The sequence below is a fragment of the Ideonella aquatica genome (assembly GCF_018069755.1).
GTDB lineage: Bacteria > Pseudomonadota > Gammaproteobacteria > Burkholderiales > Burkholderiaceae_C > Ideonella > Ideonella aquatica.
The window spans coordinates 1-56,245 of the sequence record NZ_JAGQDE010000021.1 but is presented as its reverse complement, the minus strand read 5'-3'; the positions used below and the strand labels follow the sequence as shown (position 1 = coordinate 56,245).

General features: G+C 69.3%; 49 protein-coding genes, 1 tRNA gene and 1 riboswitch (1 of these 51 cut by a window edge). Of the genes, 23 read left to right on the top strand and 27 right to left on the bottom strand.

What is annotated here, in order from left to right:
* From KAK06_RS19035 to KAK06_RS19020, 4 genes are all read right to left on the bottom strand, one after another.
* Nucleotides 1-284, bottom strand: the beginning of a protein-coding gene (locus KAK06_RS19035) for a restriction endonuclease subunit S (protein WP_210803733.1). It extends 931 nt beyond the left edge of the window; 284 of the gene's 1,215 nt are visible here — the first part of the coding sequence; it begins with the start codon at nt 282-284; the stop codon falls past the left edge of the window.
* Entirely contained in the window at nt 281-2,695 is a 2,415-nt protein-coding gene (locus KAK06_RS19030; RefSeq protein ID WP_210803732.1) for a DEAD/DEAH box helicase family protein, read from the bottom strand. The genes KAK06_RS19035 and KAK06_RS19030 overlap by 4 nt, the downstream gene beginning before the upstream one ends.
* A gap of 69 nt (nt 2,696-2,764) precedes the next feature.
* Nucleotides 2,765-4,051 carry a glycosyltransferase gene (locus KAK06_RS19025; protein ID WP_210803731.1) on the bottom strand — a complete coding sequence of 429 codons (1,287 nt, stop codon included), beginning with the start codon at nt 4,049-4,051 and terminating at the stop codon, nt 2,765-2,767.
* 16 nt (nt 4,052-4,067) lie between these two features.
* Nucleotides 4,068-5,249: a class I SAM-dependent rRNA methyltransferase gene (locus tag KAK06_RS19020; RefSeq protein ID WP_210803730.1), complete on the bottom strand. Its 1,182-nt coding sequence runs from the start codon at nt 5,247-5,249 to the stop codon at nt 4,068-4,070.
* Nucleotides 5,250-5,325: 76 nt separating this feature from the next.
* Here KAK06_RS19020 and KAK06_RS19015 point away from each other — a divergent pair, with 76 nt between their 5' ends.
* The gene (locus tag KAK06_RS19015) at nt 5,326-6,630 is read left to right on the top strand and encodes an ABC transporter substrate-binding protein (RefSeq protein ID WP_210803729.1); all 1,305 of its coding nucleotides are present in this window, start codon (nt 5,326-5,328) and stop codon (nt 6,628-6,630) included.
* A 28-nt stretch (nt 6,631-6,658) separates the two neighbouring features.
* Here the strand turns inward: KAK06_RS19015 and KAK06_RS19010 are convergent, their stop codons facing one another.
* The 6 genes from KAK06_RS19010 to KAK06_RS18985 form a co-directional block, all read right to left on the bottom strand.
* Nucleotides 6,659-7,960, bottom strand: coding sequence for a M48 family metallopeptidase (locus KAK06_RS19010; protein WP_210803728.1), 1,302 nt, complete (start codon nt 7,958-7,960; stop codon nt 6,659-6,661).
* Between the two features lie 23 nt (nt 7,961-7,983).
* The gene (locus KAK06_RS19005) at nt 7,984-8,919 is read right to left on the bottom strand and encodes a tyrosine recombinase XerC (protein WP_210803727.1); all 936 of its coding nucleotides are present in this window, start codon (nt 8,917-8,919) and stop codon (nt 7,984-7,986) included.
* A gap of 14 nt (nt 8,920-8,933) precedes the next feature.
* Nucleotides 8,934-9,617 (bottom strand): DUF484 family protein, encoded by a 684-nt coding sequence (locus tag KAK06_RS19000; protein ID WP_210803726.1) that lies wholly within the window; start codon nt 9,615-9,617, stop codon nt 8,934-8,936.
* Nucleotides 9,614-10,471: a diaminopimelate epimerase gene (gene dapF, locus KAK06_RS18995; protein ID WP_210803725.1), complete on the bottom strand. Its 858-nt coding sequence runs from the start codon at nt 10,469-10,471 to the stop codon at nt 9,614-9,616. The genes KAK06_RS19000 and dapF overlap by 4 nt, the downstream gene beginning before the upstream one ends.
* A gap of 63 nt (nt 10,472-10,534) precedes the next feature.
* Nucleotides 10,535-11,449 (bottom strand): LpxL/LpxP family acyltransferase, encoded by a 915-nt coding sequence (locus KAK06_RS18990; RefSeq protein WP_210803724.1) that lies wholly within the window; start codon nt 11,447-11,449, stop codon nt 10,535-10,537.
* Nucleotides 11,446-12,339, bottom strand: coding sequence for a lysophospholipid acyltransferase family protein (locus tag KAK06_RS18985; RefSeq protein ID WP_210803723.1), 894 nt, complete (start codon nt 12,337-12,339; stop codon nt 11,446-11,448). Before KAK06_RS18985 ends, KAK06_RS18990 begins: the two co-directional genes overlap by 4 nt.
* A 176-nt stretch (nt 12,340-12,515) precedes the next feature.
* Between KAK06_RS18985 and metK the strand changes: the two genes are divergently transcribed.
* On the top strand, nt 12,516-13,700 hold the full coding sequence (metK, locus tag KAK06_RS18980; RefSeq protein ID WP_210803722.1) for a methionine adenosyltransferase: 1,185 nt from the start codon (nt 12,516-12,518) through the stop codon (nt 13,698-13,700).
* 203 nt (nt 13,701-13,903) lie between these two features.
* Here metK and KAK06_RS18975 read toward each other — a convergent pair whose 3' ends face one another.
* Nucleotides 13,904-15,052 (bottom strand): hypothetical protein, encoded by a 1,149-nt coding sequence (locus KAK06_RS18975; protein ID WP_210803721.1) that lies wholly within the window; start codon nt 15,050-15,052, stop codon nt 13,904-13,906.
* Between the two features lie 304 nt (nt 15,053-15,356).
* Here KAK06_RS18975 and KAK06_RS18970 point away from each other — a divergent pair, with 304 nt between their 5' ends.
* From KAK06_RS18970 to KAK06_RS18950, 5 genes are all read left to right on the top strand, one after another.
* Entirely contained in the window at nt 15,357-15,995 is a 639-nt protein-coding gene (locus KAK06_RS18970) for a c-type cytochrome (protein WP_210803720.1), read from the top strand.
* Nucleotides 15,996-16,114: 119 nt separating this feature from the next.
* Nucleotides 16,115-19,306, top strand: a complete 3,192-nt coding sequence (locus tag KAK06_RS18965; RefSeq protein ID WP_210803719.1) for a hybrid sensor histidine kinase/response regulator — start codon at nt 16,115-16,117, stop codon at nt 19,304-19,306.
* Entirely contained in the window at nt 19,306-20,403 is a 1,098-nt protein-coding gene (locus tag KAK06_RS18960) for an HD-GYP domain-containing protein (protein ID WP_210803718.1), read from the top strand. The genes KAK06_RS18965 and KAK06_RS18960 overlap by 1 nt, the downstream gene beginning before the upstream one ends.
* A 4-nt stretch (nt 20,404-20,407) precedes the next feature.
* Nucleotides 20,408-21,745 carry a hypothetical protein gene (locus KAK06_RS18955; protein ID WP_210803717.1) on the top strand — a complete coding sequence of 446 codons (1,338 nt, stop codon included), beginning with the start codon at nt 20,408-20,410 and terminating at the stop codon, nt 21,743-21,745.
* A gap of 10 nt (nt 21,746-21,755) precedes the next feature.
* Nucleotides 21,756-22,187 carry a hypothetical protein gene (locus tag KAK06_RS18950; RefSeq protein ID WP_210803716.1) on the top strand — a complete coding sequence of 144 codons (432 nt, stop codon included), beginning with the start codon at nt 21,756-21,758 and terminating at the stop codon, nt 22,185-22,187.
* A 9-nt stretch (nt 22,188-22,196) separates the two neighbouring features.
* On the opposite strand, the gene KAK06_RS18945 is transcribed toward KAK06_RS18950, so the two are convergent.
* The 4 genes from KAK06_RS18945 to KAK06_RS18930 all read right to left on the bottom strand — a co-directional run bounded on the left by KAK06_RS18945 (nt 22,197) and on the right by KAK06_RS18930 (nt 26,004).
* The gene (locus tag KAK06_RS18945; protein WP_210803715.1) at nt 22,197-23,000 is read right to left on the bottom strand and encodes a ProQ/FINO family protein; all 804 of its coding nucleotides are present in this window, start codon (nt 22,998-23,000) and stop codon (nt 22,197-22,199) included.
* A gap of 47 nt (nt 23,001-23,047) precedes the next feature.
* Nucleotides 23,048-24,013: a hypothetical protein gene (locus KAK06_RS18940; RefSeq protein ID WP_210803714.1), complete on the bottom strand. Its 966-nt coding sequence runs from the start codon at nt 24,011-24,013 to the stop codon at nt 23,048-23,050.
* Between the two features lie 41 nt (nt 24,014-24,054).
* Nucleotides 24,055-25,272, bottom strand: coding sequence for a formate-dependent phosphoribosylglycinamide formyltransferase (gene purT, locus KAK06_RS18935; protein WP_210803713.1), 1,218 nt, complete (start codon nt 25,270-25,272; stop codon nt 24,055-24,057).
* Between the two features lie 69 nt (nt 25,273-25,341).
* Complete coding sequence (locus KAK06_RS18930) at nt 25,342-26,004, bottom strand: NUDIX hydrolase (protein WP_210803712.1); 663 nt, start codon at nt 26,002-26,004, stop codon at nt 25,342-25,344.
* A 38-nt stretch (nt 26,005-26,042) separates the two neighbouring features.
* Between KAK06_RS18930 and KAK06_RS18925 the strand changes: the two genes are divergently transcribed.
* Nucleotides 26,043-27,128 carry a DNA glycosylase AlkZ-like family protein gene (locus KAK06_RS18925; RefSeq protein WP_210803711.1) on the top strand — a complete coding sequence of 362 codons (1,086 nt, stop codon included), beginning with the start codon at nt 26,043-26,045 and terminating at the stop codon, nt 27,126-27,128.
* Here the strand turns inward: KAK06_RS18925 and KAK06_RS18920 are convergent.
* On the bottom strand, nt 27,107-27,901 hold the full coding sequence (locus KAK06_RS18920; protein ID WP_210803710.1) for an HAD-IIB family hydrolase: 795 nt from the start codon (nt 27,899-27,901) through the stop codon (nt 27,107-27,109). The two genes, KAK06_RS18925 and KAK06_RS18920, sit on opposite strands and share 22 nt — an antisense overlap.
* Before the next feature lie 99 nt (nt 27,902-28,000).
* Here KAK06_RS18920 and ppk2 point away from each other — a divergent pair, with 99 nt between their 5' ends.
* The 4 genes from ppk2 (at nt 28,001) to metF (ending at nt 32,447) form a co-directional block, all read left to right on the top strand.
* Nucleotides 28,001-29,137 (top strand): polyphosphate kinase 2, encoded by a 1,137-nt coding sequence (gene ppk2 / locus KAK06_RS18915; protein ID WP_210803709.1) that lies wholly within the window; start codon nt 28,001-28,003, stop codon nt 29,135-29,137.
* Nucleotides 29,138-29,206: 69 nt separating this feature from the next.
* Nucleotides 29,207-29,293, top strand: a riboswitch (S-adenosyl-L-homocysteine riboswitch).
* Between the two features lie 104 nt (nt 29,294-29,397).
* Nucleotides 29,398-30,831, top strand: a complete 1,434-nt coding sequence (gene ahcY, locus KAK06_RS18910) for an adenosylhomocysteinase (protein ID WP_210803708.1) — start codon at nt 29,398-29,400, stop codon at nt 30,829-30,831.
* Nucleotides 30,832-30,835: 4 nt separating this feature from the next.
* The gene (locus tag KAK06_RS18905; RefSeq protein ID WP_210803707.1) at nt 30,836-31,591 is read left to right on the top strand and encodes a TlyA family RNA methyltransferase; all 756 of its coding nucleotides are present in this window, start codon (nt 30,836-30,838) and stop codon (nt 31,589-31,591) included.
* Between the two features lie 19 nt (nt 31,592-31,610).
* A complete protein-coding gene (gene metF / locus KAK06_RS18900; RefSeq protein WP_210803706.1) occupies nt 31,611-32,447 on the top strand; it encodes a methylenetetrahydrofolate reductase [NAD(P)H] in 837 nt (278 codons plus the stop codon).
* 7 nt (nt 32,448-32,454) lie between these two features.
* Here metF and KAK06_RS18895 read toward each other — a convergent pair whose 3' ends face one another.
* Together KAK06_RS18895 and KAK06_RS18890 are read right to left on the bottom strand one after the other, a co-directional pair.
* The gene (locus tag KAK06_RS18895; protein ID WP_210803705.1) at nt 32,455-32,973 is read right to left on the bottom strand and encodes a hypothetical protein; all 519 of its coding nucleotides are present in this window, start codon (nt 32,971-32,973) and stop codon (nt 32,455-32,457) included.
* 182 nt (nt 32,974-33,155) lie between these two features.
* Nucleotides 33,156-33,758, bottom strand: a complete 603-nt coding sequence (locus KAK06_RS18890) for a hypothetical protein (RefSeq protein WP_210803704.1) — start codon at nt 33,756-33,758, stop codon at nt 33,156-33,158.
* Between the two features lie 320 nt (nt 33,759-34,078).
* Here KAK06_RS18890 and KAK06_RS18885 point away from each other — a divergent pair, with 320 nt between their 5' ends.
* Nucleotides 34,079-34,726, top strand: a complete 648-nt coding sequence (locus KAK06_RS18885; protein ID WP_210803703.1) for an OmpW/AlkL family protein — start codon at nt 34,079-34,081, stop codon at nt 34,724-34,726.
* A gap of 348 nt (nt 34,727-35,074) precedes the next feature.
* Here the strand turns inward: KAK06_RS18885 and KAK06_RS18880 are convergent, their stop codons facing one another.
* Both KAK06_RS18880 and folE read right to left on the bottom strand, forming a co-directional pair.
* On the bottom strand, nt 35,075-35,500 hold the full coding sequence (locus KAK06_RS18880; protein ID WP_210803702.1) for a BLUF domain-containing protein: 426 nt from the start codon (nt 35,498-35,500) through the stop codon (nt 35,075-35,077).
* A gap of 2 nt (nt 35,501-35,502) precedes the next feature.
* Nucleotides 35,503-36,249 carry a GTP cyclohydrolase I gene (folE, locus tag KAK06_RS18875; RefSeq protein ID WP_210803701.1) on the bottom strand — a complete coding sequence of 249 codons (747 nt, stop codon included), beginning with the start codon at nt 36,247-36,249 and terminating at the stop codon, nt 35,503-35,505.
* Between the two features lie 80 nt (nt 36,250-36,329).
* On the opposite strand from folE, the gene rsmB reads away from it, so the two are divergent.
* From rsmB to KAK06_RS18850, 5 genes are all read left to right on the top strand, one after another.
* Nucleotides 36,330-37,655, top strand: coding sequence for a 16S rRNA (cytosine(967)-C(5))-methyltransferase RsmB (gene rsmB / locus KAK06_RS18870; RefSeq protein ID WP_210803700.1), 1,326 nt, complete (start codon nt 36,330-36,332; stop codon nt 37,653-37,655).
* 36 nt (nt 37,656-37,691) lie between these two features.
* Nucleotides 37,692-38,288, top strand: coding sequence for a DUF4390 domain-containing protein (locus KAK06_RS18865; RefSeq protein ID WP_310741121.1), 597 nt, complete (start codon nt 37,692-37,694; stop codon nt 38,286-38,288).
* Nucleotides 38,289-38,312: 24 nt separating this feature from the next.
* Nucleotides 38,313-40,586 (top strand): sensor histidine kinase, encoded by a 2,274-nt coding sequence (locus KAK06_RS18860; protein ID WP_210803699.1) that lies wholly within the window; start codon nt 38,313-38,315, stop codon nt 40,584-40,586.
* Between the two features lie 34 nt (nt 40,587-40,620).
* On the top strand, nt 40,621-41,343 hold the full coding sequence (locus KAK06_RS18855; protein WP_210803698.1) for a response regulator: 723 nt from the start codon (nt 40,621-40,623) through the stop codon (nt 41,341-41,343).
* 59 nt (nt 41,344-41,402) lie between these two features.
* Nucleotides 41,403-41,478 (top strand) — tRNA-Phe (locus KAK06_RS18850).
* A 199-nt stretch (nt 41,479-41,677) separates the two neighbouring features.
* On the opposite strand, the gene KAK06_RS18845 is transcribed toward KAK06_RS18850, so the two are convergent.
* The 5 genes from KAK06_RS18845 to KAK06_RS18825 all read right to left on the bottom strand — a co-directional run bounded on the left by KAK06_RS18845 (nt 41,678) and on the right by KAK06_RS18825 (nt 49,660).
* Nucleotides 41,678-42,007 (bottom strand): hypothetical protein, encoded by a 330-nt coding sequence (locus KAK06_RS18845; RefSeq protein ID WP_210803697.1) that lies wholly within the window; start codon nt 42,005-42,007, stop codon nt 41,678-41,680.
* 68 nt (nt 42,008-42,075) lie between these two features.
* Nucleotides 42,076-45,231 (bottom strand): type I restriction endonuclease subunit R, encoded by a 3,156-nt coding sequence (locus KAK06_RS18840; protein ID WP_210803696.1) that lies wholly within the window; start codon nt 45,229-45,231, stop codon nt 42,076-42,078.
* Nucleotides 45,221-46,519 carry an FRG domain-containing protein gene (locus KAK06_RS18835; RefSeq protein ID WP_210803695.1) on the bottom strand — a complete coding sequence of 433 codons (1,299 nt, stop codon included), beginning with the start codon at nt 46,517-46,519 and terminating at the stop codon, nt 45,221-45,223. The genes KAK06_RS18840 and KAK06_RS18835 overlap by 11 nt, the downstream gene beginning before the upstream one ends.
* Nucleotides 46,516-47,745 (bottom strand): restriction endonuclease subunit S domain-containing protein, encoded by a 1,230-nt coding sequence (locus tag KAK06_RS18830; protein WP_210803694.1) that lies wholly within the window; start codon nt 47,743-47,745, stop codon nt 46,516-46,518. The genes KAK06_RS18835 and KAK06_RS18830 overlap by 4 nt, the downstream gene beginning before the upstream one ends.
* Before the next feature lie 196 nt (nt 47,746-47,941).
* Complete coding sequence (locus tag KAK06_RS18825; RefSeq protein ID WP_210803693.1) at nt 47,942-49,660, bottom strand: class I SAM-dependent DNA methyltransferase; 1,719 nt, start codon at nt 49,658-49,660, stop codon at nt 47,942-47,944.
* Between the two features lie 431 nt (nt 49,661-50,091).
* Here KAK06_RS18825 and KAK06_RS18820 point away from each other — a divergent pair, with 431 nt between their 5' ends.
* From KAK06_RS18820 to KAK06_RS18800, 5 genes are all read left to right on the top strand, one after another.
* The gene (locus KAK06_RS18820) at nt 50,092-50,787 is read left to right on the top strand and encodes a hypothetical protein (protein WP_210803692.1); all 696 of its coding nucleotides are present in this window, start codon (nt 50,092-50,094) and stop codon (nt 50,785-50,787) included.
* Nucleotides 50,788-50,789: 2 nt separating this feature from the next.
* Nucleotides 50,790-51,359, top strand: coding sequence for a hypothetical protein (locus tag KAK06_RS18815; RefSeq protein WP_210803691.1), 570 nt, complete (start codon nt 50,790-50,792; stop codon nt 51,357-51,359).
* A 119-nt stretch (nt 51,360-51,478) separates the two neighbouring features.
* Nucleotides 51,479-51,823, top strand: a complete 345-nt coding sequence (locus KAK06_RS18810; protein ID WP_247652978.1) for a hypothetical protein — start codon at nt 51,479-51,481, stop codon at nt 51,821-51,823.
* Nucleotides 51,824-51,825: 2 nt separating this feature from the next.
* Entirely contained in the window at nt 51,826-52,029 is a 204-nt protein-coding gene (locus tag KAK06_RS18805; protein ID WP_210803690.1) for a hypothetical protein, read from the top strand.
* Between the two features lie 584 nt (nt 52,030-52,613).
* The gene (locus KAK06_RS18800) at nt 52,614-53,927 is read left to right on the top strand and encodes a tyrosine-type recombinase/integrase (protein ID WP_210803689.1); all 1,314 of its coding nucleotides are present in this window, start codon (nt 52,614-52,616) and stop codon (nt 53,925-53,927) included.
* Between the two features lie 354 nt (nt 53,928-54,281).
* Here KAK06_RS18800 and KAK06_RS18795 read toward each other — a convergent pair whose 3' ends face one another.
* Both KAK06_RS18795 and KAK06_RS18790 read right to left on the bottom strand, forming a co-directional pair.
* Entirely contained in the window at nt 54,282-54,560 is a 279-nt protein-coding gene (locus tag KAK06_RS18795) for a hypothetical protein (protein ID WP_210803688.1), read from the bottom strand.
* A gap of 389 nt (nt 54,561-54,949) precedes the next feature.
* Nucleotides 54,950-56,107: a hypothetical protein gene (locus KAK06_RS18790; RefSeq protein WP_210803687.1), complete on the bottom strand. Its 1,158-nt coding sequence runs from the start codon at nt 56,105-56,107 to the stop codon at nt 54,950-54,952.
* Nucleotides 56,108-56,245 lie beyond the last annotated feature (138 nt).

Here is a 56,245-nt window from a genome sequence, read left to right as displayed (position 1 = left end):
CACAGGGGCAGCTCATTGCGCCAACAGGTGCCACGACCCAACTTGTCGAGATCGCCGCCTTCGGTGAGCAGCAGGTCACCGTCGCGCAGTTGCCACTTGGCAATTTCGGCGGGGGTGGCATCGATTGTCTTCACTTCACGCAAGTCCAGGCGCCCATCCTGCACGTTGGCCACACGCAGGTAGGGCACCTTGACCAGTTGGTCGCCCTTGGGCTTGCGTCCCAGGGTGATGCCCGAGGCAATCTCCGCCACGTCACGCAAGGTGACCACGTCCCAATCTTTCATTCCCCAAACAGCCTCAACTTCGCATCATTCAACACGTCCGCCGGCCGCCCCAACGCGCGCAGCGCGTCCAGCCCCCCGGCGCGGCGGATTTCGGGCACCTCCCACAGCGCGGCCCGGTCCAGCGCCTCGGTGCCGTCCACCGCGAACTGGTGGCCCAGGCCGCGCAGCACGATGGCGGTGGCGGGCGGCTGGGCGTCGAACCAGGGGCGGTGGCGCTGCAGGTAGGCCTGGGTGCGCTCGGGCCGGGTGAGGGCGGCGGCGCGGTAGCCCAGGTGGGCGAACAGGTCGAAGTCGTCGCAGGCGTCGAGGGCCAGGGCCTCGCGCAGGCGGGCCGGATCATAGTGCTCGCCCTGCAGGTGGCGGATCAGGCGCTGGCGGGTCTGGGCACGCACCCACAGCGCCCGGAAGTCGTTCAGCGTGGTGGCCTCGCGCAGCACCCGCTCGATCATGCCCTGGCGGTATTCCTCCATGGGCACTACCACGTCGCGGCCCTCACGGCGCTGGACGATGGCGCGGCTGCCGCCTTCGATGCCCACTGGGCGGCCGGTGCGGGCCTCGGGCAGCGGTGTGGGGTCGTCGTCATCATCGCCGCCGTCATCGTCGCCGCCGGTGTCGCCACCCCCGCCGTCGTCATCGTCGTCCTCGCCCGTCTTGCGCGGGCGCGGCGGCGCGGTGATGAAGTCAGTGCCAAACAGCTGGGTGACGCCGGTGTAGTCGTAGAGCCAGAACTTGTACTTGCGGGTGGGCTCGTGGATGCGGGTGCCGCGGCCCACCATCTGGTAGAACAGGATGGATGAGGACAGGTAGCGGAAGAACACCACGGCATTGAGCCGCTCGATGTCCACGCCGGTGGCCAGCAGGTCGACGGTGCACGCCACGAAACAGCGCTCGCGCGAGCCGCGCAGGCTGGTGAGCAACTCACGCCCGCCGGCATCGGTGCACTTGAAGGCGTAGTGGTCCTTGGGGGCCCGGTCATTGGCCCGGCACCACAGCACATAGTTGTGCTGCAGGCGCTGTGCCACGCGGTCGGCATGGTCGTCGCGGGTGCAGAAGATGATGAGCTTCTGCTCTGGCCCGCCGTGGCGGCACAGGCGCTGGAACAGGTCATCGCACATGGCGTTGATGCGCTCGGGCAGCATCAGGTGGTGGTCAAAGTCCTCGGCGGCATAGCGGGCCTTGAGTTCATCGGGCAAGAGGTAGCGGCCGGTGCGCGCGTCCCGCGGGCGCATGGCGGCCACTTCATCGCGGGTGAACTCGCGCCAATCGATGCTGGGCTTCAGGCGCACGATCTCGCAGGCGGCCAGGTAGCCGTCCTCCTGGGCCTCGACCAGTGTGTACTCGTAGACCGGCTCGCCGAAGTAGGTGAGGTTGTTGGCGCTGATTTCATCGTCGGCCTTGCTGCTGCCGGCGCGCAGCTGTCGCGGCGTGGCGGTCAGGCCGATGTGCAGTGCGCCCGGGTTGCGCCGCAGGACCTCGGACCAGCGGCCCCAGGCCGAGCGGTGGCACTCGTCGATGATGATGACGGAGAACGCGTCCTCGGGGTAATGCCGGCTCAGAAAGCTGTCGCGGCCCTGGTCCTCGTCGTCCAGACCCAGCACCTGGTAGGTGGCGATGTGGACCTTGGCGTTGTGCGCCGCGTTGCGCCCTTGCACGGTCTTGACCTCGCGCACCGCGCCGGCCGGAAAGGCCTTGGCGATCTTGTCCATCGCCTGGCTGCGCAGCTCATCTCGGTCACACAGGAACAGCGCAGGCTTGGTCAGGCGACCGGCCTCGTGCAGGCGCCATAGCAGGTTGGCCGCAATGACGGTCTTGCCCGCCCCCGTGGCCAGTGACAGCAGCACGCGGGCAGGCTCGCCGCGCTGCTCGCACTGCAAGACCTTTTCGAAGGCGGCGCGGATGGCGGCGTCCTGGTAGTAGCGGGGCTTGCTCCAGGCGGCTGCATCGGGCTGGAACAGCAGGCTGGCGGATGGCGCCGTGACGTCAAAGCCCTTGTCGCGGGAGTAACGCTCGGTCAAGGCCTCGTGATGCGGAAACTCAGCCATCCGATGGGGCCCCGATGGCAGCTGGGTGCCCATGTCGAACTCGCCGTACAGGTGGCCATTGGTGGCAAACACATACTGCACCGCGTAGCGCGCGCAATCCGCATAGCCCTTGGCCTGCTGCATGCCCTTCATGGGTGGCTCGCTCTCGGCCTTGGCCTCCAGCACGCCCACGGGCAACGGGCGCGGCTGTCCGGTGGGCTGCACATAGATCAGGTAGTCGGTACGGCCGGGAGACTGGCTGCGTTTGCCCTTGAAGCCCGAGGGTTCCACGGGCGGCGGCGTCTCAAGCTTGATCTTCCAGGGCTGGTCGTACCCCTTGGTCCTCAGGACGGGATCGATGAGGTGGTACTTGGTACTCTCTTCGTTCATCGGCATGGCGGGACCCAGTGCGCGCCCTCCCCGGCGCCTGCTGATTGTGCCGTGGGAGGCGGACGAACGTCAGGGCCCTGCCAGGGCCTGCACGGCATCTGCCGCTTGCGCCAGCGCGTCGGGCGCCTGCAGCAGCCGCGCCTTCCACTCTGCACAGGCCTGGGCGGTGCGCGGGTCGGCCTGCAGCTCGTTCAGCGCGCGCGCCAGCACTGTGGCCGACTGGTGATTGCGCACCCAGCGCGCCACGCCCAGGTCCTGCAGCCGCTGGGCGTTGTCGAACTGGTCGTGGTGCAGCGGCAGCGCCAGCTGCGGGATGCCGGCGCGCAGCGCCTGCGCAGCGGCCCCGATGCCGCCCAGGTGGACCAGCGCGGCACTGCGCGGCAGCAGCTCGTCAAACGGCACGAAGTCGCGCTGCAGCACGCCCGGCGGCAGCGGGCCCAGGGCCTGCAGGCCCTCGCGGTCGCGGCTGATCAGCACCGCGCGCGGCACCGGGCTGCCGGCCTCACGCACCAGCGCCAGCGCACGGCCCAGGAAGACGCGCGCATCGCGCCGCGCCGACGCCGGATAGAACACCACCGGCGGCGGGCCGTTCTGCAGGAACTGCAGCAGCTCGGGGTCGTCGGCCAGGCAGCGGGCATCGGCGCGCGGCGGGTCGAACAGCGGAAAACCCAGCTGCTGCACCGCCAGGCCCGGCGGCGGCAGCACCGGCGCAAAGGCCGGTGGGAACAGCGCCACCGCGCCATCGGGTGAATGCAGCCAGCGGCTGAGCACGCGGCGCACCGGCGGCAGACCGTGCTCGGCGCGCAGCGCGTTCACGCCAGGCGCCACCACCGGGTCGAACAGCCAGCGCTCGGTCCAGCGGATCGTGGCGGCGCGCCAGCGTTGCGGCCACCAGGGCGGCATCTGCAGGTCGCCCAGGCGCACGGCCAGCGTGTCGCTGGGCACCACCGCGGGCGACAGGTGTACGGTGAGCAGGCGCAGGCCGTGCAGCTCGCGCAGCAGCGGGCCGGCCAGCGCGAACGTACCGGCCACCAGCACCGGGCGCGGGCCAGGCGCCGGCCAGCGCGCCAGCCAGGCCTGGGCCATCGGCAGGCTGGCGCGCGCGGCCTGCAGCGCACGCCGCCACAGCAGCGGCGCCGGCCACAGGCCCGGGCCGTGCACGGCCTGCGGCGGCAGTGCATCGGTGTCCACGGCCTGCGCGTCCAGGCCCAGGCGCTGCGCCGCACCCAGGTGCAGCCGGCCGCACAGCACAAGCAGCGGGTGGCCGCGATCGGCCAGGCGCCGGGCCAGGCCCAGCAGCGGGTGCACATCGCCTGCCGAGCCGTGGCACAGGACCAGAACCGGCGCTTTGCTCATCCGGGCGGTGGCGCGCTCAGCGGCGCAGCAGCGCCAGGCCCTTGAGGTACTCGCCCTCGGGAAAGCACAGCGTGGTGGGGTGGTCGCTGGAGGCCTCCAGGCGCTGCATCAGGTAGGCGTCCACGTTGGCATCCAGGCCGGCGCCGGCGACGATCTTGTGGAACAGCTCGGCGCCAATGCCGCCCGAGCAGCTGAAGGTCAGCAGCAGGCCGCCCGGCTTGAGCAGCTTCAGGCCCAGGCGGTTGATGTCCTTGTAGGCGCGGCTAGCGCGGTCGGCGTGCGCCGCGCTGGGGGCGAACTTGGGCGGGTCCAGCACGATGGCATCGAACTGTCGGCCGTCCTTCAGCAGCTGGCGCAGCGTGCCGTTGACATCGGCGTCCATCGACGTGTGGTGCGCCGGGTCGAAGCCATTGAGCCGCACATGGGCGTCGGCGCGCGCCAGCGCCGGGCCCGATGAATCCACGCTGATCACCTCGGTGGCGCCACCGGCCAGCGCGGCCACGCTGAAGCCGCCGGTGTAGCTGTAGCAGTTCAGCACGCTGGTGCAGCCGAACTGCCGCACCAGCCGGGCGAAGAGCGCGCGGTTCTCGCGCTGGTCCAGGTAGTAGCCGGTCTTGTGGCCTTCCTCCACGTCCACCGTCAGGCGGATCGCGTGTTCCTGCAGGGTCACGGTGGTGGCCCCCTCGCCGCGCAGCCAGCCCTTGGCGGGCGCCAGGCCCTCCATCTGGCGCACGCCCGAGTCGCTGCGCTCAAAGAGGCGCTGGCAACCGGTGACCTGCAGCAGCGCGTCGGCGATCACGTCCTTCCAGCGCTCGGTGCCGGCCGAGAGGAACTGCACGCTGAGGATGTCGTCGTAGCGGTCGACGATCAGGCCCGGCAGGCCGTCGGCTTCGCCATGCACCAGGCGCACGCCATTGCTCTGGATGGCCAGGCGCTGGCGCATGGCCACCGCGGCCTGCAGGCGGCGCTGGAAGAACGCGGCATCGATGCGCTCGGCCTCGTCAAAGCTCCAGGCGCGCACGCGGATCATCGAGCTGGGGCTGAACGCGGCCCAGGCCAGGAAGCGGCCGTCGTCGGCCTCGACGCGCACGGTCTCGCCAGGGTCGGCCTTGCCCTTGGCCACGCTGCCGGCGAACACCCAGGGGTGCTGGCGCAGCAGCGAACGTTCCTTGCCTTCTCGCAACCGGATCACTTTCATGCCCCGATTGTCGCCCGCAGCGCCGACAATCGCGGCGGTGCGCCACCTGCACCCACCCCTCACCCCGGGAGCCGCCATGTCGCCGAGAACCGCTCTCTTGCTGGCCCTGGCCTGCGTCGGCGCCGTCGCACAGGCCGCCACCGAGCTGGTCATCGCCACGGTGGACAACGCGCACATGATCGAGATGCAAAAGCTCTCGCCCGAGTTCGAGCGCAGCCACCCCGACATCCGCCTGACGTGGGTCACGCTGCCCGAGGGCACGCTGCGTGAGCGTGTGAGCGCCGACATCGCCCGCAAGGGCGGTCGCTTTGACGTGATGACGATCGGCATGTTCGAGACGCCGATCTGGGCGCGCAAAGGCTGGCTGCAGCCCATCCCCACGGACGCCGCTTACGACGTCGACGACCTGCTGCCGGCGGTGCGCGGCGGCCTCAGCGTGGGCGGCAGGCTGTACGCCGCGCCGTTCTACGGCGAGGGCTCGATGCTGATGTACCGCAAGGACCTGGCCGAGCGCGCTGGCGTGACGCTGCCCGACCGTCCCAGCTGGGACCAGGTGAAAGCGCTGGTCGCAAAGGTGCATGACCCCAAGCGCGGCGTCTGGGGCATCTGCCTGCGCGGCAAGCCGGGCTGGGGCGAGAACATGGCGCTGATCAGCACCCTGGTCAACACCCACGGCGGTCAGTGGTTCGACATGGCCTGGCGGCCCCAGATCGACAGCCAACCCTGGCGCGAGGCGATCGGTCTGTATGCCGAGCTGATGAAGCGCTATGGTCCGCCGCAGCCGGGGACCCTGGGCTACAACGAACTGCTGGCCATGTTCAGCGCGGGACGCTGTGGCGTGTGGGTGGATGCCTCGATCGCCGCGTCCTTCGTGACCGATCCCAAGCGCTCGCGCGTGGCCGCTCAGGTGGCGCTGGCGATGGCGCCCACCGCGGTCACCCCCAAGGGCGCGGTCTGGCTGTGGAGCTGGAATCTGGCGGTGCCGGCCGGCTCGGCCAAGGTGGTGCAGGCGATGCGCTTCGTCACCTGGGCCACCAGCAAGGAGTACGTGCAGCTGGTGGCGCGCCGACGCGGCTGGGCCCATGTGCCCACCGGCACCCGGCGCAGCACCTACGCCAGCCCGGCATTCAAGCAGGCGGCGCGCTTTGCCACCGCCGAGCTGGCGGCGATCGAGTTGGCCGATCCGCAGGACGCCACCTTGCCGCGCAGCCCCTATGTGGGTGTGCAGTTCGCGTCGATCGCCGAGTTCCCGGCGATCGGCAACGAGGTCGGCCGCCAGATGGGCCTGCTGCTGGCCGACAAGGTGTCGGTGGCCGAGGCGCTGAAGGCCTCGCAGGCGGCGGCCGAACGCGAGATGGCCAAGGCCGGCTACTACCGCTGAGCGCGCAGCAGGCGCGGCGCCGCCGGGCTCACGGCTCGGCCGTGTCGCCCAGGTTGGCGCGCCACTGCATGGCGTTGAAGATGCGGGTGCGGGTGCTGGGGTGGTCGAAGAAAATGAACTCCTCGATCGGACCCGGATCGGGCTTGCGGTATTCCACCAGCTTGAGCAGCACCTCGGCCTCGGCCAGCGGCTCGCGCGCCAGGTTCAGGCCCCACAGGTCGGCCTCGACCTCGTGTACGCGGATGATGGTGTTGAGCAGCGGCGTGGCCAGGAACATCCAGGTGCCGAACACCGCCGCCAGCAGCGGCAGGCTGCCAACGTCGGCGATGCCCTCGACGCGCCAGCGCGTGCCAAGGCGCACCAGCAGCGCGCGCATCACCGCGTCGCAAAACAGGAAGCCGGCCGCGATCAGCACGCCCAGCTGCAGCAGCATCTTCGGGATGTGGTTCAACGTGTAGTGGCCGATCTCATGGGCCATCACCGCCACCACCTCGTCGGGGCTGGCGCGGTTGAGCAGGTTGTCGTTCAGGCGCACCGCCGCCGTGCCCATCAGGCCCGAGACATTGGCGCTGACCCGGTGGGTCTGGCGCGAAGCGTCAAAGACGAAGACGTTGTCCACCGGCACGCCATTGGCCTGCGCCATGCGCAGCAGCTGGTCCTTCAGCAGGCCGTCGGGCATCGGCTTGTAGGTGTTGAACAGCGGCTCGATGAACACCGGCCCGATGGCAATGGTCACCGCCATCACGCTGCTCATCGCCACCGCGCCCCACAGCCACCAGCGGGCGCCACTGGCACGCAGCACCGCGTACAGCAGGCCGATCGCCAGGCCGCCCAGCACGGTGCCGATGCCGAGCTGCATCAGCTGCTCGCCGGCCCAGGCACCAAAGTCCTGCGTGGCCAGGCCGTAGGCGTGCTCGCGGATGAAACCCTGGTAGATCGCCAGCGGCAGCGTCAGCACGCTGCCGGCCAGCAGGTACAGCGCGGCATAGGCGGCATCGGCCCAGAAGGGTCGGCGCAGTCGCCGGCGCAGCGCATCGCGGCAACGGGCGGACCAGGGCGTGAACAGCAGCAGCGCCGCCACCATCAGGCCCAGCAGGAAGTTCCACAGCTGCAGCCAGTAGCCACCGACGAAGTAGGCATCGGCGCGCGCCTTCACATCGGGCGGGATGCGTGCCATGAAGGCGTCGGTGGCGGCCTGCGGGTCCATCGGCAGCGCCTTGAACCAGGCGTCGTCGACCGGTGTGATCTGGAAGGCCGGCTCGGCGGCGCCGGCCGCGGCGGCGCCGACCAGCAGGGCGGCATGGAGCGCCCGACGACACAGTGCGTGCATGGACTCTTCCTTTCAGCGCCGGCTCAGGGCTTGCGCCGAGCGCGAGGGTGGGCGGCGTCGTAGACCTTGGCCAGGTGCTGGTAGTCCAGCCGGGTGTAGACCTGGGTGGTGCTGATGCTGGCATGGCCCAGCAGCTCCTGCACCGCGCGCAGGTCGCCGCTGGATTGCAGCAGGTGCGAGGCGAAGCTGTGGCGCAGCATGTGCGGATGCACCGGCGTGGGCAGGCCGGCCTGCAGCGCCAGCCGGCGCAGGCGCGAGCGCACCTGGCTGTCGCTCAGCCGCGCGCCGCGCTGGCCCACGAACAGAGCCGCTTCGGTGGCGCCGGCCAGCGTCGGCCGCTGCGCCAGCCAGGCGCGCAACGCAGCCACTGCGGCCTCGCCGATCGGCACGCTGCGCCGCTTGCGGCCCTTGCCCAGCACATGGGCCGTGCCCTCGGCCAGATCGATCCAGCCGGCCGCGTGCGGACCGGCCACACAGTCCAGGCCCACCAGTTCGCCCACGCGCAGGCCGCCGCCGTAGAGCAGCTCGGCGATGGCGTGGTCGCGCGCGGCCAGCGCGGGCTCGTCGGCCTCGTCCTCGTGGGCGGCCAGTGCCACCGCCTGGTCGACCGGCAAGGCCTTGGGCAGCGGCTTGGCGGCCTTGGGCGCACGCACACCATCGACCGGGTTGGCGGCCACCGCGCCCTCGCGACCCCACCAGCGGAAGAAACCGCGCCAGGCCGACAGCTGCAGCGCCAGGCTGCGCGGCGACAGGCCGCCACCGTGCAGCGAAGCCACCAGGCCGCGCACATGGTGCGGCTGGGTGCGGGCCAGCGGCACGTCCTGCGCCGCCAGGCCATCGGCCAGGCGGTGCAGCGCGTCCTCATACAGCGCCAGCGTGCGCTCGGCCACGCGGCGCTCGACGCGCAAGTGCGTCAGGTAGCGCGGCAGCGGCTCGGGCAGCGCTGCACGCGGGTCCATCGTGTCACCGGCGCTCAGCGCGGGAACAGGCGCACCAGCGCGGCGCTGGTGATGTCGCCCAGTTGCTCAAGGAACTCGGTGCCCATGTCGGCCTGGTAGCGCAACGCATCGGGCGAGCCCAGCACCAGCAGACCGAAGCAGGCGCTGCCGGCGCCGGCACGGCGCAGCGGAATCAGGGCCATCGACTGCGCCGGCGCACCGCCCAGCCACTGGGCCGCGGCGAAGCCCGAGTTCAGGCCGCAGTAGGGCAGGTTCAGGCTGGCGGCAAAGGTGTGCACGTCCTCGTCGGTGCCCTCGGTCCAGGGCCGACCGCCGCCGTCGACACCCCACAGGCGCAGCGCGGCGCTGGGGATCAGGAACTGCTCCTTGAGACCGTCGACCACCGCGTCGTGCAGCGCGTCGGGGTCGGTGGCGCGCATCACGTCGCAGGTCCAGCCGTGCATGCGGCGGGCGATGGCGGCGTTGTCGTTGCCGGCGCGCACCATGTCCATGAAGCGGCGCTCCATGCTCTTGATGCGCTCGCGCAGCATGTCGATCTGGCGCTCCTGCAGCGACACCGCGCGCCCGCCATGCGGGCTGGGCAGGTGCACCGCAGCCAGCAACTCGGCGTGGCGCTCGAAGAAGCCCGGCGTGTTGGCCAGGTAGTCGGCGATGTCGTCCTCGGTGATGCCCTGCACCCCGTCCGGCGTATTGCTCACAGCTCGATCTCTCCTTCAAAGACGGTCACGGCGGGGCCGGTCATCAGCACCGGGGCGTCGCCGCCCGCCCATTCAATCGTCAGGCGGCCACCGCGGGTTTCAACGTCCACCGTGGCGTCCAGCCAGCCCAGCCGGATGCCGGCCACCACCGCGGCGCAGGCGCCGGTGCCGCAGGCCAGGGTCTCGCCGGCGTCGCGCTCGAACACGCGCAGCGCGATCTGGTGGCGGTCGATCACCTGCATGAAGCCGGCGTTGACCTTGCGCGGGAAGCGCGCATGCGATTCGATCAGCGGGCCCAGTTCGGCCACCGCGGCGGTGCGCACATCCTCGACGCGCTGCACCGCATGCGGGTTGCCCATCGACACCAGCGCCACCTCCACCGTCGGGCCGCCCGGCAGCGACAGCGGCCACAGCTGGGCCTGACCCTGCGCACGCGGCTGCAGCCCGGTGGTGTCGAAGGGCAGCACCTCGGGCTCGAAGCGCGGGCGGTTCATGTCCACCGTGACCCGGCCATCGGCCTGCAGGCGCAGCTCGAGCCGGTTGTTGATCGTGGCCACGCGCACCACCGGCTTGTCGGTCAGGCCATGGTCGCGCACATAGCGCACGAAGCAGCGCGCGCCGTTGCCGCAGTGTTCGACCTCGGTGCCGCTGGCGCCGTTGAAGATGCGGTAGCGGAAATCGACGCTGTCGTCGGGCGCGGGCTCGACGACGAGGATCTGGTCGGCGCCGACGCCAAAGCGGCGGTCACCCAGCTTCTGCAGCTGGCGGGGCGACAGCTTGAGCGCGGCGCGCGTGGCGTCCAGCACGACGAAGTCGTTGCCGGCGCCCTGCATCTTGGTGAACTTGACGAGCATGGGCCGGATTATCAGGCGTCCGACGCGCTGGGCGGGCGGCGGGGGCGTGCCGCCTTGGTGCGCTCAACGGTACAGCGACGGCTCGCCGGGCGGGCGGGTCTTGAAGCGCCGATGCACCCACAGGTACTGCGCCGGGTTGCGCAGGATCTCCTGCTCGATCCAGGCGTTGATGCGGCGCGTGGCGGCAAGGTCATCGTCGCCGGGGAAATCGGTCCAGGGTGGCAGGAAGCGCACGCGCCAGCCCTGGCCGCCGGGCAGCATCTCGGCCACCACCGGCTGCACCGTCATCTGCAGGTTGCGCGCCATGCGCGCGGGCGCCAGCAGCGTGGCCGCAGGCACGCCGAAGAAGGGCACGAAGGCCCCGTCCTTCAGGCCGAAGTCCATGTCCGGCAGGTTCATGAAGCCGGCGCCACGCTTGACCGCACGCACCAAGGGCAGCGCGCGCTCGCCGTGGCGCGAGAACAGCTCGCCCTGGCCGTAGCGCAGCCGCCCGGCGCGCATCGCGCGGTCGAACACCGGGTTGGACTGCTCGGCGTAGATCGAGACCACCCAGCGCTTCTGGAACAGCTGCGACGCCGCGCCAGCCACCTCCAGCGCCAGGAAGTGCGGCACCACCCACATCACCGCGCCGGGGTGGCGCTCACCAAAATCGACCTCGCCGTCGATGTGGATCAGCCGGCGCAGCCGCTCGGGACTGGCGTACCACAGCATGCCGCGCTCCAGGATGCTGCGGCCCAGCCAGCCGAAGTGCTCGCGGGCGATCGCCTCGCGCTCGGCCGCTGGCCGCTCGGGAAAGCACAGTTCGAGGTTGCGCAAGGCGGTGCGTTTGCGCGAGCCGCCGATCCACCACAACAGCCGACCCAGGCCGCGGCCCAGCGCGTCCTGCACGCCCATCGGCAGCCAGTGGATGGCCCAGACCAGGGCCAGCACGGTGCGCGCGCCCGCGTTGGCCAGGGCGTTGTTGCTGCGCCCGCTCATGGGAGCGTTCCCGGGGCCGCGCGGGGGCGCTTGTAGCGGTGGTAGCCCCACAGGTACTGGTGCGGCCAGCGGGCGATGACCGCTTCCATCGTGCGGTTGACGATGCGGGCGGCCTGCACCTGGGCCGCCTCGTCGTTGCCGGCGGGCAGCGGCTCGACCAGGTCCAGCAGGTGCACCTCGAAGCCCGCTGCGCCGGGCAGGCGCTCGCAGCACAGCACCAGCACCGCGGCGCCGGTCTGCTGCACCAGGCGGGCGGCCAGCGTCATCGTGTAGGCGGGCTGGCCGAAGAACGGCGCCCACACGCCCTGGCCGTCGGGCGGCACCTGGTCGGGCAGCAGGCCGACCATCTCGCCCTTCTTCAGCGCGCGCAGCATCTGGCGCACGCCGCTGAGGTTGGCCGGCGCGGTGGCCAGGCCGGGGCGGTGGCGGGCGGTCTCTTCCAGCTCGCGCAGGAAGGTGTTGCGCGCCGGCCGGTACAGCACGGTCAGCGGCTGCTGCGCGCCCCAGCGCTCGACGATGGCGCGCGCCGACACCTCGAAGCTGCCCAGGTGCGGCGTCAGCAGCACCAGGCCGCGGCCGGCGGCGATCGCCGCATCCACCTTCTCGGCGCCCTGCCAGCGCACCCGCGGCAGCACGCGGCCATCAGGGGGCATCAGCCACAGCCAGGGCACCTCGCCGACCATGCGGCCGGCCTCGGACACCGAGCGCCGACGGTCGGCGGCACTGACGCCGGCCAGGTCGGCGTTGGCGCGCACCCGGCGGCGGTAGCTGGGCGAGGCCAGCCAGGTCAGCCAGCCCAGTGCCGCGCCCAGCGCGTGCAGCCAGGCCAGCGGCCAGTGGGACATCCAGCGCAGCAGCGCCAGGCCGATCGTTGGTAAAATGCCAGACATCGCCGAGTTAACAGGACAACTTGCGGGGCGATGCGGGGCTGTTCCACAGACCACGCCGGTGAGGTTCCACTGAGAATCGCACTGATCAAATGCCGCTAAAGCGTTCGCCGCTCACTCAGGTTGCCGAGCCGGTCGAAGCTTCGATAGACCGCGCAACCGTTTCTCGAGTGAGCACCATGGCGAACGATTATCTCTTCACCTCCGAATCGGTCTCGGAAGGCCATCCCGACAAGGTTGCCGACCAGATCTCCGACGCCATCCTGGACGCCATCTTCGCCCAGGATCCGCGCAGCCGCGTGGCCGCCGAAACCCTGACCAACACCGGTCTGGTCGTGCTGGCCGGCGAGATCACCACCAACGCGCATGTCGACTACATCCAGGTCGCGCGCGACACGATCAAGCGCATCGGCTACGACAACACCGAGTACGGCATCGACTACAAGGGCTGCGCGGTGCTGGTGGCTTACGACAAGCAGAGCAACGACATCGCCCAGGGCGTGGACCACGCCAGCGACGACCACCTGAACACCGGTGCCGGCGACCAGGGCCTGATGTTCGGCTACGCCTGCGACGAGACGCCCGAGCTGATGCCTGCGCCGATTTACTACGCGCACCGCCTGGTCGAGCGCCAGGCGCAGCTGCGCAAGGACGGTCGGCTGCCCTTCCTGCGGCCGGATGCGAAGAGCCAGGTGACGATGCGCTATGTGGACGGCAAGCCGCACTCGATCGACACCATCGTGCTGTCCACCCAGCACAGCCCGGACCAGAGCGAGACGCCCACCAAGCTCAAGGACAGCTTCTACGAGGCCGTGCGCGAGGAGATCATCAAGCCGGTGCTGCCCAAGGAGTGGCTGACCGAGCACACCAAGTACCTGATCAACCCGACCGGCCGCTTCGTCATCGGCGGCCCGCAGGGTGACTGCGGCCTGACCGGCCGCAAGATCATCGTCGACACCTACGGCGGCGCCTGCCCGCACGGTGGCGGCGCCTTCAGCGGCAAGGACCCGTCCAAGGTCGACCGCTCGGCCGCCTACGCCGCCCGCTACGTGGCCAAGAACGTGGTGGCCGCCGGCCTGGCCAAGCAGTGCCAGGTGCAGGTGGCCTATGCCATCGGTGTGGCACGGCCGATGAACATCACCGTCTACACCGAGGGCACCGGCGTCATCTCCGACGACAAGCTCTCGGCCATCGTCGCCGAGGTCTTCGACCTGCGCCCCAAGGGCATCATCCAGATGCTCGACCTGCTGCGCCCGATCTACGCCAAGACCGCGGCCTACGGCCACTTCGGCCGCGAGGAACCCGAGTTCACTTGGGAGAGGACCGATAAAGCAGCAGCCCTGCGGGCTGCTGCCGGGCTGTAAGCCCGCCGCGCGCAGCGCGGTATCGGTTCTCGGGCGACGCTCATGTCGCGCAGCGACGTGAGCGGAGACCACAGGACGGCCCGCCGCGCGCATCGCGGTATCGGTTCTCGGGCGACGCTCATGTCCGCGCAGCGGACGTGAACGCAGACCACAAGGCTGCGGCCCGGCGTGCAGCGGCCGGGCTGTCAGGCCCGGCGTTCTCCTCAGCGCGCCCGCAACCAGCGGCACGCCGCCGGGATCCTGGTCCCCGCCAGCCGCTCCCACGGGCGCAGTTGGTCGCACAGCATCCGTGGCGACAGCTGCGGGCGCAATGCCGCAGCGCGCACCTGCGCGTCTGACACGGGCGTCAGCAGGAAGGCTTTCGGGTTGCCGGCAGCATCGGTGCCATTGGCCACGATCTGGCCCTTGGCGTTGATGTCGACCGCCTCATAGAGCAGCCAGCCGGCCGGCAGGTCGCTGAGCGGGTTCAGGTCGTGGACCTGGTTGCGGCCGGTCCACAGAACCGCGCGGTAGTCGGCGTCGCCGGGCGTTGCCGCCCAGCCCACGATTGCGCCATGGGTGTTCACGCCCAGCGCCCCCGCGCCACTGCCACCCAGCCCGACCAGCGGCACGGTCAGACCATTGCGCAGGTGGTGGTAGAAGGCCACCGAACCGCTGCCGGCATTCATATCGCTGACACCCACCACGCGTTGGCTGTCCATGGCCACGGCTTCATTCGAGAGGCCCCCGTTGATCGGCGCGATCCACTGGATCGCGGTCGACCCCGGTGGGGCACTGAACGCCCACCACTGGCCGTCACCGCTCAGCGGGTCGGTGTGCCACAGCGTGCCAGCGACCTCGCCTTGGCTGTTGATGGCGTTGACGCTGCCCTGGCCCAGCTCCAGCTCGGAGCCGCCGCTGAAGACCTTGGCGTTCGGCGGCGCCTCACTCGCATAGCCCACGGCCACCCCCTGCCGGTTGGCGTCGCGCACGATCGGCGGCAAGGTGTGCGGCGGACCCACCACCGTCACGGCGCCGGTGCGCAGGTCGAACAGGCCCGGTGTCTGGCGGCCGTCGCCGTTGTCCACCAGCACGCCCACCCGGCCATCGCTGGACACTCGGCTGCCGCTGCCCATCGGCACGGGCATCAGCACACCCTTGACCCAGCCGGCCGTGCCGCCACCCACGTCATCCGCAGCCAGACTGACGTCGCCGCGCTCATTGAGTCCGTAGGCCAGGCTGTGGCCACTGGACAGCGCGGTGACGCTGTAGCGCGCTGGCGCAGCATGGGCGCCAGACGTCAGAGCCAGCGCAGACATCGCCATCAGCCAGGCGGCGCGTGCGCGGCCAGCCAGTCCGAGAAGATCAATCATGGCCCCCTCCGAACGATGCACTCTCCCCGGCCTCAAGCGTCGCGCGGTTGCCGGTGCGCCGCCATACCGCGTTCATGGGGCGGCCCGAACTGCGCCAGCCGCGTGACACGGTGTTGCGCGACCGGCGAAGGACGCTGTCCTCACCCGGCGCGCCGGGCCGCCGGCAGGCCCGGCGCGGCGCTCAAGTCATGACATGCATCAAGACATGCCAGCCTCAAGCCGCTCAAGCTCTGCACTGGCCCCGGATTTGCAACCTGGCCGCCGGGCACACCGATGGTGGTGCTGCCCAAGACCTGGAGGAGACATGCCTGTGTTCCCCATCCGCTCCAGCGCACGTCGTGCGCTGGGCGCCGCCCTGCTGGGCCTGGCCGCGGTCGCCGCGTCAGCCCAGGACATGAGTGGCGGTACCGACATCGCGCGCCGCGCGATCCACGTCTGCGCAGCCTGCCACGGCGAAGGCGGCCGCAGCGCCAGCGCGGCCTACCCGTCGCTGGCCGGCCAGCCGGCGCAGTACACGGCCCGGCAGTTGAAGGACTTCCGCGCTCAGCAGCGTGCCGAGGCCGACAACAAGGCCTACATGTGGGGCGTCTCCGCCCTGCTGGACGACGACACCATCCAGGCCCTGGCCGAGTACTACGCGGTGCAGGCCCCGGCGCCCGGTCGCGCCCGCGGCCCCGACCGCCTGCTTAAGGAGGGCCGGCGTCTGTTCGAGGACGGCGTGCCCGGCTCGGGCATCCGCGCCTGTGCTGGCTGCCATGGCGAGCGGGCCGAGGGCGCCGCCGGTTTCCCGCGCCTGGCCGGCCAGCATGCCGACTACCTGGAGCGCCAGCTCAAGGGCTTCAGCACCCGGTTGCGCCCGCACGGCGTGCTGATGCGTGCCGAGACCGCTGGCATGACGGCCCAGCAGATGAGGGCCGTGGCGGCCTACCTGCAGTCGCTCTGAGCCGGCGGACGATCAGGCGGCCGGAGCCAGCGCGGTATCCGGCCGTTTTTTCGGTCTTCATCCCAGCGCGATACCGCCGATAAACGGAAGTCCGCCCTTGTGGGGCGGACTTCCGTGTCGTGACTGCCCCTGCCCTCTCTCCGCCTGCCGCCCCACCTGGTCGCCCGCTGCTCAGCCTGGGCCGGGCCTCGCGCGTGTTCTTCGGGCTGGTCACGGTGGCGCTGCTGGTGCATGGCCTGTTCCTGCTGGTCATCATGCGCGCCTACAGCGCCGCCGGCGAGGCCGCAGCGCGGCGTGACGCAGCGCTGCAGCTGGTGGATGACCTGCACCACGAGACCAACCGGCTGTCGACGCTGGTGCGCAGCTATGTCGACACCGCCCATCCGCGCTACCTGCGCTACTACTACGACATCCTGGCCATCCGCCAGGGCGAGAAGCCAGCCCCGGACGATGCCAACGGCCTGTACTGGGAACACGTGATCGCCGGTCAGCGCGAGCATCGGCTGGCGGACAGCCAGCCGGGGGTGTCGCTGCAGGAGCGGCTGCGCCGGCTGCAGGCTGACGCCGCCGAGCAGCAGGCGCTGCAGGACATCGTGGACGCCACCGAGGCCTTGGGCCGCCTCGAACAGGTGGCCTTCGCCGCCACGCAAGGGCTGTTCGACCCGGCGCGCCAGGAGTTCGTCTCCGACGGCCGGCCCGACACCGGTTATGCGCGTGGCATCGTCTACTCGCGCGACTACGAGCTGGCGCACGCCCGCCTGGTCGAGCAGGTCGCGCGCCTGGAGCAATTGACCGACACCCGCACCAGCGGCGCCGTGAACGCCGCCTCGACACGGCTGCGCCAACTGATCGTCGCGGCGTTGGTGGTCGACCTGCTGGTGATCCTGGCCATGGGGCGCGCCTGGCGCGGCATCCAGCGCGGCCTGCTGGACCCGGTGGCCGGGCTGGCCTACACCGCCGAGCGCCTGGCCGGGGGCGACTACGCGGCGCGCGTGCCGCCCGACACCGAACACCTGCGCGAGGTGGCCGCGCTGTCGGCCACGCTGGACCTGATGGCCGACAGCATCGAGCGCGACCTGGCCGCCCGCAGCGAACACCAGCGCGAGCTGGAGCAGGCGCGCCGCCAGGCCGAGTCCGCCACCCAGGCCAAGAGCATGTTCCTGGCCAACATGAGCCACGAGATCCGCACGCCGATGAACGCCATCATCGGCATGACCCATCTGGCGCTGGGCACCACGCTGGATGCGCAGCAACGCGACTACCTGGAGAAAGCGCACGGCGCGGCAACGATGCTGCTGGGCGTGCTCAACGACATCCTCGACTTCTCGAAGATCGAGGCCGGCAAGCTGACGCTGGAATCCGTGCCCTGCCGCATCGAGGATGTGGCCGCGCAGTCGCTGCTGATGGTGCGCGAGCGCGCCCAGGCCAAGCGCATCGAGCTGCTGTGCGATCTGCGCCACCCGGCCCTGCTGGGCAGTGCCGGCGCGATCTGGGGTGACCCGTTGCGCCTGGGTCAGGTGCTGGTCAACCTGCTGACCAATGCGGTCAAGTTCACCGACCACGGCCATGTCCGTCTGGCGCTGGATCTGGTGGGCGACCAGGCGCCGCAGCCGGGCGAGCGCGCCCTGCTGCGCCTGTCGGTCGAGGACACGGGCGTGGGCATGGACGGCGACCAGTGCGCGCGCCTGTTCCAGGAATTCACGCAGGCCGACGGCTCGACCACGCGCCGCTACGGCGGCACCGGCCTGGGCCTGTCGATCTCGCGCCGCCTGGTCGAGCTGATGGGTGGCCGCATCGACGTCGACAGCACGCCCGGCCAGGGCTCGACCTTTCGCATCGAGCTGCCGGTGCGCCTGGCGGCAGCCCCGACCCCGATCGACGACCAGACCCTGGCGCGCCAGCGCGTGCTGGTGGTGGATGACCAGGCCGCCACGCGGCAAAGCGTGCTGGAGCAACTGAGCGCGCTGGGCGTGGGTCGCGATGGCCTGCTCGAGGCCGTGGCCGACGGCCAGACCGCGCTGCAGCGCTGCCACGAGGCCGCCCGCATCGGCCAGCCCTTCGACCTGATGCTGCTCGACTGGGTGATGCCCGACCTGCGCGGCGGCGAGGTGATCGAGCGGCTGCGCGCACTCGGCCCCGAGGCACCGCGGGTGGTGGTGATGTCGGCCTACGGCAGCGACGCACTGCGGCGCGAGGCCGCTGCCGCTGGCGCGCTGTACTTCATCGACAAGCCGGTGCTGCCCGGCGCACTGCAGCGCCTGCTGCAGGCCGAGTCGCCGGCACCGCCGCCGGCGCCCGGCATGCTGCTGCCGCTGGCGGGGCTGCGCGCCCTGCTGGTTGAGGACAACCCGGTCAACCGCCAGCTCGCCACCGAGCTGCTGCGCCGCGCCGGTGCGCTCATCAGCACGGCCGAGGACGGCCAACAGGCGCTGGAGCGGCTGGAGCACGACGGCGCCGAGGCCTTTGACGTGGTGCTGATGGACCTGCAGATGCCGGTGATGGATGGCTACGAGGCCACCCGACGCATCCTGGCCCATCCGCACTGGCGCCGCCTGCCGGTGGTGGCCATGACCGCCCACGCGCTGGTCGAGGAGCGCGAGCGCTGCCTGGCGATCGGCATGGTCGGTCACATCCCCAAGCCGATCGACCCACCGGCCATGCTGCGCGAGCTGGCCCGCTTCCTGCCGACCCAGCCCCCAGCGGCCAGCACCGCCACGCTTGCCGCGCCGGCCGAGGAGCCGGGGCTGCCCTGGCCGCACTGGCCCGGCATCGACCTGCACACCGCCCTGGCGCGCTGCGGTGGCGAGACCCTGCTGCGCAATGGCCTGGCGCACTTCGTCGAGCACATCGACGGCCGCGCCGCCAGCCTGTCGGCGCAATCGCGCGAAGCGCTCAGCCCGGCACTGGCGCGCGAAGCCCACACGCTCAAGGGTCTGGCCCGCCAGCTGGGCATGGGCGCACTGGCCGACGCCGCGCAGGCGCTGGAACAGGCGCTGCAGTCGGGCAAGGACGTGATGGCCGCCGCCGACCAGGCCGAGGCCGAACTGGCCACGCTGCTGGCGGCCCTGCGCGCCGAGCCGCCCTGGCCTGCGCGTGAAGGCCGCGGCGCCGCTGCGGCCAGCCCCGAGGTCCGCGCCACGCTGCGCCGCCTGCTGGCCGACGCCGACAGCGAGGCCCTGGCGCACTGGCACAGCCACCGCGACGCGCTGCGTGCCGGCCTGCCGGTGGAACAGGCGCTGGCGCTGGACCAGGCCATCCAGGCCTGCGATTTCGACGCCGCGCTGGCCCTGCTCGATCGGGAGGCGCCCTGATGGTGACGACAGAACAGCGCGCCACGCTGCTGGTGGTCGACGACACCCCGGCCAACCTGAACCTGCTGGCCGGGCTGCTCAACAGCGAGCACCGCGTGAAGCTGGCCAACACCGGCGCGCGGGCGCTGGAGATTGCCCTGCGCGAGCCGCCCGACCTGGTCCTGCTCGACGTGATGATGCCGGAGATGGACGGCTTCGAGGTCTGCCGCCGCCTCAAGGCCGACGCCCGCACGCGCGATGTGCCGGTGATCTTCGTCACCGCGATGAGCCAGCCCGAGGACGAGGCGCGCGGCTTCGAGGTCGGCGGCGCCGACTTCATCCACAAGCCGATCAGCCCACCGATCCTGCGCTCGCGGGTGCGCACGCATCTGCAGGTCAAGGCCTCGCGCGATGCACTCAAGCGCCGCAACGCCGGCCTGGCCGAGGCCCTGGCGGCGCAGCTCGACCAGGTCGAGCGGCTGCGCGACGCCACGATGTTCGTGATGGTCTCGCTGGCCGAGTTCCGCGACCAGGACACCGGCAACCACGTCAAGCGCACCCAGGAGTACGTGCGTGCGCTGGCCGAGTACCTGAGCGAGCACCCGGGCGACGACGCCGACGCGGTGCGGCTGGACGCCGGCTCGATCGAGCTGCTGGCCAAGAGCGCGCCGCTGCACGACATCGGCAAGGTGGCCATTCCTGACCACATCCTGCTCAAGCCCGGCAAGCTCGATGACGCCGACTTCGAGGTCATGAAGACCCACACGCTGCAGGGCTGGGAGATCCTGCAGCGCGCCGCGCAGCGCATGGGCGGCGCCTCGGATTTCCTGGATTTCGCGCGCCAGATCGCCCGCCACCACCACGAGCGCTGGGACGGCCGCGGCTACCCGGACGGCCTGGCGGGCCGCGCGATTCCGCTGGCCGCGCGCCTGATGGCGGTGGCCGACGTCTACGACGCGCTGATCAGCCGCCGCCCCTACAAGGACCCGCTGCCCCACGCCCAGGCCATGGCCATGCTGGCTGACGGCGCGGGCCAGCACTTCGACCCCCGCATCGTCGCCGCAGCCCAGGCCTGCGAAGACCGCTTCATCGACATCGCCCGCGCCTGGAAGGACTGAACCCATGCACCCACGCCTCACCCCCTGGATGTCCGCCCTCGCGCTGGGCGCGCTGCTGCTGGGCGGCAACGCGCGCGCCGAGGAGGCCGTCGACAGCGGCCCGCGCCTGAGCTGGTCGGCCTTCGGCACGATCGGCCTGACGCAGAGCGACCAGTCCTTCACCTACCAGCGCTTCATCAAGGACCACGCCACCACCGAGCGCGACAGCGTGCTGGGTGTGCAGCTCGATGCGCAGTTCAGCCCCGAATGGTCGGCCACGGTGCAGCTGCGCCTGGGCCCTTCAGAAGACCATGACGCGCGCTGGAGCCTGCGGCCGAGCTGGGCCTTCGTGGCCTGGCGGCCCAACAACGACTGGCTGCTGCGCCTGGGCCGCATGCGGGTGCCCTTTTTCCTGCGCAGTGAGCAGCTCGACGTGGGCCAGACCTACGACGAAGCGCGCCTGCCCACCGAGTTCTACTCGCTGGCGCCGACCAGCGATTTCAGCGGCCTAAACCTCTCGCGCAGCCTGTGGCTGGCCGACGGCGAGCTGAGCATCGACGGCTATGTCGGCCAGACCACGCTGGCCAAGCGCAGCTGGCAGCGCGAAGCCCTGCCCTCGCCGGTGCCGGGCCAGCCGCCGCTGGTCAGCGCCGGGGCGCAATTCCGCCGCGCCGATGTTGACGGTGTGGGCGGCGTGCTGACCTGGCGCACGGCCGACACCACGCTGCGCGCCGGCCTGCACCGCCTGACCGTGGGCCTGTCGGACGGCAGCAGCCTGCTGGTGCGGCCGGTGTGGGCGCCGCTGGGCCCCGGTCTGGGCTACTGGCAGACCAGCAACCAGCTGCCGGGCCCGGGGGTGCAGGAGGCCAGGCACTTCCGCGAATGGCTGTATGCGGCGGGCGTGGATCACCGCTTCGACGCGCGCTGGCGCGTGGTGGCCGAGCTGATGCGGCTGCGCCAGTCGGGCACCGTGCTGGCGGTGGACGCGTGGGCCGCCGCCGCCACGGTGTCGCGCCAGTGGGGCGCGTTCACGCCCTATGTGTCGGTGGCGGCCGCGCACAGCAGCGCCGACGGCACCGCCGTGGCGCGGGCGCTGGACAGCACCCGGCTGCCCGACGCGCTGCCCGGCGCGCCGCTGCTCAATGGCAGCATGCGCAGTGCGGCCGATCACACGCTGGTCTTCCGACAGACCTCGCTGGCGCTGGGCAGTTCGTGGGCGCTGGACGCGCGCAGCAAGCTCAAGCTGGAGTGGATGCACACCCAGGCGCAGCAGTCACAGCTGATCGATGTGCCCGCGGGCGAGCCCCTGGCGCGGCCGCGGCACGTCAATGTGCTGTCGCTGTCCTACAGCTTCGTCTACTGAAGGGGGCGCCATGCAACGACGCCACTTTCTGCTGGGCGGTCTCGCCGCCGCACTGCCCACGCTGCTGGCCGGACCGGTCCACGCGGCCGACGAGGGCCTGGCCGTGATCGCCCACCCGGGCCTGAAGGGCCTGGACGCCGAAACCATCCGCCGGGCCTTCACCGGCCGCGCCGTGGAGCTGGATGGCCAGGCCCTGCGGCCGGTCAACCTGCCCTCGGCCCATCCGCTGCGCCAGCGCTTCCTGAAGGCGCTGCTGCAGCAGGACGACGAGGCCTACCTGGCCTACTGGACGGTGCGCCGCTACATCGGCAAGGGCGTGCCGCCGGCCGAGCTGCGCTCGACCGCCGAGGTGCTGGACTTTGTGGCCCGCACGCCCGGGGCGATCGGCTACGTGGACCCGGCCGAGCTGCGCGCCGGCGTAGCGGTGGTGCTGCGCCGCTGAGCGGCGGCCTCAGCCGCGTGGCGCGCCGCCACGTGGCCCACGGCCGCGGGGTCCGCCCGGCCCGCGAGATTCACCGCGCGGACCACGACGGTCGTCGCGGCCGTCGCGCCGCTCCGGCCGCGGCGGGGCCGGCGGTCGCTGGGCTTCCCAGGCGGCGATCTCGGCGCGGATCGTGGCCAGCAGGCCATCGAGCTGGTCCTCGGCGATGCCCTTGAGGGCACAGAAGTTCGCCTTGGTCAGCGTGGTGTGCTCATAGTCGCGCACCAGCGAGAAACGCTGCCGACGGGCGTCGTCCTCGGCCGCCCGCCGCTCCTGGACGATGGCCTTGCGGCGCGCCAGTTCGTCGCGCGCGGCCTGGCGGTGTTCCTCGGTGAGCTCACCGGCAGGCTGGCCGTCCAGGTCGTAGCGGTGCGTGGCCTTGGCCAGCGCCAGCAGGTAGCTGGTGTGCGTGGTGTGGCGGTGCAGAAAGATCGACAGCGCCTTCTTCGTGAACACGCCCGGCGCGCGCTGCTGGATGTCGGCCTGGATGCGCAGCTTGATCGGCCGCGCCTGGTCGCCGAACAGCGCCGGGAAGCGCTGGCGCAGCTCGCGCGTGCAGGCGTTCAGGCTCATCTCGGGCGCCTTCGGGGCCTGCGGCGCGGGCGCCTCGGCGGCCTCGGTCAGGACCGCCGAGGCGGCCTCGCTGACGCGCTCATCGACGACCTCATGGACGTCCCCTTGGACGGCCTCATGGACGGCCTCGGCGGGCGTGACGGCGGCGGGCGGCTCGACCGGCGACGCGCTGTCGCCGGGCTGCGGGTGTTCAGTGGACATGGGCGGGGAATACCGGCGCCCGGCGGGCGCGAGGCCGGTATTGTCGCTCAGCGGTCCAGGTCGGCCCAGAGGACGGTGCGCACGGTCTCGTAGGCACCGTCGCCATTGGCGTCGACCGACAGGCGGGCCTGCGTGGCATTGAGCGCGTCGACCTTCAGCGCCGAGCCCGCGTCGCCAACGAACTTCATCGTGCCGGCCGACGGGTAGTCGTCGGCGTAGCGCTGGACCACGTCGACCGGCGTGGTGACGCGCACCTGGTGGTTGTCCAGGCCAGTGCCCCGGAAGGTGCCGCTGACGCGCTGCACGGCGGCATCGCCGCGGTCCACCACGTGGGCCACATAGTCACCCAGCTCGAACTGGTAACTGGCGCCGCTGTACGAGGCCTGCAACGCAATCATCGCCGCGCGCAGATCCAGCGTATTGCCCCCGCTCAGCTGCACCGCGAGGTCGCCACCCAGGCGCACCGAGCCCTCGGTGGTGGTGGTCTGCAGGTTGGCGAAGGCCATCGTGAAGCCGAAGTTGCGGGCATCGGTGAAGCTGTCCAGCGTCATCGTGAAGCTGCCGTTGAGCGTGAAGCCACTCCCGTCGTTGCAGGCGCTGGCCGACACGCTGATCGACTCGCCGGCGGCATCGAACAGGCCGTTGGCGTTGCTGTCGTTGAAGTTCACGCTGACCGACCCGGACACCGCGCAATCAACCACCGCGGCGGCCTGCGGCTGCACGCGTGACGCAGCCTTCAGGCCCAGCGCCTGCGCCCGGCGGCTGACCAGGGCCACCACCTGGCTGGCCGAGCCCGCGGCGCCCAGGCCGGTGCCCAGGTTGGCGGCCAGCGGGCCCACCGCCGTGCTGGCCAGACCGACGCGGGCGACATCGTCGGCATTGGCGTCGGTGATCGCCAGATCAAGGACCAACGGCGCCGTGTCGCGGTCATTGGAGCCACCACCACACGCGGTCAGGCTGGCCAGCGCCAGCAGCGTCAGCGCACGGCGGGGGTTGAGGATCGAGTTGTTCATGTGTGTGCTCCCTGGTTGAAAAAGAGGCCGCGCCCAGCCGCTCAGGCCTGGCGCGGACGGACCTTGCCGGCCGCCAGCCTGGCCTGCTGCCGGGCGGTGTCGACATCCTGGTCGTGCACCAGCGCCACGCCCATGCGGCGCTTGACGAAGCTCTCGGGCTTGCCGAACAGGCGCAGCTCGCTGTTCGGCACCGCCAGCGCGTCGGCCACGCCGTCAAAGACGATGCCGGCCGCATCAACGCCGCCGTAGATCACCGCACTGGCGCCGGGGCTCTTCATCGAGGTATCGACCGGCAGGCCCAGGATGGCGCGGGCATGCAGCTCGAACTCGCTCTGCCACTGCGTGACCAGCGTCACCAGGCCGGTGTCGTGCGGGCGCGGGCTGACCTCGCTGAACCAGACCTGGTCGCCCTGGACGAACAGCTCCACGCCGAACAGACCCAGGCCGCCCAGGTCAGCGGTGACCATCTCGGCGATCAGGCGCGAGCGCTCCAGCGCCGCCTCGCTCATGCGCTGCGGCTGCCAGCTCTCGACATAGTCGCCCGCCACCTGCTTGTGGCCGACCGGCTCGCAGAAATGGGTGTCGACGCCGCCGCTGGCATTCAAGGCGCGCACGGTCAGCAGCGTGATCTCGAAGTCGAAGTCGATGAAGCCCTCGACGATGACGCGGCCCTTGGCCACGCGGCCACCGGCCATCGCGTAGTCCCAGGCGGCGGCCACGTCAGCCGGCGTGTCGATCTTGCTCTGGCCCTTGCCCGAGCTGCTCATCACCGGCTTGACCACGCAGGGGTAGCCGATCGGCGGCTGGCCGTCGCTGCCGTCGATCGCCGCCTGCAGCTCGGCCAGCGAATCACAGAAGCGGTAGGGGCTGGTGGGCAGGCGCAGGGTTTCGGCGGCCAGGCGGCGGATGCCCTCGCGGTCCATCGTCAGGCGCGCGGCGCGGGCGGTGGGGATGACGCGCACCAGGCCTTCGGCCTCGAGCTTCTCCAGCTCCTGGGTGGCGATGGCCTCGATCTCGGGGACCACCAGCATCGGCCGCTCGGCCTCGATCAGCGCGCGCAGCTGGGCCGGGTCGCTCATCGTGATCGTGCGCGCGTGGTGCGCCACCTGCTGGCCGGGGGCGTTGTCGTAGCGGTCGACGGCGATCGTCTCGACGCCCAGGCGCTGCAGCGCGATCAGCACCTCCTTGCCGAGCTCGCCACTGCCCAGCAGCATGACGCGGGTGGCGGACGGGGACAGGGGGGTACCGAGGGTCGTCATGGGGCGGGATTCCAGCTGTGGCGGGTGACAAACCCGGATTGTCGCAGCGCCAACGGACAGGTCGGTTGACTACTGCCAAGCAAAGCGCGGCTGGTCGAAGTGGGCCACCCGCGTGGCCTCGCCGCGCAGGCACCACTGCGCGAACTGGTACAGGAAGGCGCCGGTGGGCGCAGCGATCCAGCTGTGGCCGATCGGCATGCGCAACGCCGGGTGCTCGCCATGCGGGGTCTGGTTGAGCAGCGGCGCGTCGGGGCGCAGCAGCTCGGCCACCGGGATGCGGTGCAGGCTGGCCACCTCGTCGGGGTTCGCGCGGGCATCCAGCGCGGCGCCGGCCCACACCAGCACCGGCGTGATGACGTAGCCGCTGCGGGTGGCGTAGTCGTCCAGGCGGCCCAGCACGGCGTCGGCAGGCAAGGCCAGGCCCACCTCCTCGTGCAGCTCGCGCAGCGCGGCCTGCTCGGGCGTCTCGCCGGCGTCCAGGCGGCCACCCGGCAGGGCCCACTGGCCGGCATGGGCGCGCAGGTGGGCGGCGCGGCGGGTCAGCAGCAGCGCCGGGGCGGTCTGCCACTGCGCGTGGGCGGGCAGGCCGGCGGCATCGGCGCCGTGGCCGGCCTCCACCACCGCCAGGGCCACGGCGGCCCGGCGCCGGCCCTCCTCGGGCAGCGCGCGTGCGCCGGCCGCTTGCAGGCGGGCCTGCCACAGCGCGCGGGTCTCGGGGCCGGTGTTGTCCATGGGGCGAGGATAGCCGCCGCGCCGCTATCCTGCCGGCCATGCCCGCCACGCCCACGCTCGACGACCTGACCCGCTACGCGATCGCCCGCAGCCTGGGTCGCCCGACCACGCTGCCCGCCGCCCTCAAGCGCCTGGGCTTCGTGCAGGCCGACCCGATCCGCGCCCCGGCCCGCGCCCAGGACCTGACGCTGCGCCACCGCGTCAGCGACTACCGCGCGGGCGATCTGGAGCAGCGCTACCCGCGGCTGAAGGTGGAGGAAGACTTCTTCATCAACTACGGCTTTGTGACGCCCGCGCTGCACGCGTTGATGCACCCGCGCGAGGCACGCCAGGCCTGGCCGGCCAGCCGCTGGACGCAGGCCCGCGAGGTGCTGGCCTTCGTGCAGGAGCGCGGCGTGGTGCACCCGCGCGAGGTGGACGCGCAGTTCCAGCACGGCAAGACCCGCAACTGGTTTGGCGGCTCGTCCAACGCCAGCACGCAGCTGCTCGACGGCATGCACTACCGCGGCCTGCTGCGGGTGGCGCGGCGCGAGGGCGGCATCCGGCTGTACGCGGCGCGACCGGCCACGCCGCCTCATGAAGACCCGGCCGCGGCGATGGATGCGCTGGTCGATGTGGTGGTGGGCAAGTACGCGCCGCTGCCGGCCACCACACTGAGCCACCTGGTGGCCCGGCTGGTGTTCGGCGCGCCGCAGTGGCAGGCCGAGCGGGCAGCCGCGCTGCGCCGCGCCAAGGCGCGTCTGGCCTCGGCCGAGGTCGAGGGCACGCGCTGGTTCTGGCCGGCCGGCGAGAACCCGGCGGCGCGCCGCTGGGCGCCGGACGAGTCGCTGCGCCTGCTGGCACCCTTTGACCCCATCGTCTGGGACCGCCCGCGCTTCGAGCGCCTCTGGGGCTGGGCCTACCGCTTCGAGGCCTACACCCCCGCCCCGAAACGCGAGCGCGGCTACTACGCGCTGCCGATGCTGTGGCACAACCAGGTGATCGGCTGGGGCAACCTGGCGGTGCAGGACGGCCGGCTGCAGCCGGACCTGGGCTACGTGGCCAAGCGCCCGCGGGGCGCCGGCTTCACCGCGGCGCTCGACGACGAGCTGCAGCGCATCGCTCAGTTCCTGGGCCTGGCCTGAAGCAGCCGCGTCACCACCTCGGCAAAGCCCTGCCCGCGCTCGCCGCGCGTGACCCAGCGCGGCCGGTGCTGCAGCTGGGGCCAGAAGCGCGCGATGTTGGCCACGCCCACGCTCAGCGGCATCTGCTGGAACATGGTCTGGTCGTTGGTGGAGTCGCCCACGTAAAGCCACTCGGCCGGATCGAACACCCGGCCCAGCGCGGTCTGCACCGCCCAGGCCGCCGCGGTCCACTTGCTGTGCGCGCCGATCCAGCCGTTGACGTGGATCGAGCTGACGGTGGCGGTCAGGCCGTGCGCCTGCATCACCGCCACCACCTGGGCGATCTGCGCCTCGTCCAGGTGGGCGAATTCGCTGTGGTCGACAGCGATGTCGGTCAGCCGGCCGGCGCTGTCGCGCGCCAGCGTGGCGCCGCTCACGCGGGCCAGCACCTCGGCGGCGCAGGCGGCCAGGCGCTGCGCGTTGGCAGCACGGGTGGCCGCGTCCTGCGTGAAGTCATGGTGCAGCTGCGCGCCGTCGCGGCGCAGCATCACCGCGCCGTTCTCCGCAACGATCGCGGCCACCGGCCAGGCCATTGCAAAGGGTTCACTCCAGCCGGCCGGGCGGCCGGTGATGGCGATGCAGGGCAGTCCGGCGTCGGCCAGCGCCTGCAGCGCGGCCAGCGCGGCGGGCTCGATCGCGCCGTCGCGCGTCAGGGTGTCGTCGATGTCGGTCAGCACGCCACGCACCGCGGCCAGCGCAGCGCCCGGGGCCTCGTCCCAGCGGCAGGAATCCATGCCGCAGTGTCCCATGGCCGCCAAAGCTTGATGCGGCTCAAGTCACCCAAACGCCATCGTTCCATCATCGACTGTTCCAGTGACCCTCGACGATCCATCATGGCCACCCGCACCCCGACCAAGAAAGCCCCTGCCGCCCAACGCCCGCGCCGCGCCAGCGACGGCGACGTGACCCCCCGCAAGACCGCCGCCGGCCGCCGCAACTACAGCGCCGCCGAATCCACCCGCGCCAAGCAGATCGTGCAGGCCGAGGTGATCCAGCGGGTCGCCAGCTCCGGCGCGCCCGAGTCCGAGGTGCTGTCCAAAGTCAAGGCGCTGCTCGACGGCGCCTCGCCCGACGACCGCAAGGCGCTGCGCCAGGTGCTGGCCAAGCCAGCGCGCGTCAAGACCCCCGGCGCCGACCCCGACCTGGAGCTGGCCGCCGGCTGGCGCGACGGCGCCTACCCGTACAAGAACCTGCTGTCACGCAAGAGCTACGAGAAGCAAAAGTACAACCTGCAGGTCGAGCTGCTCAAGCTGCAGGCCTGGGTCAAGGAAACCGGCCAGCGGGTGGTGATCGTCTTTGAGGGCCGCGACGCCGCCGGCAAGGGCGGCACGATCAAGCGCTTCATGGAGCACCTCAACCCCCGCGGTGCGCGCGTCGTGGCGCTGGAAAAACCCAGCGAGGTCGAGCGCGGCCAGTGGTACTTCCAGCGCTACATCCAGCACCTGCCCACCGCGGGCGAGATCGTGCTGTTCGACCGCAGCTGGTACAACCGCTCGGGTGTCGAGCGGGTGATGGGTTTCTGCACCCAGCACGAGTACGACGAGTTCCTGCGCCAGGCGCCCGAGTTCGAGCGCCAGCTGGTGCGCTCGGGCGTGCACCTGTTCAAGTTCTGGTTCTCGGTCAGCCGCGCCGAGCAGCGCCGCCGCTTCAAGGAGCGCGAGATGCACCCGCTCAAGCAGTGGAAGCTCAGCCCGATCGACAAGGCCAGCCTGGACAAGTGGGAGGACTACACCCGCGCCAAGGAAGCGATGTTCCTGCACTGCGACACCTCGGATGCGCCCTGGACGGTGATCAAGAGCGACTGCAAGAAACGCGCGCGCCTGAACGCCATGCGCTATGTGCTGCACCGCCTGCCCTACGGCCGCAAGAACCTGCAGGACATGGGCGCGGTCGACCCGCTGATCGTCGGCCGCCCCTCGCTGGTGCCCAGCGTGGGCGACGACCAGCTGGCCTCGTCGAATGCGGGCTGAAGCGTGAAATACGGGCCCTGAGCCCGGCTATTGCGGCGCCTGCGGGCGCCGCTTTCGCTAGAATCACGGGATTCCGAGGAGCGTTGCAAGGTCAGCCGCCATGAGATGGCCGACCCCAGGCTCGGAATCTTCATATTGCAACGGCGCTCACCCGCATCGCGTCTGGCCGACCGTGGGTGAGTCTGAAGTCTCTCCTGTCATGGGTTGCTGTCCGTCGCGCGGCGGGTTCTCGTTCCACGCCGAACCGAAGGACTGCCTCCATGAACGCACCCGAGACCCTGAAGCTGGCCGACTGCGCCATCGCCGACATCACGCTGGCCGACTGGGGCCGCAAGGAAATCCGCATCGCCGAGACCGAGATGCCCGGTCTGATGGCCATCCGTGAAGAGTTCGCCGCCAAGCAGCCGCTCAAGGGCGCGCGCATCACCGGCAGCCTGCACATGACGATCCAGACCGCGGTGCTGATCGAGACGCTCAAGGCCCTGGGCGCCGACGTGCGCTGGGCCTCGTGCAACATCTTCAGCACCCAGGACCATGCTGCCGCCGCGATCGCCGCCGGCGGCACGCCGGTGTTCGCCGTCAAGGGCGAGACCCTGGTTGATTACTGGGACTACACGCACCGCATCTTCGACTTTGGCGCCCAGGGCACGCCGGGCGAAGGCCCCAACATGATCCTGGATGACGGCGGCGACGCCACGCTGCTGATGCACCTGGGCCAGCGCGCCGAGAAGGACGCCTCGGTGCTGGCCAACCCGGGCAGCGAGGAAGAGCGCATCCTGTTCGCCGCGATCCAGGCCAAGCTGGCCGAAGATCCCACCTGGTACAGCCGCAAGAGCGCCGAGATCATCGGCGTCACCGAGGAGACCACCACCGGTGTGCATCGCCTCAAGGAGATGAGCGCCAAGGGCACGCTGAAGTTCCGCGCCATCAACGTCAACGACTCGGTCACCAAGAGCAAGTTCGACAACCTCTATGGCTGCCGCGAGAGCCTGGTGGACGGCATCAAGCGCGCCACCGACGTGATGATCGCCGGCAAGGTGGCGGTGGTCTGCGGCTATGGCGATGTGGGCAAGGGCTCGGCCCAGGCGCTGCGCGCCCTGAGCGCCCAGGTCTGGGTCACCGAGATCGACCCGATCAACGCGCTGCAGGCCGCGATGGAAGGCTTCAAGGTGGTGACCATGGAATGGGCCGCCGACAAGGCCGACATTTTCGTCACCACCACCGGCAACCGCGACGTCATCACCTTCGAGCACATGGCGGCGATGAAGGACCAGTCCATCGTCTGCAACATCGGCCACTTCGACAACGAGATCCAGGTCGCCCGGCTCGAAGAAAAGTGCCAGTGGGAAGAGATCAAGCCGCAGGTCGACCACGTCATCTTCCCCGACGGCAAGCGCATCATCTTGCTGGCCAAGGGCCGGCTGGTGAACCTGGGCTGCGGCACCGGCCACCCCAGCTTCGTGATGTCCAACTCGTTTGCCAACCAGACCATCGCCCAGATCGAGCTGTTCACGCACCCCGAGGGCTACGACGTGGGCAAGGTCTACGTGCTGCCCAAGCACCTGGACGAGAAGGTCGCACGCCTGCACCTGAAGAAGGTGGGCGCGATGCTGACCGAGCTGAGCGACGAGCAGGCGGCCTATATCGGCGTGCCCAAGCAAGGCCCCTACAAGCCGGATTCCTACCGCTACTGACCCGATGCGTGCCGACCAGCTGCTGGTCCAGCAAGGTCTGGCCCCGAGCCGTTCGGCCGCGCAGCGGCTGATCGAGCGCGGCGCTGTGCGCTGGCTGGGGCCCAGGGGCTGGCTGGTGCCGAAGAAGGCGGGCGACGAGCTGCCCGCCGACTGCCAACTCGAGGTCACCGACGACGCCGAGCTGCGCTGGGTGTCACGCGGCGGGCTCAAGCTGGAAGGCGCGCTGCGCACCACCGCGCTGGACCTGGCCGGCGCGGTGGCGCTGGACGTGGGGCAGAGCACCGGCGGCTTCACCGATGTGCTGCTGGCCGCCGGCTGCGCGCAGGTGTTTGGCGTGGACGTCGGCCACGGTCAGCTGCACCCGCGCTTGGCCGCCGATGAGCGCGTGCACGCCTTCGAGGGCGTCAATGCGCGCCAGCTGAGCCGGGCCGATCTGGGGCCGCAGGCCCCGGCGGCGGGCTTTGACCTGATCACCGGCGACCTGTCCTTCATTTCGCTGACCCTGGTGCTGCCGGCACTGGCGCCGCTGCTGGCGCCGGGCGGCACGCTGCTGATGCTGGTCAAGCCGCAGTTTGAGCTGCAGCCAGCCGAGATCAACAAGAAGGGCCTGGTGAAGGACGCCGCGTCCTACCCGCACGTCGAGCGGCGCCTGCGCAAGGCCTGCGAGTCATGCGGTCTGGTGGTGCAGGCCTGGATGGACAGCCCGGTCACCGGCGGTGACGGCAACCGCGAGTTTTTCGTTCAGGCGCAACGTGCCTGAACCCTGGAGCACAGACACGATGAACCCCGATTTCCCGATCAGCCTGGAATTCTTCCCGCCCAAGACGCCCGAGGGCGTGACCAAGCTGGCCACCGTGCGTCAGCAGCTCTACGCGCTGGACCCGCTGTTCTGCTCGGTGACCTATGGCGCCGGCGGCAGCACGCAGGACGGCACGCTGCAGGCGGTGCAGGCCATCCTGGACGAGGGCCGCCAGGGCGCCTCGCACTTCACCTGCATTGGCGCCACACGCGACTCGGTGCGCGAGAAGCTGGCGCTGTTCCGGGGCATGGGCCTGAAGCGCATCGTCGCGCTGCGCGGCGACCTGCCCAGCGGCTATGGCGGCTTTGGCGAGTTCCGCTATGCCAGCGACCTGGTGGCCTTCATCCGCGCCGAGACCGGCGACCACTTCCACATCGAGGTGGCCGCCTACCCCGAGACTCACCCGCAGGCGAAGAGCCCACAGGCCGACCTGCAGGCCTACGTGGCCAAGGTGAAGGCCGGCGCCAGCGGCGCAGTGACGCAGTTCTTCTTCAACGCCGACGCCTACTTCCGCTTCGTCGACGAGACCCGCGCGCTGGGCGCCGACATCCCGGTGGTGCCCGGCATCATGCCGATCACCAATGCCAGCGGCATCCTGCGCTTTGCCGACAACTGCGGCGCCGACGTGCCGCGCTGGGTGCGCCTGCGGCTGCAGAGCTTTGGCGACGACAGCGCCAGCATCAAGGCCTTCGGACTGGATGTGGTGACCGCGCTGTGCGAACGCCTGCGCGCCCAGGGCGTGCCCGGGCTGCACTTCTACACGATGAACCAGTCGGCCACCGTGCTGGAGATCTGCCGCCGGCTGGGCCTGGCCTGAGCCAGGCTCAGGGCAGCGTCATCTTCAGAATGATGAAGGGGAATTCGGGTTCAAAAAATATCTCAAGCTGGTCAGCGGCTGTGTTGCCGATCATCACGCCTTCCAGGGTGATGTTGGTCGTGATGCGGATACGGTCGCCCTCGGCGAGGCTCCTCATCGGTTTTTTCTTGAGTGGCACGATGTCCTGGTAGTACACGTTGCCACCGGTGTCGCCGATTGCCTGTTCTTCCCAGCCGCTGGTCAACTTCACCTTGTCGCCAGTGGCGGCTGGAATGAGCACCACGTTGGACCGCGCGGTGTAGCGGCCATCAGCGGCGCCGGTCAGCACGATGCGGCCACGGGGCGCCCCACGATCGATCCACTGTTCGCAACCACCCGCCACACTGGCTCGGAGGTCGGCCCACACGCGCGAACCGGCCACCATCTCCGACTCGGCGCGAAAGTCTGCCGCCAGAGTGCGCGATGTACCGCCGTCGACATCACCAGTCATCCGCAACAGGGCGAGATCCTTGACCTTGATCTCCATCCAGTGGGTGCGGGAGTTGGTGCAGGCGCTCGCGGCGCTGCACGCCAGGCCCACGATGACCGCCGCAGCCACCTGGCTGACCCGGGGCCACGAACGACGGTGCCCAGACCGTATTGGATCCGCATACATCAAGAGCCTCCAGTCATTGTCAAACGACAGAGAACGCGGGCGTCCGTCAGCCCTCAGGGAATCCACACCTCGATGTAGGGCGTGGTGCCCGCCCAGTTGTAGAGCGACTGCACCTGGTCGGCCACCCAGCCATCGATGATGGTGCCGCTGGCCTGGGCCTTGCCAGTCAGGCGCAGCACATCGCCCACCACCAGCGCGCGCATTTGCTTCTTCTTCAGTTCGGCATCGTGCGGGTGGGAGACGAAGCCCCCGGTGTCACTGGCCGCGCTGTCGCGCCAGGTGTGCATCTTCTGTTTCAGGCCGGTGCTGGCGGGAATCCACAGCAACTGGTTCTTGGCCGAGTAGCTGCCGCTGGCGATGCCCATCAGGACGATGTTGCCGCCGCCGGCATGGTGGATCCACTGGCTACAGCCGCCGGCGATGCTGGCGGCGATGTCGTCCACCAGGGCCTGGGTGACAAGCAGATCGGCCCGGTAGCTGCCATCGTCCGTCTTGGTGCCGTTGTCGACGTGGCCCACCATGCCGACCTGCGCCGGCTCGCTCACCGAAGGCGTCATCAGGTGCAGGCGCTGCACACTGCAGGCCGAAGCCACCGGGGCCTGGCAGAGCAGGACAGCGGCGGCAGCGGTGGCTGCCAGGCGGGGGGCGAGGTCCATCGACATCACAGACGACTCCTGTTGCTCCAGCGGGCGGCTGGCCTGGCGGTCGAGCTTAGCGAGAACGGCCGCGCCGCACCATGGCCGCGCGGACTTCGAGCATGGGGGGAGCGGTCGCCGGGCACTGTTGCGCGAACGCATCAGCCTCGCGGCGCGCGTTTGACCAAGGTCAGGTGGCCGCCCGGGCTGGCCGGGACCGCGGCCGGCAGTTTGCGCAACAGCAAACTCGCCCTGGTCACCAGACGTTGCAATGACCCCATCCGCCGCACCAGCGCGGTCCGGTTGTTTTCAAGTCAATGCAACGAAGAAGGAGTCTCTCCATGCGCAAGTCGCTGATCGCTGTCGCCACCCTGGCCGCTCTGGCCGCCCCCCAACTCGCCGCCGCCCAGGACAGCGGCAACTGGATCGTCCGCGTGCGCGCGACGCATCTGGATTCGGCCAACACCAATGACAGCGTGCTCAAGGGCACCCTGGCCGCCGTCGTGGCGCCGGGCACCGTGGCGTCGATCAACAACAAGTGGCTGCCCGAGCTGGACATCAGCTACTTCTTCACGCCGAACATCGCGGCCGAGCTGATCCTGACCTACCCGCAGAGCCAGGACCTGTCGCTCAGCGGCGTGGGCAAGATCGGCAGCTTCAAGCACCTGCCGCCCACCCTGACCGCCCAGTACCACTTCACCGACCTGGGCGCGCTGCGTCCCTACGTCGGTGCCGGCGTGAACTACACCAACATCTCCGACGTGAAGTGGGATCCGGCCGTCGCCGCGCTGAGCCTGAACCTCAAGCGCAACAGCTACGGTCTGGCGGCCCAGGTCGGCGCCGACTACGCGCTGGGCGGCGGCTGGCTGCTGAACGTGGACGTCAAGAAGGTCCAGATCAAGACCGACGTCCTGTCGGCCGGCACCAAGGTCGGTACCTTCAAGGTCGACCCGCTGCTGGTCAGCGTGGGCGTGGGCATGCGTTTCTGATCCAGGCTCCAAGAAGCACACCGGCGCACCGGCCACAAGCCGGCGCGCCCGTTGGGAATCAGGCGACCAGTCGGTCGCCTTTTTTTGTTGTTCTGGTTCCTGCCCACAGCGGCCGTAGGCCGCTGTGGGCAGAGCCCTCTTCCGTTGAGCTCCCCCCAGCCCCCCTCCAAGAAGGGGGCTCCAGCATGAGCTTCGGGCCGGCCTGCCGGCCGGCGTAGCGCTGGCACGCTGGGCGCACCACCCTGTGTCGTTCTGACTGGAGCCACCCTCTTGGAGGGGGGCTGGGGGGAGCTCCATGTGCGGGCCTGGGCCCGGAGCAGCCTACGGCTGCTCCGGGCAGCCAGCAGTCTATCCCTGCCCCATGATGGCCGCTCCGGCGACCAGTTCGTCGAACAGCGCCACGGTGGCAGCGCCCGACACGGCGAAGGGGTCCAGCCGCGCGCATTCGTTGTACTTGATCAGCACGGCGGGGTTCAGGCGGCTCATGTTGACCTGGCCCATCGCCCAGCCGGCGAAGCGGCGCTCGTTGATCTCTTCGTAGGCCAGCAGCGTGACCTCTTCGTGGCGTGCATCACCGCAGATGCGGCGGTACAGCGCATTGACCTGCGAGCGGCCGCCTTCCAGCACCTGGATGAACAGGCCACCGGAGCAGCACAGCACGCCGGTGATGCCGTTCTCGGGGTTGCGACGCGCGGAGGTGCGCAGGATCGCCGCCAGCTCTTCCTGGTCCACCGCGGTGGCGGCGCGGCTGGCGTACATCAGGCGTACCAACATGGTCAGTCCTTCTTGCTGAGCAGCGACAGGAACTCGCGGCGCAGGTCGGGGTTCTTCAGGAAGGCGCCGCGCATCACGCTGTTGGTCATCGCCGAGTCGTTGTCCTTCACGCCGCGCCACTGCATGCAGAAGTGGTCGGCCTCCATCACGATGGCCAGGCCGTCGGGCTTGACGCGCTCCTGCAGTGCGTCGGCCAGCATGATGACCGCCTCTTCCTGGATCTGCGGGCGGGTCATGATCCAGTCGGCGATGCGTGCGTACTTGGACAGGCCGATCAGGTTGGAGTGCTCGTTCGGCAGCACGCCGATCCAGACCTTGCCCAGGATCGGGCACATGTGGTGCGAGCAGGCGCTGCGCACGGTGATCGGGCCGACGATCATCAGCTCATTGAGGCGCGAGATGTTGGGGAACTCGGTGACATCGGGCATCGGCTGGTAGCGGCCGCGGAACACCTCCTCGATGAACATCTTGGCGACGCGCTTGGCGGTCTCCTGGGTGTTGTGGTCGCTCTCGGTGTCGATCACCAGGGCCTTGAGCACATCGGCCATCTTGGCCTGCACCTCGGCGCGCAGCTCCCGGAGCTCGCCCTCGCGGATGAACTCGGCGATGTTGTCGTTGGCGTGGTAGCGGCGGTCGGCGCCGACCACGCGGTAGCGGATGCGCTCGGAGGCGGGCAGCCGGGCCAGGTCGTCCTCGCCCAGGATCAGGCGGGCGGGGCGGTTGCGGAGGTCGGAATCGGTCTGGGCCATCGGGCGGTCTCCTGTCTGATGGCCCATTGTGGGGCTTAGCGCGCAACCCTGCTGGCAGCGGGCCTGGGTAGACTGGGCGGGTGAACGCTCCCCACCCGTCGCCCCCGCTGTCGCGGCTGCTTGAGTTGACCGCCGACGCCGTGGCCGCGGTCGTGGCCGGCCGCTCGCTGACCGATGCGCTGGCCGCCTGCCAGGCCTCGGCCCGGCCGGGCGTGCAGTCACTGTCGTTCACGGTGATGCGCCGCCTGGGCGCCGCGCAGGCCGTGCGTGCCCGCCTGGCCCCCAAGGCGCCGCCGCCGGTGGTGGATGCGCTGCTGTGCAGCGCCATCGCGCTGCTGTGGCCCGACGACGCGCCGCCCTACCCCGACCACACCCTGGTCGATCAGGCCGTGACGGCGGCGCGGCGCAAGGTGCCGGCGGCCAGCGGCTTCCTGAATGCGGTGCTGCGGCGCTTCATTCGCGAGCGCGCGGCGCTGGTGCAGGCGGTCAGCCACGAACCCGTGGCCGCCTGGAACCACCCGCTGTGGTGGATCGAGCGCCTGCGCCACGACTGGCCCGGCCACTGGAGCGCTCTGCTGCAGCAGGCCCAGCAGCGCCCGCCGATGACGCTGCGCGTGAACCGCCGCCGTGGCAGCCGCGACGACTACCTGGCGCGCCTGCAGGCCGCCGGCCTGCCGGCGCGCGCGCCGGCCGAGCACCCCGACGCCGTGGTGCTGGCCCAGCCGGTGGGCGTGGAGCAGTTGCCGGGCTTTGCCCAAGGCGATGTGTCGGTGCAGGACCTGGCCGCCCAGCGCGCCGCGCCGCTGCTGCTGGGCGAGGGGCTGCCCGCCGGTGCCCATGTGCTGGATGCCTGTGCGGCGCCGGGCGGCAAGACCGCCCACCTGCTGGAGTGCGCCGACCTGGACCTGCTGGCGCTGGATACCGACGCCGCCCGCCTGGCCCGTGTCGATGACACGCTGCGCCGCCTGGGACTGGCGGCCCGCACCCGCGCCGCCGATGCCCGCCGCCCTGCCAACTGGTGGGACGGTCGGCCCTTTGACGCCATCGTGCTGGACGCCCCCTGCAGCGGCTCGGGCGTGGTGCGCCGCCACCCCGACATCCGCTGGCTGCGCCGTCCCGAGGACATTGCCGCGCTGGCCACGGTGCAGGCCGAACTGCTCGAGGCGCTGTGGCCGCTGCTGGCGCCGGGCGGGCGCCTGCTGTACGCCACCTGCTCGATCTTCCGCGCCGAGGGCGACGCGCAGATTGACGCATTCTTGCAACGCCACGGGCCTGGCGGCGCCCGTCTGGAAGCCCCATCGCCCGGCCATCTGCTGCCGCTGCCCGACAATCACGGCACCGTGACCGAGGCCTCGCCGGCCGACGGTTTCTACTACGCCCTGTTGTCGAAGCCGCGCGCGCCCTGACCGGTGGCGGCGGCGCCTGCTCCGAATTCCGCGCCCGTGCCCACCTCTGCGGTCCCCTTCCTGCCCACCCCCTGGCTGAGGCGCGCCCTGCGTCTGGCGGGCCGCATGGCGCTGTTGTGCCTGGGCCTGCTGCTGGCCTGGCGGGGCGCCGTGGCGCAGACGGTGGAGCTGCCGGTGTTCGACATTGCCCGCCAGGACGGCGGCCTGGTGATTGATTTCCAGGCCCGTCCGGTGCTGAGCAAGGCGGTGGAAGAGGCCATGCAAAAGGGCGTGCCGCTGTATTTTGTGGCCCAGGCCACGGTGCTGCGGCCGCGCTGGTACTGGCGCGACGAGCGCGTGGCCCGCGCCACCCGCACCTGGCGCCTGTCCTACCAGCCGCTGACCGGCCAATGGCGCGTCAGCCTGGGCGCACTGGGCCAGACCGTGGCCAGTGCCACGGAGGCGCTGGCCATCGTCTCGCGCGCCAGCGGCTGGCGCATCGCCGAGGCCGGCGAGATCGAGCCGGGCGAGCGCTACCAGGTGGAGTTCAGCTTCCGCCTGGACAACACCCAGCTGCCCCGACCGATGCAGCTGGACCTGGCCGCCCAGGCCGACTGGCGCCTGTCGGTGGAGCGCAGCGTCCGTCTTGAGTGACCGGCGCACAGGCACGGCGGCCTCATGAAGCACACCACCCGCTGGGGCATTGCGCTGCTGCTGACGGCCAGTCTGGGCCTGGTGCTGGCCTTTGTGCTGTCGCTGCTGGCCCAGGGGCCCACGCGCTACGAGCGGCACTTCGTCTGGCTGTTCTGGATCAACGTGGCCGCTGCGGCGCTGCTGGTGGTGGTGCTGGCCGTCACCGCCACGCGGCTGGCGCTGCGCATGCGCTCGGGCAAGTTCGGCAGCCGGCTGCTGCTGAAGCTGGCGGCCATCTTCGCGCTGGTGGGCGTGGTGCCGGGCGGGCTGATTTACACCGTGAGCTACCAGTTCGTCTCGCGCAGCATCGAAGCCTGGTTCGACACCCGCGTGGACGACGCGCTGCGCGCCGGCCTGGCGCTGGGCAAGGGCACGCTGGAGGCGCTGTCCGAGGACCTGAGCACCAAGACCCGGCTGGCGGCCGAGCGCCTGTCGGAAGCGCGCCGCGTGCCCGACGGCCTGGGTCTGGAGCACCTGCGTGAGCAACTGGGCGTGCAGGAGGTGGCGCTGATCGGCGCTGCCGGCCAGGTGTTGGTGGCGGCTGGCCCCGGTGTGGCGATCTCGCCCGAGCGGCCGGCGTCGACGCTGCTGCGCCAGGCGCGCCAGCAGTCCTCGACCAGCCTCATCGAGGGCCTGGAGGAAGACGATCCCGCCACCGCCGGCCGCGCCCGCATCCGCGCCATCGCCCTGGTGCCCAGCGCCAGCCTGGCGCTGGTGGGCGACGAGGAGCGTTTCCTGATGGTGGTGCAGCCGCTGCCCGAGGTGCTCACCCGCAATGCGCTGGCGGTGCAGGCCGCCTACCGCGAGTACCAGGCGCGCAGCCTGGCGCGCGAGGGTCTGCGCCGCATGTACATCGGCACGCTGACGCTGGCCATGGTGCTGGCGGTGTTTGGCGCGGTGCTGCTGGCGGTGCTGCTGGGCAATCAGATCGCCCGCCCGCTGCTGCTGCTGGCCGAGGGCATGCGCCAGGTGGCCGCGGGCGACCTGGGCGCCAAGCCGGTGTTCGCCTCGCGCGATGAGCTGGGCGGCCTGACGCGCAACTTCGCCGCCATGACCGAGCAACTGGGCAGTGCGCGCGAGCAGGCCCAGCGCAGCCTGCGCCAGCTCGAGAACGCCCGCACCCGGCTGCAAACCATCCTGGACAACCTCACCGCCGGTGTCATCGTGTTCGACCGCGAAGGCCGCATCGACACCGTCAACCCCGGCGCCACGCGCATCCTGCGCGCGCCGGTGTCGGCCGGCGTGGGCCGCCCGTTGGCCGAGGTGCCCGGGCTGGCGGCGCTGGCCGCATCGGTGGACCAGCGCTTCAGCCAGCACCACCACAACCCCGAAGAGGGCGAGCGCGACCAGTGGCAGGACGCCTTCGAGCTGTCGGTGGGCGACGCCGGCGCCACGCTGACGCTGCTGGTGCGCGGCGCCATCCTGCCGCCGGGGCCGGCGCGGCTGATCGTCTTCGACGACATCACCGAGGTGGTCTCGGCCCAGCGCGCGGCGGCCTGGAGCGAGGTGGCGCGCCGCCTGGCGCACGAGATCAAGAACCCGCTCACGCCCATCCAGCTCAGCGCCGAGCGCCTGCAGCACAAGCTCGAGGCCAAGCTCGACGAGCCCGACCAGGCCATGCTGGCGCGCTCGGTGGCCACCATCGTCGCCCAGGTGCAGGCGATGAAGCAGCTGGTCAACGAGTTTCGCGACTATGCGCGATTGCCCTCGGCCAACATGCAGCCGCTGGACCTGAATGCGCTGGTGGCCGAGGTGCTGGCGCTGTACGGCGACGAGCAGGACCAGGGCCGGCTGCAGGCCCAGTGCGACCGCAGCCTGCCCGCCATCCAGGGCGACGCCACGCAACTGCGCCAGGTGGTGCACAACCTGGTGCAGAACGCGCTGGACGCGGTGGCCGGGCGCGAGGACGGCCGGGTGCTCGTCAGCACCGACCAGTCAGCGCCGGAGGTCGACCGTCCGGGCATCGTGCGCCTGCGCGTCACCGATAATGGTCCGGGCTTCGCCGACAAGGTGCTCAAGCGCGCCTTCGAGCCCTACATGACCACCAAGACCAAGGGCACCGGATTGGGCCTGGCTGTGGTCAAGAAGATCGCCGACGAACATGGTGCGCGTGTGCGCATCGTCAACCTCGCAGGCCCTGGCGACGAGGCTTCGCCGACAGGTGCGCAGGTTTCGTTATCATTTTCAGGTTTGACGGATGTCGGCGCCGCGGCGACGGCGCCGCCTCGGCCCGCCATCAAATCCGGCACCGGGCCCTGACCCCGGCCGAACGAGCGAGCAGCGCAACCCACCCATGGCAACCATTCTTGTAGTCGACGACGAAATGGGCATTCGTGCCCTGTTGTCGGAAATCCTCACGGACGAAGGTCACTCGATCGAGCTGGCCGAGAACGCCGTGCAAGCCCGCTCCGCGCGCGAACGCATGCGCCCCGACCTGGTCCTGCTCGACATCTGGATGCCCGATGTCGACGGCATCACCTTGCTCAAGGAGTGGGGCGCCACCGGCCTGCTCAACATGCCCGTCATCATGATGAGCGGCCACGGCACGATCGACACCGCGGTCGAGGCCACCAAGTACGGTGCCATCGCATTCCTTGAAAAACCCATCACGCTGGCCAAACTGCTGCGCGCCGTGGAGCAGGGCCTGGCCCGCGCCCCGGCCCGTGCGCCCGGCGCCGCACCGGCCACGCCCGCCGCACCGGTGGGCGGCCCCATCCGCGGCGTGCTGGCCGAGCCCGCACTGACCGTGGAAGCCGCCATGACCGGTGGCATGGGCCTGCCGGTGATGCAGGTCGACCTGGGGCCGCAGGCCGAGCAGAGCTTTGACCTCGACCGCCCTCTGCGCGAGGCGCGCGACGCCTTCGAAAAGAGCTACTTCGAGTTCCACCTGGCGCGCGAGAACGGCAGCATGACCCGCGTGGCCGAGAAGACCGGCCTGGAGCGCACCCACCTCTACCGCAAGCTCAAGCAACTGGGCGTGGACCTGTCACGCAACAAGCGCAGTAGCGGCGTCTGAAGCGCATGCTATACTGCTGGACTTCGCTGATCTGGCCTGGCCAGTGACGCGCAAGACCTGGCCTGGTAGCTCAGTTGGTAGAGCAGCGGATTGAAAATCCGCGTGTCGGTGGTTCGATTCCGCCCCAGGCCACCAAGATAAAAGCTAAGTGCGGCAAGCACTTAGCACCGCAAGACAGCCCGCCACCGAGCGGGCTTTTTTGCGCCCGCGGACGATGCACTCCGCGTGTCGCCACCCTCCGGGCGAATGCCGGACAGCACACGTGCGGCCCGGCAGCCGGCGGGCTGACGGGCGGGCAGGGTTCAGGAAGGCCTTACAGGCCCGCAGGCGGTCCTCAGGCAGACTGGGCGCCGCCGGGTAGGGGTAGGTGCCACCAGCGCGGCCGCAGCAGCTCCAGCAGGCTCCAGCCCACCGTGTACGGCGCCACTCGATGGCTGTTGATCGCCAGCCAATCCTCGAAGCTCGGCGGCTGCACGTGGGCCAGGGTGTCCAGCCAGTACTGCACCTCCACCATGTCCCAACGCGCTCGGTCGCGGACCACGCGCGGACGGGGCACGCGCCACAGCGGCTGCTCGTACAGGCGCAGGAACATCTCGGTCGCGACACCCAGGCGGCGGGCGATGTGGCGAGCGCCGACGTAGCGGCGGCGGTGGAATCTCAACATGTCCGGGCTCCGGGGTGAGGTTGACGGCATCAGGTTGTTCAACCGCCACTCCGAAAGCCATCACGCCTTCACCGCGACCACTGATCCGACAGCGTCTCCGCCTGCTTGAGCACCAGTTCCACAGCGTCCGCCTGCTGGTCCGGCGGGTACTTCCACCGCTGCAGCGTCCGTCGCACCAAGATTCGCAGCTTGGCCCGCACGCTGTCGCGCACTTGCCAGTCCACCGTGGTGCTGGCACGCAGCTTCTCGGTGATCTCGACAGCGATCTTCTTCAGCGTCTCGTCGCCTAGCTCGCGCACCGCGCTTTCATTGTTGGCCAGCGCGTCGTAGAAGGCGATTTCGTCATGGCCCAGGCCCAGCGCGGCCTCGCGCTCCAGCACGGCCTGGAACTCCTTGGCCATGGCGATCAGCTCCTCGATCACCTGGGCTGTTTCGATGGCGCGGTTGTGGTACTGCCGCAGCGTCTCCAGCAGCCGATCCCCATACTTCTTCTCCTGCACGACGTTGTTGCGGGCGCGGGCCTTGATCTCGTCGCGCAGCAGCTTCTCCAGCAGCTCCACGGCCAGGTTGCGGCTCTTCATTTGCCGCACGTCTTCCAGGAACTCGTCGGACAGCAGCCCGATGTTGGGCTTGTCCAGCCCGGCCAGCGCGAAGATGTCCGACACCCCGTCGGCCACGATGGCGTTGTCCAGGATCTGCTTGAGCGCGCTGTTCTTGTCCTCCGCGGTGCGTTTCTTGTCCACCGTGGTGAACTTGGTGATCGCTGCCTTGACCGCCGCGAAGAAGGCGATTTCCTTGCGCAGCGCCACCGCCTCATCCAGCGTGCCGCACAGCGAAAACGCCTTGCTGACCGCCGTCATCACGTCCAGGAAGCGCTTCTTGCCGTCCTTCAAGCCGAGCAGATGGTTGGCCACCGGCACCAGCAAGGTCATGGCATGGGTTTCGTAGGCGCTGTAGTCAAAGCCGTGCATCAAGCCCCGCACCACATCCATCTTCTCCAGCAGCACGGCCAGAGCCTCAGCCGCGTTGTGTGTGGGGTCGCCCTTGCCCTTGGCTTCGGTGTAGGTCTTGAGCGCCGCCTTCAGCTCGTTGGCGATGCCGATGTAGTCCACCACCAGGCCGCCGGGCTTGTTCTTGAACACCCGGTTCACCCGGGCGATAGCCTGCATCAGGTTGTGGCCCTTCATGGGCTTGTCCACGTACATCGTGTGGCAGCACGGTGCGTCGAAGCCCGTCAGCCACATGTCACGCACGATCACCAGCTTCAGCGGGTCAGCCGGATTCTTGAAGCGCTTCTCCAGCGACTTCTTCACCGTGTGGGTGTAGCGGTGCGGCTGCAGCAGCGGCTTGTCGGCCGATGAGGCCGTCATCACCACCTTGATGGCGCCGGCCGCTGGGTCGTCGCTGTGCCAGTCAGGGCGCAGTGCAATGATGGCGTCGTACATCCGCACGCAGATCTCGCGGCTCATGCAGACGATCATGGCCTTGCCGTCGATGGTGCTGATGCGCGCCTCGAAGTGCTGCACCAGGTCCATCGCCACCTGCTTCAGCCGTGGATCGGCCCCGACCAGTTTCTCCAGCGCCGCCCATTCGCTCTTGGTCTTCTCGCGGCTGGCAACGTCTTCTTCGTCTTCCACCACCTCATCGACCTGCGCGTTCAGCGCGTCGATCTCGGCCTGGTTCACGTCCAGCTTGGCCAGGCGGCTCTCGTAGTAGATGGGCACCGTGGCGCCGTCGTCCACCGCGTCCTGGATGTCGTAGATGCTGACGTAATCACCGAACACCGCGCGGGTGTCCTTGTCTTCCAGCGCGATGGGCGTGCCGGTGAAGCCGATGAAGGTGGCGTTCTTCAGGGCATCGCGCATGTGCTTGGCAAAGCCGAACACGTACTTGCCGGTCTTGGTATCCAGCCGGCCGTTCATACCGTACTGGCTGCGGTGCGCCTCGTCCGACATCACCACGATGTTGGTGCGCGCCGAGAGCTCAGGGTGCACCTCTTCACCCTCCAGCAGCGCAAACTTCTGCACCGTGGTGAAGATGACGCCGCCGGCCTGGCGCGAGGCCAGCATGTCGCGCAGCTCATCTCGGCCCGTGGCTTGCAGCGGTTCGGTCTTCAAAAGATCGCTGGCAGCGCAGAACGTGCCGAACAGCTGACCATCTAGATCATTGCGGTCGGTCACCACCACCAGCGTGGGGTTCTTCATCGCCGGTTGCTGCAGCAGCCTGCCGGCGTAGCAGGCCATGGTGATGCTCTTGCCCGAGCCCTGGGTGTGCCACACCACGCCGGCCTTTCGCGAGCCAGGCCGCACCTGCTTGCCGTAGGTGGCGCGCTCTTCCCGCACTTCCAGCAGGCCCTTGTCGGCATCCTGCGCAGCGATCACCGTGGCAGCCACGGCCTCACGCACCGCGTGGAACTGGTGGTAGCCCGCCACCTTCTTGATGAGCGCGTCCCCGTCCTGCTCGAACAGCACGAAGTGCCGCAGGTAGTCCAGCAGCAGCTCAGGCTTGAAGAAACCGCGCACCAGCGTTTCCAGCTCCATCTGCAGCTGGGGCCGGTCATCCTCGTTGCCGATGGTTCGCCACGGCAGCATGCGCTCGGCATCGGCCGTCAACGAGCCTACGCGGGCCGTGAAGCCATCACTGATCACCAGCGCCGCATTGCAGTTAAACAAGTCGGCGGCTTCGACCTTGTAGGTCTGCAACTGGTTGAAGGCGTCCCAGATGTCCACCTGCTCGTTGGCAGGGTTCTTCAGCTCGATCACCGCCACCGGCAGGCCGTTGATGAAGGCCACCAGATCCGGACGCAGCAGCTGCTTGCTACCCTGCACGGTGAACTGGTTCACCACCAGGAACTCGTTGTTTGCCGGGTTGGTGAAGTCGATCAGGCTGGCCAGATCGGTGGTTTTGCCGTCGCCATCGGGCTTCGGGAAGCTCACCTCTACACCGCCTAGCAACAGCCGATGCACGGCACGATTGCGGACCACTGGCAGTGGCTCGCTCACGCGGGTAACGGCATCGGCGGCCTCCTCCAGAGCCTGCGGCGGAATGCTCGGGTTGATGCGCGTCAGTGCCGCCAGCAGGCGCCCGCGCAGCAGAACCTGCCGGTAGTCGGCTCGCTCGGCGTTTAGACCCTCGGGCGCAATGTCAGGGCCGTGGACAAACTGCCACCCACCCTCCTGAAACCAACTAATGCATTGCTCTTCGAGCTGGTGCTCATTCAGCATGGGGGCCATCCTCCTTGCTTTGAGCGATGGCAACGGCCAGCACGCGCTCCACGACGGCTTCGCGTGCGTTGGCCGGGTAGCCCAGCTTGCGCAACATCACGCGCACGGCCGTTCGCAGTCGAGCCTGAACCGCATCACGGGTGCTCCAGTCCACCACCTTGTTCTGTTCGATGGCCTTCGATAGTTCCTGGGCGATCAACCCGATACGACCGGGTTCGACTTGAGCCGCCTCGGTTGGCTGCCGAAGAATGTCCTCGATGCTTAGCGCGGTAGCCTCTGCTGCATCGGATGTAGGCGCTTCCACCTCGGCGGCGTCGGCAGGCGGTGGCGGTGCGCTCGTCGTCTGGCGCTCCGCTTGCCGGGCAATCTCTGCCAGTTGCTCAGCCTCTGTCGTAAGGATGTTGCAGTACTCGGACGCGCCGATCAGATCGGGGAACAGGCTGGCGTGGTGAACGTTCATGCGGCGCAGGTGGCGCACGCAGTCGTCGCGTTCCTGACCGTCGTTGCGGACATAGATCTTGCAGATGTAGCGAGCCAGAATTTCGGGCTGCTCATCTTCGTCCGCCGCACGCAGCGCCTCATCGGTGAAGCCCTCCTCGTCGGTCAGCACCGTGGTCAGCTTGTTTTCCAGCGTTGCATCGAAGGGCGAGAAGGTAAACAAGCCCGCTTGGTTCACCAGGCGACCGTGTTGATCTTGGCGCGGCTCAAACACGCGGATCCCGGTCTCGTCCTCATGGTCCGACAGAAAGCTCTTGTTGAGCACGTAAACGGCGCGGTACGGGTTCTCCTTCTCGTCCTTGTCGTCTTCCTTGTGGAAGGCAAAGAACAGCGCCACATAGGGTGAGTAGGTCCAGTCCAGCAGCGGCGTCATTAGGCCGTGGTGCTGGCCGACAGCCCAGAGCTCGTCGTCTTGATCAACCAAGCCGATGTTGCTGATCCGGCCACGCACTGCGCGCTTGAACAGGCCAAGTTGTGCGGCAGCCAGCGCCTCGGAAACGATGCCGTTGATCGTCACCCGTCCCAGCGTGGGCATCAGGCCCCAGTCGTAGCGGCGGTGACCACGGAACACCAATTGCACGCCCGGGCGGTTGAAGAACGGCGCATCCAGCAACAACGCGAAGTCACGCCAACTTTCCAGTCGAGTGACGGGAATGCGGCCGCTCAACTCATCGGCCATCACCTCGAATCGCTTCGTCTGCCCATCCGCGTTCCACAGTGGTATGCGGGTGAAGTAGTCGCTGCGAGATGCCGACGCGTCGGCCACGGCTGCGTTGGTGTTCTCGGTCAAGCGGCAGCCTCCGTCGGCACCTGCTGAACTTGAAGCTCACCCGAGAGCAGCTTGGGCAGCAGCGAATCACGCGTCTCCGCCAAGGCTCTCATCTGCCGAGCGCAGCATTCGACTTGTCGGAACATTGGGGCCGTGTACCGGTGGAACGCCATCAGTAGATCGGGGCTGGGAACCAGCACGGCAAGCGACTCAATGTGACCCTTGGTGATGGCCTCGCGCGAGGCCCCGGCATTCAAGCCCAAAAGGAAGTTCTTGGTCTCAGCCAAAAGTAGATGTTGGTGCAGGAACCGGGGTGGGACTCCTGCCTTGGCGCGAATGATGGCCACATGCTGATTGACGCGTGCGGGGAGAACATCAGGCAGTACGACACAGGTGCGCAGGATGGACGCGCCGGTGATGTTCAGCAGCACATCGCCTTCCTGCACGGTAACGCCCTTGAGTTGTTCCGCCGCTTCATCCGTGATCCGCGCCAAGCCCTCCCACACGAAAAGGCTGTCGTACACGTTCTGGCTGCGTATCAGCGCGATTCCTTCGTCCTGATAGACCTCTTTGCCACCTCGCGGCGTTGCACCGCTACCGATCTTGTCGGTCAGCTCCGCGAGGGGTTTCATGGACCAGCCCGCAGGCACATCACCCGATGGCAGGTGCGCCAGTTCATCCGGGAACAGCGCTGCCGTGGCAGCGAGCTGTGCGCGTTGGTCCGATGGCATCGCATCGAGTTCGGCGTCCGCCTTGCCGCTGATGGCACTCATCGCCGCGCGCAGCGAGTCGCTTCCTTCGGCCTTGGCGGCGATCTTGGCCTTGACCGGGTCGAAGTCCACAAACCACGATTTGAAGATGGCTTGCGCCATTGCTTCGAGGGTTTGGTTGATGCGGCGGTTAAGCGCAATCTGTTGATCAAATGACGTCAGACAGTCGTCAATGGCCTGCTGCGACGCGAGACCATCTATGCAAGGATGCGTACTGGCAACGAACCGGGTGAACTGAAAGTTTGCAATACCCGTTGACTGGTTCTCGAACTCCGCAATCTCTCCAGTCTGGTGAAGAGCATCGATCTGACGGACTACAAACCCCGGATCGACCACTTTGGCATCAAGCCTCAGCAGTCGGCAAAAGCTCGCAGGAATGACTACGCCACCCAACGCTTGAAGCACGTCGGTGGTAATCAGTAGCGATCGACCAGTGTGTTGACCACTTGCAGCACTGCCCCCAGAGACTTCAATCACGATGTCCCCCACCTGGAGCAGCCTATTCTTTACCTTTGCCTCCGATTCGAAGCGAACGGGAACGGATGAGGAATCGCCCATTCGTAGGCGTGGAATGTCTGTACCGCGAATCACGGCGACTCGTACCTTACCCGGGCCGGGCTGTTCATCGCCCCATCCGCCTCCGATGGCATGGAGCGTCAATTCCGCCAAAGACTTAGAGCTCATATCCCAGCCCTGCGAGATTCTTCTTGATCTCCCCCTGCAGCTTCGTACTCTCCGCGAACTGGTCAGCCAGCTGTAAAGTGAGCCGCGCCATCTTGTCGGCGAACAGGTCACCGTCCTCGGTCTGGTCTTCTGCACCCACATAGCGCCCAGGAGTCAGCACATGCTCCTGCTTGCGCACTTCGTCCAAGCTGGCCGAGAAGCAGAAGCCTTTCACGTCTTCATAACCCGCGCCCTGCTGCCAAGCATGGAAGGTGTCGGCGATCTTCTGGATGTCCTGGCCAGTGAAGTCGCGCAGCACCCGGTCCTTCATGTAGCCCATCTGACGCGCGTCGATGAACAAGAACTGCCGGCGCCGGTCGCGCTTCTTCTTGTTCAGGTTGAAGCCGTTGACCTTGTCGCGGGTCAGGAACCAGATGCAGGCCGGGATCTGCGTGTTGGTGAACAGCTGGCCGGGCAAGGCCACCATGCATTCCACAAAGTCGTCTTCCACCAGGCGCTTGCGGATCTCGCCTTCGCCGTTGGAGTTGCTGCTCATCGAGCCGTTGGCCAGCAGCAGGGCCAGGCTGCCGGTGGGCGCCAAGTGGTACAGCATGTGCTGCAGCCAGGCGAAGTTGGCGTTGCCCTGCGGCGGCGTGCAACCGGGCAGCCAGCGTGGGTCATTGGCCAGCTTTTCGCTCCACCACTCCTTCATGTTGAAGGGCGGGTTGGCCATCACGTAGTCGGCGCGCAGGTCGGGGTGCAGGTCGTTCTGTAGCGTGTCGCCAGGCCCGCCGCCAAAGTTGAAGTCGATGCCGCGGATGGCCATGTTCATGGCCGCCAGCTTCCAGGTGGTGGGGTTGCTCTCTTGCCCGTACACGCTGATCTGGCCGCTGGCCTTGTTGCCGCCGCCTTTGGTGCTCTTGCCGGCGTGCTGCTCGATGAAGTCTTCGCTCTGCACGAAGAAGCCGCCCGAGCCCATGGCCGGGTCGTACACCCGGCCCTTGAAGGGCTGCAGCATGTTCACGATCAGGCTCACGATGCTCTTGGGCGTGTAGTACTGGCCGCCCTTCTTGCCCTCAGCCAGCGCGAACTCGCCCAGGAAGTATTCGTAGATGTGGCCCAGGATGTCCTTGGCCTGCAGGTTCAGCGGCTGGCCCTTGTATTCGGTGGCGTGGAAGTTCGTGTCTGAGAACAAGGCGATCAGATCGGCCAGCTTGGCGGACTCCAGCTCGGTGCTGGCGAAGTTCTTGTTCAACACGTTCTTGAGCTTGGCGTTCTCGCGCTCGATCGCCTCCATGGCGTTGTCGATCAGCCAGCCCACGCTGCGCATCTCTTCGGGCTCGTCCTTGCCGGGCTTGTTCCAGGGCAGCGGGGCCTTTGGGGGCAGCTGGGCGCACTCCATCAGCGTTTGCCAGCGTGCTTCCACTGGCACCCAGAAAACGTTCTTCTCGGTGTAGTAGTCGCGCACCTCGCGCTCAGCTGCGACGTTGCCCTCGTAATCCTCGGGGAAGTCCGCCGGGTCCATGTAGTAGTCGTGGGCTGGGTCACGGAAGTGGGCGTCCAGCTCTCTTTGCCGCTCTTCGAAGGCGTCAGACACGTACTTGAGGAAAAGTAGACCCAGGGCAATGTGCTTGTAGACCGCTGCGTCCAGGTTGGAGCGCAGCTTGTCGGCCGAGGTCCAGAGCTTCTTTTCGAGGTCGTTGAAAAACTGTTGTTCGACTTGGTCCATGAATCCGTCCCTATGGGTGCCATTCCAGTATCGCGGCAGGCGCCAATGCATTCTGCCCGCCGCGCCCGCCAGATCAGGGGTATCGATCGCTGGCGCGGTATTTCCTGTTCCGTGTGCGCTACATCAGTCAAGCGCATTTCATGGCTGTGGCCGCCGCCCAGCGGTACCACCCATCCACCCGACCACGGAGCTTCCCCCATGACCATCGCATCCACCCTGTCCACCCTGTCCACCCTGTCCAGCCTGTCGCGCTCGACCTCGTTCAGCTTCCCCACGCAGCTGGACGTCAACGTCCACGTGCGCGTCCGCCGCTGACATCGGCCCGCCCGCCGGCCCGAGCGCCGGCACCTTCAACACCCTGAACGCCCATGGCCTCACCGCCATGGGCGTTTTGCTTTCCGGGCACCCGATGCACCGAGAGGACGCCACACATGACCTCGACCACCACCTTTCACCTGGTCCGCCAGGGCACCGCCGCGAAGCTCGGCGCCAATTCCACGGGCACGATCAGCTACGCCGTCCTGATCGACGCCGACCGCACCGAACCCTTCATCGCCTTGACGGGCAATGACGGCGGCGGCTACTTCAGCCGCGAGGCCGTGCCAATCTCGGCCTTGCGCCGCTGCGCCGGCCAGACCGACACCGACAAGCCGCTGGGCGCCAGCGCGTTCAAGCCGGCCTTCGTCGGCCGCAGCACGAACAACGGCTATTTCGCCGTGGCAGCGTTGTGCGCCGAGGGCCTGCTGAACCGCGTCCAGCGCGCGGGCCCCGGCCGGGGCCAGCCTCTGGCCGATGCCGGCTTCTGGGACGACTGGTGCGCCCAGGTGCACGCCCAGGCCGCCGAGCAGGGAGCGGGCCTGCCTGTGTTCCAGATCGGCAAGCCGGCGGCGGCCGAGCCCGCGGCTGACGGCGACCGCGAGACCGCCGCCACCGCTGGCGAGGGTGAGGCTGCGGGCATCAAGTCGGCCGCTTTCGCCGAGGCGGGAGAGGACGCCGGGCAATCCCAGGCCGACGAGACCACCAGCGCGCCAGCCGATGCCGATGAGGCCGGGCAGGCCGGGCAGGCCGGTGAGGGCGAGCCCGAGCCCGCCGCCAAGCCCCGCCGCCGGGGCAAGGTGAAGGCCTGACCATGCCGGCCCCCACCACCACCCCAGGCCGACCGGCCTGGGCCCAGGCGTTGGTGCCGACCGACCTGATGCTGGTCGGCCTGGACGGCGGCAGCCCGACCGTCGTGCTCGATGTCTTCGAGCTGGTCGACGGTGTCGACCTCAACAGCGTCACTCGCTGCCTGGACCTGCTCAAAGCCCATCCCGTCGTCCTGCACTGCGGCGTGCCGCGCGCGCTGATGGTCTACAGCCCGGCCACGGGCTGCTATGCCGCCAGCTTCGACGGCGAGATGGACGAGGACATGGCGCACCTCACCGAGGCGCAGGCCGGCTTGTGGCTGGCCAACCTGTCCACCGAGCACGGCGCGCTACCCGACCGCGTCGATCACTGGTACGTCATCGGCGTGAACGGGCGCGAGCTGTCCGGCCAGGACACCGCGGCCATCGACACCTACCGCGAGCACGCCGACCACCTTGTCGAGCCCGTGCCGCCCAGCGCGATCACCGGCGAGCCCAGCCACACGAAGAAGTACGAGCGCCTCATCAGCCGGGCCTTCTGGGCCCTGGCTGCGCGATGCCAGGAAGGCCGCTGAGCGCCGATTCGGCCGGCTGTCGCCACCCACCACCACCCCGACCACCCGGCGCGTTCATGCGCCCGCTTCCACCCCTGCGTGCACCCTGCACCAGGGGCGGTCCCATTTCTGGAGCCCCCATGATCGACACCGTTCCCATGGCGCCACCCCCACGCGCCGATCTGCAGCAGCCCGCCTGCCCGCTGTTCGATCTCGGCCAGCTGTACGCCACGCGCGGCCTGATCGCCCACCTGGAAGCCAACCCCGGCACGGCCGTACAGGCGCTGGTGCGCCGACACGTGGCCGGCGACTACGGCGAGCTGTCCGCCAGCGACCGCCAGGCCAACGTGGACGCCATCGCCAGCGGCGAGCGCATCTTGTCGGCCTACACCGTGGCCGGCGAGAGGGTCTACCTGATCACCGAGGACACCGACGGCCAGGGCCCCGGCCGCATCACGACAGCCTTGCTGGCAGTGGAGTACTAGAAATGACCGAGCCCGACTCATCTGACGGCCTGCCGCGGCCCATCGACGCCGACGTGGCCCGCGCCGTCGCCCGCCTCAACCATGGTCAACGCGAGTTCTTCGAGGAGCGCGCCGGCATCCTTGAGTTCGATGCCGGCCTGCCCCGAGCCGAGGCCGAGCGCGAGGCGCTGGTGCAGACGCGCGAGTTCTACGGCCTGACCGGCTGACCGGGCGCGCACGCCGGCATGGCTGCGCGTTGCCGTAGCCAGGCGTTTACCCGCAGCAGATTCGAAGCGGCACCACAGTGACTCAGTCGTAATCCGCTGGCCCACACATCGGCAGCGCACTGTGGTCGCGACGGCTTCGCGAGGGACCCTTTCGCGGCAGCCGCAGCCGCCCTTGATTGAGCAGCTGCAGCCACTGCCCGCGCCGAGAAGACGCCGACGACGACGCGATCTACCGGAGATCCACCGGGCCGTCCCAGCGCCCCGCGGATTGCACCACCCCACCGGTGCCGTAAGCCCAAGCCGATGAAGGCTTCATGCCCAACGTGGCTCGCGTACCTGGGCGAGTGGCCCACGGATGACCGACCCGCGTGCAGGCCGGCGGGCACCTGGCAGCCACCGGCGCCCACATCGACCGACACGCGGATGGATTCGCCTCGGTCAACTTTGCGCGCAAAGGAGGATTTCGCAACAGCCACATAGCGGATTCCCGGGCCGACCTCGGCCCGCCGCCATCCCACAGCCCGCCCCCGGTCCAGCGCCGGTCGGCGGGCTTTCCTTTATGTGACGCCCGAAGAGATCCCACCATGACCAAGAGCCCCAAGAAGACCCCGACCGCCCGCGCCGCCGCCATCGCCACCGGCGGTCTGCCGCCGAAGAACGCCCGCCGGGGCCAGCAGGCGATGCAGCGCGGCAAGTCGAAGACCCACTTCCACTTCAACGAGGATGCGATGGCCCTGCTCAAGGGCCCCGCGCCCGGCTCCAGCCAGAAATCCGTCGAGTACACCGACGAAGGCTGCCCGGGCCTCAAGGCCGAGGTCGGGCGATCCGGCCAGGGCACCTACCTCTTCCGCTACACAGCGCCCAACGGCCGCAAGCGGGGCATGCGCATCGGCACCGTCGGCGCGATGACGCTGGCCGAGGCCCGGCAGATCGCGCTGGCCGCCCGCGCCAGCTTGGACCGCAACGTCGATCCGCAGGACGAGCGCGACCGACTGAAGGAGATGCCCACGCTGGATGAGTGGGTGCGCCGCGAGTACCTGCCCTGGGCCCAGATGAACAAGCGTAGCTGGCAGGACGACAAGAGCCGCTACGAGAACCACCTCGCCCGCCGCTGGGGCGGCATGCGCCTGTGCGACATCAGCAGCCGCGACGTCGAACGGCTGAAGGCCGACACCTTCAAGGGTCGATCAGCCGCGACGGCGAACCGCCTGCTCACCCTGGTCTCGGCGATCTTCCGCGAGGCGATCAACCACGACGTGGTAAAGATCAACCCGGTGGCCAAGGTCAAGCTGTTCAAGGAGAAGAGCGACGGCCAGCGGTACATGACCGCCGACGAAGTCGGGCGCCTCATGGCTGCTCTCGACGCCGACGAGAACCCGGTGGCGGCCGATGCGCTGAAGCTGCTGCTGCTCACGGCCTGCCGCCGCGAGGAGATCCTGCAGCTGGAGTGGTCGGCCGTGGACCTGGTGCAAGGCGTGGCGAAGATCGAGCGCACGAAGAACGGGCATGTCCACTGGGTGCAGTTGTCCGATGCCGCCATCGAGCTGCTCAAACGCCAGCCGAGCAAGGGCAAGTCGATCTACGTCTTCCCCGGCCGCGATGGCGTCGACAAGCCGATCAACAACGTGCGGAAAACGCTGGAGCGTGCGCAGAAGGCCGCTGGCATAACCGAGCACGTGCATGTCCACACGTTACGCCATACCGCGGCCTCACTCGCTGTGCAAAATGGCGTTTCCCTGTATGTCGTGCAGTCCATGCTCGCGCATAAAACTGCCCGTATGGTTCAGCGTTATGCACACCTGAACGACACGACAGTGCGATCAGGAACGCAAGCCTTGGCGGATGCCGTGACGCGGGCGATGAAGGTTACTGCGCACACCCCGGCCGCCGGGACGTGATCGCGCCGGACCATCCGGCCAGCCCATGAGAAGTGCGGGTGTCCTTCGGGACACCCGCGCTCTTCCGCGATCGCCGTCAAAGGCCAGCGTACCAACCCCCCATCAAGCCAGAAGGGCGACATCACAAAGACGCCGCGCCAGCCCAACCTGCTCGGGTTCGATCAGCGGCTGAAGGCGATCGGCCCACGCTGCCAGTCCGCTTGCACGCTGTCCACCACGATGCGCGCGACCTGCCGCGCCATGAGCGCTTGGCCCGACCGTCCGATCGAAGGCGTCGCAGGAGACCCCCGATGGCGAAAGCCATCGGGGGTCTCCTTCGTTGATTTCTTGCCGCCAGAGCCCTCCCGGGGTGCGCTACAGCACCACCAGCCTGCGCCCGTCGGCATCGAGCAGCGTTACCACGGGGCTTCGTCCGGGCGACTTCGCCACATGCACCAGCCCGGCCGCGGACAAGCGCCGGAGCGCGTCGTAGCTGGCATCCCGCGAGGTGCGAAACCTGCGCAGCGTGGACTGGCTGAACCGCACTTCAGCCGACTTGCGGATGGCCGCGAGGTAGAGCAGCACGATGCCCACGTGCAGGGCCTTGCCGGGCACCTGGGCGACGCGTTCCAGCCACGGCACGGGCAGCAGCATGTGCACCTGGTGGGGCCGTCGAATGGTCAAGGGTTGGATGCTCACGCTAGGCGCCTCCGATCCGGTTCGGGCACCGCCCAGCGCGAGCACCCACATCGGACTGTTAGCGCCGCGGCCCCTACCGGATGCGCGCAGCCTCAGCCCCCCGATGCTGCGGGCATCACCAAAGAAGGCTTGCGAATCTCGCCTTGCGATGGGTGACCTGGGCGGCGCATGAAATTCGCGAGGCGCGTTGAATCACGACCGGCCATGCCGCACGTGACTAACCCAGGCGTGCATCGCACGCCCGGGGCCCAGGGGCTGGCTGAAGCCAGCCGCGCGCAGTGCCCCTGCGGTCCACTGCGCTGAGCCGCGGCAACCGCCCGTGCAGGCGCCGTCATTGCCCGCGGTCAATTGGGATCGCCTTCCTCATCATCGTCGGCAGGCTCGTCGTCGTCACCGCCACCACCCCGCGCGCCGCCGTCACCGTACGGGCTGTCTTCCGCCTCGTCCAGAGACACCAGCAAGGGTCGGAGATCAGCCTCCGGAAAGAGGATCTCTAGCTCGCGCAGCAGTTCCATCACCGGCCCAGCCCTGGGCACCGACGCCAAGACCACAGGCTGCGTCCTCGCGGTCTTGACCTCTTGCGTGGTGGTGGCAAGACCGAAATCGGTGAACCACTGCGCCATCTGCGTGTAGGTGTACTTGCGCACCAGCCCCATCTCGTTTCGGGTGTAAACGCGCAGGAACGCGCGCTTGAGCATGCCCCGCAGGCCGTCACGGCCCATGTTCAACACGGGTCTGCCCTGAGCCCTGGCCGCACCGCGCGCTCGTCCACGCCCGATCTCCTGCTCAAGCCGGGCGACGTCATCCACAGTCTTGATGCAGAAGCCCTCAACCTCAGCGTTTAACGGGGCATCGGCCCTTGCAGGCGCCCGCTTCTTCCGGGGCGGCGCGCGCAGCTGATCCAACCGGGCGCGGGCCAACTCAAACTCTGCCACCGTCGCCCAGGGCTGCGTGCTGGCAGCCACGTGCGTGGTGTTCCAGCCCAGGACCACCAGCTCACGCGCGTCGACCAGCCGCCGCTTGAGGTCGAATTCCAGGCTCATGCGCACGTTGTTCGAGGCCTTGATAAGGTCTACACCTTTCTCCCACTGGTCACGCAGGCTGGGGAAGGCCTTGAGCACCACGGTCGATCCCGGGGTACGGTGTAGGTACATCTGCAGCAGCTCGTCGTTCTGCGCCCGGCGGATCTGCTCCGGCGTCATCTGCTTGGTGATACGCACGGTCGGCTGCACGCCCGCCTTCGCCACGACGATCTCTTGCCCGGCCATCGGCCTGGCGGTGAGCTGGCCGCGAGTCTTCATGCAGACCACCTGCTCCGCGCCGTGCTTTACCTCCAGCATGTCCGAGCCGGGCAGGGCCCACCAGCAAAGACGCTGGTAGCGCCGCGACAGCGGACCGGTCAGGTCGATGTGTTCACGCGGCGCACTGGTCAGGAAGCCATCCGTGGTGGCACTGACGACCACATGCTGGCGCGGAATCCGGTTCAGTACTTCTGCCAGCACCGCGCGGATGAATGTATTGACCCAGTGAAAACCTGCTCAGGTGTTAATGTCGAAAGGAAGACACCATGAGTATGTTGATGGACGAAGAGATCAAGCGCTGGACGGCCAAGCGCAAGACGGCGTTGGTGCTGGAGATCA

What these genes read in the sequence shown, in the direction of transcription:
- KAK06_RS19030 (WP_210803732.1), bottom strand. Translation starts at nt 2,695, where the DNA reads ATGAACGAAGAGAGTACCAAGTACCACCTCATCGATCCCGTCCTGAGG.
- KAK06_RS19025 (WP_210803731.1), bottom strand. Translation starts at nt 4,051, where the DNA reads ATGAGCAAAGCGCCGGTTCTGGTCCTGTGCCACGGCTCGGCAGGCGAT.
- KAK06_RS19020 (WP_210803730.1), bottom strand. Translation starts at nt 5,249, where the DNA reads ATGAAAGTGATCCGGTTGCGAGAAGGCAAGGAACGTTCGCTGCTGCGC.
- KAK06_RS19015 (WP_210803729.1), top strand. Translation starts at nt 5,326, where the DNA reads ATGTCGCCGAGAACCGCTCTCTTGCTGGCCCTGGCCTGCGTCGGCGCC.
- KAK06_RS19010 (WP_210803728.1), bottom strand. Translation starts at nt 7,960, where the DNA reads ATGCACGCACTGTGTCGTCGGGCGCTCCATGCCGCCCTGCTGGTCGGC.
- KAK06_RS19005 (WP_210803727.1), bottom strand. Translation starts at nt 8,919, where the DNA reads ATGGACCCGCGTGCAGCGCTGCCCGAGCCGCTGCCGCGCTACCTGACG.
- dapF (WP_210803725.1), bottom strand. Translation starts at nt 10,471, where the DNA reads ATGCTCGTCAAGTTCACCAAGATGCAGGGCGCCGGCAACGACTTCGTC.
- KAK06_RS18990 (WP_210803724.1), bottom strand. Translation starts at nt 11,449, where the DNA reads ATGAGCGGGCGCAGCAACAACGCCCTGGCCAACGCGGGCGCGCGCACC.
- KAK06_RS18985 (WP_210803723.1), bottom strand. Translation starts at nt 12,339, where the DNA reads ATGTCTGGCATTTTACCAACGATCGGCCTGGCGCTGCTGCGCTGGATG.
- metK (WP_210803722.1), top strand. Translation starts at nt 12,516, where the DNA reads ATGGCGAACGATTATCTCTTCACCTCCGAATCGGTCTCGGAAGGCCAT.
- KAK06_RS18975 (WP_210803721.1), bottom strand. Translation starts at nt 15,052, where the DNA reads ATGATTGATCTTCTCGGACTGGCTGGCCGCGCACGCGCCGCCTGGCTG.
- KAK06_RS18970 (WP_210803720.1), top strand. Translation starts at nt 15,357, where the DNA reads ATGCCTGTGTTCCCCATCCGCTCCAGCGCACGTCGTGCGCTGGGCGCC.
- KAK06_RS18960 (WP_210803718.1), top strand. Translation starts at nt 19,306, where the DNA reads ATGGTGACGACAGAACAGCGCGCCACGCTGCTGGTGGTCGACGACACC.
- KAK06_RS18955 (WP_210803717.1), top strand. Translation starts at nt 20,408, where the DNA reads ATGCACCCACGCCTCACCCCCTGGATGTCCGCCCTCGCGCTGGGCGCG.
- KAK06_RS18950 (WP_210803716.1), top strand. Translation starts at nt 21,756, where the DNA reads ATGCAACGACGCCACTTTCTGCTGGGCGGTCTCGCCGCCGCACTGCCC.
- KAK06_RS18945 (WP_210803715.1), bottom strand. Translation starts at nt 23,000, where the DNA reads ATGTCCACTGAACACCCGCAGCCCGGCGACAGCGCGTCGCCGGTCGAG.
- KAK06_RS18940 (WP_210803714.1), bottom strand. Translation starts at nt 24,013, where the DNA reads ATGAACAACTCGATCCTCAACCCCCGCCGTGCGCTGACGCTGCTGGCG.
- purT (WP_210803713.1), bottom strand. Translation starts at nt 25,272, where the DNA reads ATGACGACCCTCGGTACCCCCCTGTCCCCGTCCGCCACCCGCGTCATG.
- KAK06_RS18930 (WP_210803712.1), bottom strand. Translation starts at nt 26,004, where the DNA reads ATGGACAACACCGGCCCCGAGACCCGCGCGCTGTGGCAGGCCCGCCTG.
- KAK06_RS18925 (WP_210803711.1), top strand. Translation starts at nt 26,043, where the DNA reads ATGCCCGCCACGCCCACGCTCGACGACCTGACCCGCTACGCGATCGCC.
- KAK06_RS18920 (WP_210803710.1), bottom strand. Translation starts at nt 27,901, where the DNA reads ATGGATTCCTGCCGCTGGGACGAGGCCCCGGGCGCTGCGCTGGCCGCG.
- ppk2 (WP_210803709.1), top strand. Translation starts at nt 28,001, where the DNA reads ATGGCCACCCGCACCCCGACCAAGAAAGCCCCTGCCGCCCAACGCCCG.
- ahcY (WP_210803708.1), top strand. Translation starts at nt 29,398, where the DNA reads ATGAACGCACCCGAGACCCTGAAGCTGGCCGACTGCGCCATCGCCGAC.
- KAK06_RS18905 (WP_210803707.1), top strand. Translation starts at nt 30,836, where the DNA reads ATGCGTGCCGACCAGCTGCTGGTCCAGCAAGGTCTGGCCCCGAGCCGT.
- metF (WP_210803706.1), top strand. Translation starts at nt 31,611, where the DNA reads ATGAACCCCGATTTCCCGATCAGCCTGGAATTCTTCCCGCCCAAGACG.
- KAK06_RS18895 (WP_210803705.1), bottom strand. Translation starts at nt 32,973, where the DNA reads ATGGAGATCAAGGTCAAGGATCTCGCCCTGTTGCGGATGACTGGTGAT.
- KAK06_RS18890 (WP_210803704.1), bottom strand. Translation starts at nt 33,758, where the DNA reads ATGGACCTCGCCCCCCGCCTGGCAGCCACCGCTGCCGCCGCTGTCCTG.
- KAK06_RS18885 (WP_210803703.1), top strand. Translation starts at nt 34,079, where the DNA reads ATGCGCAAGTCGCTGATCGCTGTCGCCACCCTGGCCGCTCTGGCCGCC.
- KAK06_RS18880 (WP_210803702.1), bottom strand. Translation starts at nt 35,500, where the DNA reads ATGTTGGTACGCCTGATGTACGCCAGCCGCGCCGCCACCGCGGTGGAC.
- folE (WP_210803701.1), bottom strand. Translation starts at nt 36,249, where the DNA reads ATGGCCCAGACCGATTCCGACCTCCGCAACCGCCCCGCCCGCCTGATC.
- KAK06_RS18860 (WP_210803699.1), top strand. Translation starts at nt 38,313, where the DNA reads ATGAAGCACACCACCCGCTGGGGCATTGCGCTGCTGCTGACGGCCAGT.
- KAK06_RS18855 (WP_210803698.1), top strand. Translation starts at nt 40,621, where the DNA reads ATGGCAACCATTCTTGTAGTCGACGACGAAATGGGCATTCGTGCCCTG.
- KAK06_RS18845 (WP_210803697.1), bottom strand. Translation starts at nt 42,007, where the DNA reads ATGTTGAGATTCCACCGCCGCCGCTACGTCGGCGCTCGCCACATCGCC.
- KAK06_RS18840 (WP_210803696.1), bottom strand. Translation starts at nt 45,231, where the DNA reads ATGCTGAATGAGCACCAGCTCGAAGAGCAATGCATTAGTTGGTTTCAG.
- KAK06_RS18825 (WP_210803693.1), bottom strand. Translation starts at nt 49,660, where the DNA reads ATGGACCAAGTCGAACAACAGTTTTTCAACGACCTCGAAAAGAAGCTC.
- KAK06_RS18820 (WP_210803692.1), top strand. Translation starts at nt 50,092, where the DNA reads ATGACCTCGACCACCACCTTTCACCTGGTCCGCCAGGGCACCGCCGCG.
- KAK06_RS18815 (WP_210803691.1), top strand. Translation starts at nt 50,790, where the DNA reads ATGCCGGCCCCCACCACCACCCCAGGCCGACCGGCCTGGGCCCAGGCG.
- KAK06_RS18810 (WP_247652978.1), top strand. Translation starts at nt 51,479, where the DNA reads ATGATCGACACCGTTCCCATGGCGCCACCCCCACGCGCCGATCTGCAG.
- KAK06_RS18805 (WP_210803690.1), top strand. Translation starts at nt 51,826, where the DNA reads ATGACCGAGCCCGACTCATCTGACGGCCTGCCGCGGCCCATCGACGCC.
- KAK06_RS18800 (WP_210803689.1), top strand. Translation starts at nt 52,614, where the DNA reads ATGACCAAGAGCCCCAAGAAGACCCCGACCGCCCGCGCCGCCGCCATC.
- KAK06_RS18795 (WP_210803688.1), bottom strand. Translation starts at nt 54,560, where the DNA reads ATGCTGCTGCCCGTGCCGTGGCTGGAACGCGTCGCCCAGGTGCCCGGC.